This window comes from Vibrio sp. JCM 18905, assembly GCF_055393305.1.
This window is the reverse complement of the sequence record NZ_AP043878.1, coordinates 746,860-804,530: the sequence shown is the minus strand read 5'-3', so window position 1 is coordinate 804,530 and position 57,671 is coordinate 746,860. Positions and strand designations below refer to the sequence as shown.

The following is a 57,671-nucleotide window of genomic DNA, read 5'->3' as shown; positions in this document are numbered from 1 at the left end:
CCACAGATTAAATTGATCAATAGGATCAGCTTTCAAATCTTTACGACGTAGCCCACCTTTGGTGTACTCACGACGAATATCAGCAAGTTCCATCTTTACTCCTTCACTCGTTTTTGTCGATTGTGCTCCCGATACTGAGGAAATACAAGGACATCATTGTGCTTGTTATCGTTGCCGCTCACAGCATCACAGTGTGTCATTTGATACCATGACACAAAAAACCAGTGAGCTGATCGTGAACTTACTCAACCCTAAAGCCCTACGCCATTTTCTATTGCTACTGTGTGCCGTTGGCATTTCAGGGCTCGCGCTTACTCATCATTACGCAACTCAATACCAACATGATCAGTGGCAACAAAAGCTAGAGAGACAAGCAGCGCAAGTGTCGCAAGAAGTCGACTACGAGCTGGCAAAGTTTGAACAGATACCAAACCTATTAAGTCACGATCCGAGATTACTCAAAGCAGTAGAACGCGGAGCGCCCTCTCACGAGCTCAACCTATTGTTAGCAGATTGGTTGAAACAAAGTTTGGCCGATACGATTTACGTTCATGACCGCACAGGGTTGGTCATTGCCTCAAGTAACTTTCAGCAAGAAGATACGTTTGTTGGTTCCAGCTTTAGCTATCGTCCCTATTTTAAAAATGCGCGACGCGGTGAACCTGCTCAATATGTCGGGTTAGGCGTTCGTTCAAATAAACGTGGGTACTTCTTCTCATCTCCGCTTTGGGTAAATGAGGAAGTCGTTGGCGTGATCACGGTAAAAGTGAATTTGGAGCAGTTAGAACAGCGTCTTTCGCAAACCACGACGGACGTACTCATCACGGATAAACACAATGTCGTGTTTATGAGCAATTTGCCTAACTGGCGCTATCGTGCACTCTTCCCGCTGTCACCGAGTGCGATAAACGAGCTTACCGAAACGCGTCAGTATGGCGATACCTTACCAGAGTATTTTGGTCAGCTTACCGCACAAAGTGGCGTCAGCGAGTTTGCTGATAATCAATTGCTCCTCTCACCCAATTACCTCGCATACGCGACACATTTATTGGATAAAGGATTTCGCGTCGTTGCCTTGATAAACCACAACACCGTCCTTGCCGCCGTTTTACAGGCTGATATCGTCTTCCTGATTCTATATGCGCTCATTGCGCTGATTGCGTTGGCGTGGTTCCAAACACTCGTGAACAAGGCACGCCTAGCCGACCTTAATGTGAGCCTAGAAGAAAAAGTGGTGCAACGGACACTAGTGCTGAGTGAAGCCAACCAAAAGCTACAACAGACCATCCGCCAATATGAGCAAAGCCAGCAAGAGCTCAAACAAACGCAACAAGAGTTGACCCAAGCCGCGAAATTAGCATTATTGGGTGAGCTGTCTGCCAGTATTAATCATGAGATAAATCAGCCACTTTCCGCACTAAGAACCTATACCGAAAACTCGCAGCGTTTGTTGGCAATGGAAAAATACCCAATGGTCGCCGACAACTTGGGCAAAATGCTAACACTCAATGACACCATTTCGGAAGTGATCGCACGCTTAAAAGTCTTCACTCGGAAAGCCACGCACGATTCACACAATGAAATCGCGGTACTGCACGACGCAGTACATACTGCCACCAGCATTTTGAGCAACAAACTCATTAAACAAGGGGTGACATTAAAAGTCCCAGCTATCGATTATAATGTGAAGCTAGCAATTCACAGCGTTGAGTTAGAGCAAGTTCTGATCAATCTCTTCCATAATGCTGCACAAGCGATGGAAAACTACTGCATTGATCCGCAAATATCTATTGCCGTTCAGTGTCATGATGACAGCTGTGACATTCTTGTTTCTGACAACGGGCCCGGCATGTCGGACGAAGCCCTAGCAAAAGTCTTTGACCCATTTTTTACGACTAAGCCAGAGGGCTTAGGATTAGGTTTGACCATCTCCAAACGCATTTTAGAAAGCTATCACGGTTCACTCAGTGCTTATAAACATCAGAACACGGAACAACAAGCAGGAGGCATGACCTTTATCGTGACGCTGCCAATCGCTATCCAAAACCAACGCAACCCAGAAGTGGAAAACAACCATGAATAATCCCGTTTTCTTTGTTGATGATGAACCACATATTCGTGATGCCGTCGCTCAAGCACTGCTTATTGAAGGGATAGACGTCACCTGCTTACCAAACGCCGTGGAAGCCTTACGCGTTATCGACCCAAATACGCCAGCGATCATCATCACCGATATCCATATGCCCGTGATGGATGGATTGGAGTTCATGCGAACGTTGCGAAGTAAAAACGATCACTTTCAATTTATCGTACTTACCGGACATGGAGATGTGAAAACCGCGGTAGATGCGATGAAAAGCGGCGCGTACGACTTTCTCGAAAAGCCTTTTTCAACGGAACAACTTATGAAGTCGCTCAATAACGCTGGCGATAAGTTGAATCTATTGCAGGAAAACATCTGGCTTAAAAAAGAGCTCGACATGCAAACTCACGTTGGTCCGAAAATGATTGGTCACAGTAAAGCCATGGTGAGCATTCGTCGCGCTTTGATCAGCGCACCAACGAACCAACCGCTCATTTTTGTTGGTCAAGATGGCACAGGTCGCCGGCTCGCCGCACAATTTGCCCACGACATACATGCAACGCCAGACAGCGAGTTAATCGCCGCTTCTGGTGAGGATCTCTATGAGCTTTCATTAGAAGCCCTCGATAAAGCCATACATCGCTTGATTGAAGGAAAAAGCCATTGCAGCTTGTACTTACATAGTGCTGAGCATGTGTCATATGAACAATGGCAATGCTTATTTAACCACCCGAAACTTGAGCGTGTTTTTGGTGCAACAACCCAAGTCGATCCGTCTATCAAAGCCCTGGCTACTCTAATTCACTTGCCGACACTCGATGAAAGAAAAGAAGACATTGGACCTTTATACAAGCATTTTGTACGCCACGCAGCGAGCCGTTATCAGCTTCAACCGCCACACATTAGCTTAGAAGAAGTCAAACATCTGACCGATTTAGAATGGCCAGAGAATATAAAGCAGCTGCGCCAATTTGCAGAACTTCGCGCACTCAAGCCAGATACCTTCCGAATGGAAGATTGGAACAGTGAAAAAAGTATCGAAATTCAGAGTATGACTCAGCGCACAGAATACTTTGAATATTGCTTATTATTCGATGCACTACAAAGACACCGAGGCAGACTCAAAGAGGTTCAACTAGAATTACAGGTATCACGCAAAACCTTGTACGACAAACTAAAAAAACATCAGTTGGATAAAACCAAGTTCAAGGCGCAATAGCCATACTCTGACGGTATCTCCACTTTTCTTTTGCTAGAGAAGCATTGAAAACGCTCATTCGGAGAGAGAATGGTCTTCGTCTCATATTTTTATTCGCCGAGCATACTGACATGATCGGTTAATAATAATAAGATCAAAAAGATAATCAGCATTTATATAAGCAGGGACTGTGATGAGCCGAGATAACTACAACAAACTCAACAATGAAGAGTTGGATTTTGTTGACGACAAAACTGCAGCATTGCTCCTCAACACCCCCAACAGCGCACGTTTGATGCTCTGGGTGATGGTGTTGTTTTTTATTGCTGCAATAGGCTGGGCGTCTTGGGCTGAAATAGACCAGGTCACTGTTGGTCAGGGAAAAGTCATTCCCTCTTCACAGATTCAAGTTGTCCAAAACTTAGAAGGTGGCTTAGTCAAAGAAATTTTAGTCAAAGAAGGTCAGTTGGTTGAAAAAGGTCAGCAGTTACTTCTTATCGATGACACTCGCTTTCGCTCTGATTTTCGTGAGCGTGAACAACAAGTTGCCAACCTAACTGCGTCTGTGCTGCAACTCTCAGCTTCAATCAACAGTGTTGCCGTGAATCGTGATTTTGAAACGGAAAACTGGCGCCAAAGCGTAGTACTCGATTATGGCAAACTGACCTTTCCACCAATTTTAGAAGAAACTCAGCCGAAACTCACTCAGCGCCAGAAAGCAGAATACCGCGAAGATTTAGACAATTTACGCAACCAACTTTCGGTGATTGACCAACAAGTTCAGCAAAAGCAGCAGGACTTAGTAGAGATTGAAGCGCGAGTAAGGAACTTACGTCAAAGCTATCAATATGCGAAGAAAGAATTAGACATCACCAAACCGTTGGCTGATGAAGGTGTTGTGCCTCGTATTGAATTACTCAAGTTACAACGCCAAGTCAACGACACCCGCCGCGAAATGACTTCCAGTGAGCTCAAAATCCCGGTATTAAAGTCAGCGATTCGAGAATCCATGCTTAATCGCATTGATGTTGCGCTCAAATTCCGCTCTGAACAGCAAGAGAAACTCAACAGCGCCCAAGACCAGTTATCTGCCTTGGTTGAATCAGCTGTGGGTTTAGAAGATAGAGTCAATCGAACCGTTGTGAACTCGCCAGTAACAGGCAAAATCAAAACGCTGAACATCAACACCGTTGGGGGTGTTATCCAGCCAGGCATGGATATCGTCGAAATTGTACCAACTGAAGATACGTTATTAGTAGAAGCGAAAATTGCGCCAAAAGACATTGCATTTTTGCGCCCAGACCTACACGCCATCGTGAAGTTTACGGCTTACGACTTCACTAAGTACGGCGGCTTAGAGGGTGAATTGGAGCACATCAGCGCAGATACAACCCAAGATGAAGAAGGAAATAGCTTTTACATCGTTCGTGTCCGCACCGATAAAACGAATTTTGGTCAAGATGCAGATTTACCAATCATTCCAGGAATGACGGCATCGGTCGATATCATCACAGGGAAGCGAACCGTTTTGGAATATCTACTTAAACCGATTTTAAGTGCCAAAACGAACGCCTTGAAGGAGTAAATCACACCAAGGTACTCACAACGGCGAGTATTGAGCGATAAGTGATTAAATAAAAAGCACTTGTTTCTCACTGACGAACCCTTTAGAAGAGTATACTTGTGATATGAGTCGAATATGCGATCCAATTTGAAGCGTAAAGTTACATTATTAATCAGTTTAAGTTGTTTTTCGTTCCAAATTGGTGCGTTAAGCAGTAAAGAACAACAATGGGTCAATACGGTCACAGCGGTGTACGGCGAACGTGCGGGATTGCGCGTAAATACATGGCGAAAAAACCTCGACTTATTTAAACAATTAGAGACACATGAACAGCTCGCTGGCGTCAACGACTTTTTTAACCAGCTGTATTTTGTTGACGACATAAAACTGTGGGGAAAGACAGATTATTGGGCTACGCCACTCGAATTTTTAGGGAGTAATGCAGGGGATTGTGAGGATTTCACCATCGCCAAGTACTTCTCGTTACTCGAGCTAGGAATACCAGATTCTAAGATGCGTTTGATCTACGTAAAAGCCATCGAACTGAATCAGTTTCACATGGTATTAGCTTACTACCCAACCCCAAGCTCTGAGCCGCTCATTCTCGACAATATCAACCCTGATATTGTCCGAGCCTCTAAACGTAGCGACTTGCTACCGATATACAGTTTTAATGGTACAAACCTGTGGTTGATGAAGTCTTCTGCTAGCACTGGAGAGCTGGCAGGGAAAGCATCACGGTTGAGCCTTTGGAATGACTTACGCTCGCGCGAACGTAAGTTGCAGTTAAATAAACCTAAAATTAACTATGACGAGTGAGAAACATGACCCTATATAAGAAGCTTGTAGTGGGAATGGTTACGGTCTTTATACTCTTGTTGGCATCAGTATTCGTAATCCAATTCAACACGACTCGAGACAGCTTGGAACAACAGCAACGTTCAGAGGTCAACAACACCATTAACACCGTAGGTTTGGCATTGGCTCCTTACCTTAAAGACAAAGATAAAGTCGCGGTAGAATCCGTGATTAATGCTCTGTTTGACGGCAGCACCTACTCGGTTGTTCGCCTTACCGCTTTAGATTCTGACTACCAAATCGTGCGCACTTACCCGGTTAAACCAAGTACGGTGCCACAATGGTTTATCGACATGAATCTATTCAAAGCCATTCACGATAAGCGCGTAGTAACCAGTGGTTGGATGCAACTTGCTGAAGTGGAAATCATTAGCCACCCAGGAGCAGCTTACGAGCAGCTCTGGCAAGGCTTTATTGGTTTGTTATCTGCATTCAGTGTCATTTTCCTGGCTGGTTTAATTGCGATTTCGTACATCCTCCGTCGCTCACTAAAACCATTAGCGGCCATCGTGAAGAAAATGCATGAAATCGCTAATAACCAATTTGGTGAACCACTTGCTCGTCCAAGAACTAAAGATCTGATCGCGGTGGTAGATGGCATTAACATGATGTCTGCTCAAATTGAGCTGTCATTCAAAGAGCAAGCGAAAGAGGCACAACGACTGCGTGCTCAAGCTTACCTCGACCCTATCTCCAAACTGGGTAATCGCTCGTTCTACATCAACCAAATAGACCAATGGCTTGCAGAGCAAACGCAAGGGGGTATCGCGCTACTCCATGCAGAATACATTGGTGACATTTACGAGACAAAAGACTACCAACGCGCCGATGCCCACGTAAAAGAACTGTCTCAACGTCTGAAGAACACCATTGATGTGCCGGGAGCTACCATTGCGCGCCTGTCTAGTGATGAGTTTGGCCTGCTTTTCCCACACATGGATGAAAGCGAACTACGCATTTTGGCGGACAGCATCGTGAACTGCGTTAACGGGTTGAACACTGACCCAACCGGTCTAGCCAAACCAAAAGCAGCCTTAGGTGTTGCGCATAGTAAAGACCAAAAAACGCGCTCTGAAATCTTATCTATGGTGGATAATGCGCTCTCGAAAGCCAAAGCTCAACCAGACAAAGCTTACGGCTTTATCGGCAGTGACACACCTTCTAACTTAATGGGTAAACAGCAGTGGAAAGCGCTGGTTGAAGAAGCGATTCATAGCGATTGGGTTAAATTCCGCTTCCAAGCAGCGAAGAACACTTGGGGTAAAGTGTTCCATAACGAAGTGTTCTCAAGCATCGAAAAAGAGGGCGAAACGTTCCGTGCCAACCAATATTTATTCGCACTAGAGCAGCTAGACGCCACCAATATTTTCGACCAATACGTTATTGAGTCGATGATTAAGATGCTGGAAAGTGGCGAGCTAACCGATCCTGTCGCGATCAATATTGCGCAAAGCAGCTTGTCTCAGCCATCGTTCATTCGCTGGACCACCAGCATGTTGGAAAAACACGCAAAAGTGGCCTCTAAGCTACACTTTGAAATTCCAGAAGAGTGTTTTATTGATCAGCCTCACCACACGGCGCTGTTATGTAATGCCATTCGCCAATCCGGGGCTGAGTTTGGCGTAGATAACTATGGACGTAACTTCCAATCATTGGAGTACATCCAAGAGTTCCGCCCTAACTATGTGAAGCTCGATTACCTATTCACACACAACTTACACGACGAAAAACAGAAATTCACGCTAACGTCGATTTCTCGTACTGCCCATAACCTAGGCATTACGACTATCGCGTCGCGTATTGAAACTCAAATCCAGTTGGACTTCCTCACCGAGCATTTTGTTGAGGTATTCCAAGGATTCATCGTCGACAAGGAATAAAAAGGTTTACCACAGATGAAAGACCCTTTACTGAATTCGCTCATCTACGTTAGCCGTTACTATGGGTTAGCTAACTCGCCAGAAGCGCTGGTCAATGGCCTTCCGCTTTCAGACGGCAAGCTAACTCCATTTTTGCTACCAAGAGCAGCGGAAAGGGCCGGATTGGTTGCCAAGGAAAACCGTGCAGAGCTGGAGAACATCTCCAGCCTGATTCTGCCGGCAATCTTAGTTCTTAAAGGCGGTGACTCATGCGTTCTCAACAGCATTAACGCGGAGACACGCGAAGCCGAAGTCACCACCTTAGAAAGTGGAATGGTGCCAATCTCCATTCCATTAGAAGACCTACTTGAGCAGTACACTGGTCGCTACTTTTTAGTTAAAAAGCAATTCCGTTTCGATGAGCGCTCTCCCGAGGTGCTCAAAACCAACGAAGGTCACTGGTTTTGGTCAACCTTGTGGCAGTCAAAACGTATCTACCGCGATGTTTTAATCGCCTCACTTCTCATCAACCTCTTTGCCGTTGCCGCCCCGCTGTTCACTCGCTTGGTGTACGACAAAGTGGTACCGAATCTCGCGTTTGAAACCTTATGGGTATTGGCAAGCGGCATCTTTGTTGTCTTTCTATTCGATTTCATACTCAAATCGTTGAGAAACTACTTTATTGATGTCGCAGGAAAAAAGTCTGACATTCTGATTTCCTCCAAACTGTTCAGCAAAGTGATGGGCATCCGAATGGAGTCCAAGCCGCCTTCAGTCGGCGCATTCGCTCGCCATCTTCAAGAGTTTGAATCTATTCGAGAATTCTTCACGTCTGCAACCGTCAGTGCCCTAATTGACCTGCCTTTTGCCATTCTGTTCTTGGTGATTATATGGCTAATGGCTGGCGATCTTGTGTATGTTCCAATGGTCGGCGTAGTCATTTTGATTGTTCATTCACTACTGATTCAAGGACCGCTACGTCGCTCTATAGAGGAGGGGTCACGCTTAGCATCGCAAAAATACGCCAACTTAATTGAGAGTCTAGCGGGGCTAGAAACCGTAAAAATGCTCAGCGCGCAAAGCCAATTCCAATACCGTTGGGAAGAAGCGGTGGCGCACATGGCGAACTGGAACATCAAAAGCCGCCGCATTACCGACAGCATCCAGAATGCGGCAGGCTTCGTGCAGCAAAGTAGTAACGTTGGGATGATCATTCTCGGTGTTTATCTGATTGCAGAGGGCGAGCTCACTATGGGTGGCTTAATCGCCGCAACCATGTTGAGTGGTCGCGCCATAGGGCCTTTGGTTCAGCTGTCTCTGCTCTCAACGCGCTACAACCAAGCGAAGTCTTCTATGACGATTATCAATCAAGTCATGGAAATGCCAGACGAGCAAGAAGAAGGGAAACGCTACATCCATCGCCCAATCATCCAAGGTAAGATTGAAATTGATCGCGTAACGTTTCATTACCCAGACTCTCCTGTCGCGTCTATACGTAACATTTCTCTCACGATAAATCCTGGAGAAAAAGTCGCGATAATCGGTCGGATTGGTTCGGGTAAGACAACGTTAGAGCGCTTGATTATGGGCTTGTATAAGCCAACAGAGGGGCACGTACGTATCGATGATACTGATATTGCACAGCTTCACCACGTTGATGTTCGACGTAACATCGGCTGTGTGCCTCAAGATTCGAATCTATTCTTCGGTTCGATTCGCGACAATATTACCTTGGGTCGTCCACTAACCGATGACCGAGACGTGCTTGATGCAGCAAACCGTGCAGGCGTGACCGCATTTACACAATCGGATCCAGCTGGTTTAGAACGTCAAGTAGGTGAAGGTGGTGCGATGCTTTCTGGTGGTCAACGTCAAGCCGTCACGATCGCTCGTGCATTTTTGGGCCGTCCTCCCGTCCTACTTATGGATGAACCAACCAGCGCGATGGATAACCGCTCTGAAATGCATATTAAGCACCAGCTATCTCAGCTCAAACCGAGCGAAACATTGATACTGATTACGCATAAAACGTCGATGCTCGACATCGTTGATCGAGTAATTGTGATGGAGAAAGGCAGCATCATTGCTGATGGTCCTAAAGCGCAAGTGCTGAATGACCTAAAGCAAGGCAAAGTACGTGCGGTTAGCTAACCGAAATTAGCATTTAGAAAAGAGAAAGGCCCCGTTTGACTCATGTTTAACGGGGCTTATTTTATTGAGAATCCAAGATAGTTAAGCTCTTCAAGCGCTATCCAAACGAACACTAGCCCCACAATCACGACCAACATCATAATCGCCTTTTCATCTTCTTCCATTTGATAGATATCCTAGCAAGCCATTTCACTCAACACGTCTTAGGTTATCAGGACAAAAATCATATTCAGCACGTTTATACGCTCCTAGCCTCATACAATACCGGATATGAGATACAGCTCAAACATTAAACACTTTAAAACCGCATCAACTTTGGTTGAATATATGCGGTGAGCGCAAACAGAAGCAAAGCTCTGCACACTATTGATAAAACTCTACAACTCTCCGTAGGCTCTAGGGCGAAGTTCCTAGGTAGAGAGACGAAAAATGGAGAGAGAAAATTTGTGATTACTTACATCAGAAAATCAGCTATAACAGCGGTTTTCTTAATATCGTCGAGTTGAAGAAATGAATGATTGGATCCATCTAGATCAAGTGAGCCAGTATTTCACCGCAGGCTCTCTCGGGTACAAAGTCTTAATGGGCATTATTGTCCTGATTGCTTATCGCATTCTGAAGAGAATCGTCAATCGAGCCATTTTAAACTTAGCGACCTCAAAAGGTGTAAAAAAGGCCCGCCTGAGTTTTATTCAGCGTTGTTTTAACGTCGTGCTTTTATTTTTAACCGCGTCTGTTTTTGCCATTATCACCGGGATTGGCTATGGCGATGTGTCATTGTTCCTATCGTCCATTTTTGCCGTATTGGGTGTGGCGTTTATTGCGCAGTGGTCAATTCTGAGCAACATCACTGCCAGCTTTTTGATCTTTTTTGTCTTCCCATACCGAGTGGGTGACCGAATTAAAGTCGTAGACAAAGATGAAGACATCTGCGGTGAGATTCAAGAAATCAGCATGTTTCACGTGTTAATTAAGCACGACAACGGTAACTTGATCACTTACCCAAACAACCAGATTTTGCAAAAAGCAGTGCTAAAGCTGGCAAAAAACAAGCCAGAGCCAAGTAAAGCAAAATCTCGGATTTATACTCGCAGAAAGAAATAACCCACTAAAAAGCCGATGTATCTACATCGGCTTTTTAATATCACTTGGTAGTCACAAATAACCCAAAGTTAATGGAGAACAACAGTGAAGAGACAAAACGTATAAACTGAAAGGTCACCGCTGTATTCTTTCATGATAAACACATGACACATCGCCGAAACCAAAAGCGCCACTTTAACCAAAGTAAGCTTCTTCTTTACGAACCTTAAATAAATACAAAAAATAGAGATGGTGCAAGCAAAGAAAAAATCGTCACTAGTTCCATCTTCCTTAAAATACAAGGACATGGTTTTAGTTAAGCTTATATTTTTAGCTTCATTATGAGCCACCCACTAATATTTAGCGAGATAAGGGCAGAAAAGAGGTAAAAAACAAGACTGACCGAAACAAAAAGTAGTGCATGCACTTTTTCTTCTAAGCTCTCTGGATGAACATTCATATCCACATCAAACATCCCCCCTATAAAGTGTGCAAATACCGTGGAAGAGGCTGTAGAAAGGCCTCCTACCATAATGATAATAATCCCTCGCCTTAAGAAACGATGAAATGTACTTTTCCCGCCTTGGATCAGGTCTGAGTTTACATATTTTAATCTATTTTTCCGCCTATTAATCATCACTAGCATCGGTACCTTTATCATTGTTTCCAAGAGAGTTTTCTACATCTTTAAGATCTTCCTTTAACGCTTTTATACACGACATTCATCGTCGTTGCATTCACTGTAGTTATGCCGTCGACTTACCCTATAAGAAAGCTCTTTAGATACCAATTCGTACTTTATCTATCTCAAATCTCTTCTTGACCTCAACTTAGCTTGAGGTTTTAGCCTTAGTCGCACGATTAAAAATCAACAATGAAAAAAGGAACCATTGTGTCCAAAATTGCGATTATTTATTTCTCTAAAACCGACGTTACTGGTCAGCTTGCTCGCGCGATTGCCGCAGGCGTTGAACAACAAGGCATTAAGCAGCAAGATGAATGTGAAATCCTCTCTCACCGAATTGAAGGCAGTGAGATTATTGAGGGACGTTTTGTGAACCCTAAACTAATGGATGAACTTGCTGAGTGTGATGCGATTATCTTTGGCTCACCGACCTATATGGGCGGTGTAGCAGCGCAGTTTAAAGCATTTGCAGATGCAAGCAGTGAATCTTGGTATTACCAAAAATGGGCGAGCAAAATCGCGGCTGGCTTTACCAGTGGTGGGGCAATGAATGGCGACCAATCTTGCACATTACAATATCTACAAACCTTCGCTTACCAGCACGGTATGATGTGGGTCGGATTGGATAAGATCAGCAATTCTGGGGAGCGAAACCTGAATCGTTATGGTGTACAAGGTGGTATTGTTGCACAAGGTGGTGAAGATGGTAAGTTGCATGCCTCTGATGTTGCAACGGCGGAGTATCTTGGCAAACGAGTCGCAATGCTAGTGGACAAGCTCTCCGCTCGCTAACAATAAAAAGAAGCCCCGTAAGACACATCTTCGGGGCTTCTGTTTATCGCTTGTTTTGAGCGCTACTTCTTGATGTAGAGATCTTTCGAGTAGATGCGCCCTTCTACGTTATTCTTTGCAAAGCCACCCACGGTTGGACGAACCAAACGTGCTTGCATGTAGTAATAGATTGGCGCGATAGGCATATCTGTCGCCAGCAACTGTTCAGCTTGATCGTAAAATCCTTGGCGCGCTTTCTCATTAGTTGCAGCCAATGCACTGTTCATCGCGTTGTCGTACGCTGCATTGCTGTAACGTGCAAAGTTACCCGAAGAACCTGAGCGAAGTAAGCTCAGGAAAGTAGACGCTTCATTGTAATCACCGCACCAGGAAGCACGCATCACATCGAAATTGCCTTGTTTACGCGCCACTAAGTACGACTTCCACTCTTGGTTTTCTAACTCCACGTTTGCACCGAGATTTTTTTGTAGCATCGACGCTATCGCAACCGCGATCGATTTGTTTGCCTCACTGGTGTTGTACAGCAATTTAAAATCGAGCGGCTTGTCTTTGCTGTAACCCGCTTCTTTTAACAACTGACGCGCTTTCTCGTCACGTTGTTGCTGACTCCACTTACTGTATTCAGGCGGCGTCGCATCAAACCCGGCGGTGTACTGATGCGCAAAGGTATAAGCAGGAAGGTTGCCCACTTGCGTGACACCATTCGTAATCACATCACGCATGATGGAGTACGACACCGCTTGACGCACTCGCGCATCATCAAATGGCGGACGAGTGGTATTGAACGCGTAGTAATACGTGCACAGTAATGGCACCACCGTGTAAGCCTGCTTGTAATCTTGTTTAAGCTTCTGCGCCATATGAGTCGGCACATCTGACGTGATATCCAGCTCTCCTGCCGCATAACGATTGATCGACGCGTTTTGGTTTTCAAACGGAATGTAAGTCACTCTGTTTAAATGCGTATCTGCGCTGTCCCAGTAACTTGGATTCTTAACCAGTTCAATGCGCTCATTCACGACCCACTTATCCAATGTGAATGAACCATTGCCAACAAATTGGTCTGGATCGCTCCACGGCTTGTCGCGGTTTTCCACTGTCGCTTGATGCACTGGCATCATGGACGTGTGCCCAGTCATGGCAACAAAGTACGGCACTTGAATGTCCAACTCAAAACGTAGGGTGTATTTATCTACCGCCTTGATACCGAGCTCGTCCAAAGGCTTTTTGCCCTCTGCTACATCGGTGATGTTTTTGATCTTGGTGAGTTTGAGATACCAAACATTTGGAGAAGCGGTTTTCGGATCTACCGCTCGGCGCAGTGAATAGACAAAATCATCCGCCGTCACAGGCTCGCCATTCGACCATTTTGCGTCTTTGCGTAAGTGAAAAACAAAGGTTTGGTTGTCCTTGGTTTCCCATGATTCTGCCACACCGGGAATGATATTTCCGTCACGATCTTGAATCACAAGCCCTTCAAATAAGTCACGAATCACATGCATTTCTGGCAGACCTTCGGCTTTCGCTGGGTCAAGCGTCGCCGCCTCTGCGTCATTCGCACGTACTAAATGCTGTTCTGCGGCAAGTTGAATGCCTTTAGGTAAGGTCTCCGCAGCAACCGATGTAGCAAGAAAAGGGGTGAATAAAGAGGAAATCAGCAACGCCGTTGAATGTTTTTTAAAATCCATATCGTTTTTCGTTCTCCTAACGCGTCTTGTGAAGCAAGTGCCACAATTAACATTTCAACCGTTGACGAGTTTAAACGGTTCGGTTTAGCTAGGTTTAATTAGCTTAGATATTGATACTACTTCATCAATCAGGAGATTACGGTGAGTCTAATTCCAAGAACGGAAAGAGCGGCATTTTTAATTCGGCCAACAATATACGGTCAATCCGTGCTTGGTGCGCCATTACTGTATTTTCCGGCACAAGTCGAAAGTGCTTCGCGAGGTTTGATTTTAGCAGGCACTCACGGGGATGAGACGGCCTCGATTGCAGGTTTGTCCTGCGCGCTAAGAAGCTTGCCTGCTGAAAACTTACGACATGATGTGATTCTGTCACTGAATCCGGACGGCAACCAGCTAGGCACACGCGCAAATGCAAACCAAGTGGACCTCAATCGCGCGTTTCCAACCCAAAATTGGACTGAGCATGGCACAGTGTATCGATGGAGTTCTCACACACCCGTTCGAGACGTAAAAGTGAAAACTGGCACTAAAAACCAGCTAGAGCCAGAAGTTAGCGCATTAATTAACTTGATTGAACTGCGCAAGCCAAAGTTTGTGGTGTCGTTTCATGAACCGCTTGCGTTTGTAGATGATCCCAAACATTCCAACCTTGCCAAATGGCTCCACGAGCAGTTCCAACTGCCAATCGTTGACGATGTCGACTACGAAACACCCGGCTCATTCGGCACTTGGTGTAGTGAACGTGATTTACCTTGCATCACGTTGGAATTGCCCGCGATTTCTGCCGATCTCACCATTGAAAAACATCTCTCTGCTTTTATTGCTTTGCTGAGGCACGATCCGGATCTCTAGTCCGCTGTTAAACAAGCGATCATGTGAGGATCTGTTTGATGTCGGTACTGATATCGCTGATCAACTGACGGGCACTGTCGTCTCTTTGCTGAACCAAGATGATAAACAGCAAATCGGTGATCACGTTTTGCGCGGTGCGTGAAGCAATGGATGAGCTGCGATGTTCCGTTTCATTGGCAATCGTATCAAACGTAATATCGGCAATACCGCGCAAGCGGCTTCTCCCAGGAGCAGATAACGCAATCACCTTCGCGCCCTGCTCTTTTGCCGCTTCTGCCGCGACGAGAATTTCTTTGCGCTCACCCGAAAACGAGATTGCGATCTGAACATCTTCTGGAGAGAGCGTGCGGGCAACAGCAATCTGCACGTGGCTGTCTTGTTCAGAAAGCGCCGTAATACCAAGTTTAAGCAGTTTAAAGCTTAAATCCTTCGCGGTCAGTGCAGAGCCCCCAATCCCGACCACTTGCACTCGACGCGCTTCACTCAACCATTTCACCGCTTGGTGACACGCTTCGTAAGACAGCGTATTGGTGGTTTGAAACATAGCATCGGTTTTCGCTTTCACCAGTTTCTGTGAAATAACCGCAATGGGGTCGTCAGCCAAAATATCACTGTGCAGCGGTGTCGACTGCATCGCATGCTTACGGCCAATCTCTTCATTCAGAGCTAATTTAAACTCGCTGTAACCTTTAAAGCCGATACGCTGAGTAAATTTCACAATGCTCGATTGACTCACTTTTACTTGCGCCGCAAGTTCTTGGCTGGTGAGCAGCGCCGCCTTTTCTGCGTTTTCAACAATCCAATCGCCGACCAAACGACCACTTTGCGAAAGCTGAGTACGCCTCGCGACTATCTTATTGATAACTGACACAACAAAAACCTCAAAAATTTTAAATAAATTATTCCAAAACAAAAATAATTGGAGTTTGATTTAACTCCATGATTATTCTAACCAAGCCAGTTTATACCGGATGTAATGGACGTATATTTTCTCTCATTATTCCAAATTTCGCCTGCACAAAGAATAACCTCAAGTGTGATTTTTATCACCAAAACAGAATATTTTATTCCATAGAATCGCCCTCAGATTGAACATTACGAAGAGTGTAAAACATGAAAATTGATTTAAGCCGATTGGTGACAGAAAGCCGTAATCCAGCCAGTGCCGAGATTGATACGCTTTCGACCATCGAGATGCTGCAAGTCATTAATGAAGAGGATCAAAAAGTCCCGCTCGCGGTAAAAGCGGTGCTACCACAAATTGCAGAGACAGTTGATGCAATTACCCAAGCTTTTGCAAATGGTGGCCGTTTAATTTACATGGGAGCTGGCACATCAGGCCGCTTAGGAATTCTTGATGCGAGCGAGTGTCCTCCTACCTACGGAACGCATCCAGATATGGTAATTGGCTTAATTGCAGGTGGACACCAAGCGATTTTGAAAGCGGTAGAAAACGCAGAAGACAACGCGAAAATGGGTCAAGACGACTTAAAAGCACTTCACCTCACCAAGCATGACGTGGTTGTAGGCATTGCAGCGAGTGGCCGCACGCCTTATGTGCTAGGTGGTTTGGAGTACGCTAAATCCATCGGAGCTACGACCGCATCTATCGCCTGTAATCCAGAATGTGCCATGGCAAAAGCGGCCGACATCGCGATTCTGCCGATTGTTGGCGCAGAGGTTGTCACTGGCTCTTCTCGCATGAAAGCCGGCACCGCACAAAAACTGGTGTTAAACATGCTCACGACAGGTGCAATGATTCGTAGCGGTAAGGTATTTGGCAACTTAATGGTGGATGTAGAGGCCACCAACGCCAAGCTCATCCAACGCCAAACCAACATTGTTGTCGAAGCAACCGGCGCATCAAAAGAAGAAGCAGAGCGAGCATTAAATGCCTGCGATCGACACTGCAAAACTGCCATCTTAATAATTTTGGCCGATTTGGATGCCGAACAAGCCAAATCACGCCTCGCCGCGCACAACGGTTTTATTCGCGCAGCACTAAATAATAACTAAATAATCCGAGTTCTGAAGGATAGACCCTATGGCAAAAATAACTTCAAACACAGTATCGCAGTTGCTGTCCGCAGTGGGTGGCAGCAGCAACGTAAGCAAATGTGGTAACTGTATGACGCGTTTGCGTTTATCGCTCGCCAACAATGGCTTGGCTGACCAGTCTGTTATCAAGCAAATTCCCGGCGTAATGGGTGTGGTGGAAAGCGATGAGCAGTTTCAGATCATTCTCGGTCCCGGAAAAGCTCAACAAGCGGCTGAGATGATGAATCAATTGATCGACAGCTTAACCTCTGGTGACAGTGAAGAACCAGATATGCCGCAACAAGATCTTTCTGCCGTCGCGGCCGAGCAGAAAAAACAGATGAAGAGTAAGCAAACCAGTGCGGTTCAGCGTTTTTTAAGCAAGTTTGCTACCATCTTTACGCCGTTGATCCCTGGCTTTATTGCCGCTGGTTTGTTGCTAGGTTTTGCGACGTTATTGGAACAGATGTTTGTTCTCGACCAGACACCAAGCCAGTTTATGCTGGATTTGATCGCCTACATGAAAGTCTTTGGTAAGGGTCTGTTTGCTTTCTTAAGTATTCTGATTGGTTACAACGCGCAGCAAGCGTTTGGCGGCTCTGGTGTTAATGGTGCCATTCTCGCCTCTTTGTTTGTGCTGGGTTACAACCCAGAGGCTACATCCGGCATTTACTCTGGCATGAACGAGTTTTTCGGCTTTGCGATTGATCCGCGCGGCAACATTATCGGCGTACTTTTGGCGGCGATCATCGGTGCGCAAGTCGAGCGTAAGGTTCGTCAATACATGCCAGATGATCTGGACATGATCTTAACGTCCGTTATCACTCTGTTGATCATGGGTGCGGTAACCTTCTTGATCATCATGCCAATCGGCGGCGAGCTGTTTAAAGGGATGTCTTGGTTGTTCCTCAACTTGAACGATAACCCATTAGGCGCTGCAATCTTGGCAGGTTTGTTCTTAATTTCTGTGGTATTTGGCATCCACCAGGGTTTTGTTCCAGTGTACTTCGCATTGATGGAAGCACAGGGCTTTAACTCGCTATTCCCTATCCTAGCGATGGCTGGTGGCGGTCAGGTTGGCGCGTCAATGGCGCTGTATTTCAAAGCCAAAAAAGACGCTCTACTGCGCACTCAAGTTAAAGGCGCTATTATTCCGGGTCTTCTAGGCATTGGCGAACCATTGATTTACGGCGTGACATTACCACGCGTAAAACCATTCGTTACCGCTTGTATTGGTGGTGCTGCGGGCGGCTTCTTTATCGGCTTAGTTTCTTACCTTGGCTTGCCAGTTGGTCTTAATACGGTGTTTGGCCCGTCCGGTATCGTGGCGATTCCTCTCATGACATCAGAAAATGGCATCTTCCCGGGCATGATGGTGTTTGTTGCTGGCCTGCTTATCTCTTACATCGTCGGCTTCCTCGCGACTTACTTCTTTGGCTGCAAAGACGTCGATTTAAGCTAAATCATTCTTCCCCTATAGGAATGGACTAGCTCGCGCCCTTGGCAAACAAGGGCGCACCCTCTCTCTACTTCACGACAATTTTTCTTATTCCGTTACTCGGAAGGGGCTTTGTCGTATCTAAAACAATAGAAATGAAAGGTCGTTAATCATGAAAAAGCACATTTTGACTCTACTTCTCCCAACATTGATGGCATCAAACGCAATGGCAGCGCAGCTGTATCAAGCGGAAGATGGGTCAGTTTTAAATATTTACTCTCGTCTTGGTTTCAACGTCACCAGTAAAAATGATGAGAACGGCGATGCAAATGGCGAGTTTGATGGCCGTATTGGTTTAAACGGTTCACAAACCATCAACGAGTACGCGTCGATCATCGGCCAAGCGCAATACCAAGTGGGTGCCGCTGAATACGCAAACCAAGTAAACGACAAACCGTCTCTGACCGCACGTTATGTATGGGCGGGTATTGATGCGAAAGATTATGGTCGCATTACTGGTGGTCGCGTGGCATCTGGATTGATTATGTTTACCGACATTGGTGATGTGTTCGCCTCTTCCGATGTATCTATGGCGCGCCAAGCGAATAAAGTCGACAAAACCGCGACGCAAGTTTTCCGTCAAGATGGCACGCTGCAATACCAAAACAGCCTAGGTAATTTCGATTTTTCTGTCGCGTACATTTTAGGAAACAACACTTCTGAACTCGACTACGGTTACAACACTGCACTGCGTTATACGCTAGACATGGGGAACTTGGGTACCTTGGCACCAGTGGTAGCGATACAGAGAAATAAAGGTGATGCACGTGAAAGCAACGACACCGATTACACATTCTGGGGCGCAGGTACGCGTTACTACCTAGGTGATTTGATGTTGGGTGCGTTGTACTCGGAAGATGAACTAGAGGGCTATTACTCACAAACCAGTACCGACAAAGTGATGGAACTAACGGCGGTTTACAGTGTAAATGACAAATGGGTACTGCGTGCTGGTTATCGTTCTTTAGAAAACAGTGATGGTGACGAGCTAGAGCTGAAAGATACAACGCTAGAAGTGCAATACAAACTGACGCCTCGTTCTTCTATCTACACAAACTACGTTGATCGTAACGGCTCGCGTGGTTACAGCAATGGACAAGAAGTCTCGTTTGGCGGTGCGCACGCAGACGAAAGCTACTACCACTTAGGTCTGCGTTACGAGCTGTAAGCACGATACTTAATGTAAGTTAGCTGAATCCAATGAGCTTCTTCTGTGTCCGGTCAGTAGTTATTGCCTTTAATGCTGATTTGAAGAAGCTCACCCTCGTAATATGTTTTCTTCGTTACCTGTTTTGACCAACACGCCTACATCAGGAAAGCTGGTGACAGTGTTTTCGCATTCCTTTGCTTCCTCAATTGTTGCTAAGTTTGTTGTCGCTATTCGCCGACAGAATATATGTTCCTAAAGTGATCAATGAACGCTCGCGTTCTTCTTGGTAAGTGCTTACGTTTTGGGTAAAGCAGATAAAGCGGCAAAATCGCATCCGTTTGCCATTCTGGCAGCAAACTCACGAGTTGTTCTTTTTGTGCTGGTTCAAGCTTGGCCAGTGCAAATTCATCTAACATGGCAACACCACAGCCAGCCAAAGTAGCATCCAACATGGACTGGACAAGATTAAAACTCAGCGTACTTTCTAACTCAATGCTGCACTGCTGCTGAGTTTGCTTATGCGTAAACGTCCATTTATCTAACACCAAGTCGCGACTTTTATAAAGGATGTGCTTTAAGTCACCAAGATCCTCTGGCGTACTTACATTTGGTTTATCAGCTAAATACGAGCGATGAGCGATCGGTTTACAGTGTAAAGTGCGTAGCTGATGGCCGACGTATCCCTCTGGAGGATTATCGGTAAAGTAGAATGCGATATCAAACCCAGCCTCAATCAAGTCGAGAGGTGTCTCTGTGAAGATCACTTCGACGCTCACTTGTGGATGTTGCAATCGAAACTCGATCAATGTTTGGCTGAGTAACGCGGCTCCGAAAGAAGCAGACGCCGCTATTCTCAATTTTCCCGATACGATCTCGTTTGCCATGACTTGCTCATTGATCTGCTCAGCGCCTTCGAGCAGTTGCTTTACCTGCTGATAAAACCGCAAACCATCGTAGGTCAAATTAAACTGGCGCGTAGTTCGCTGAATAAGCTGCACCGACAATATGTCTTCAAGCTGTTTAAGTTGCCGACTTACATGCGCATTCGAACAATTCAGGCGCTTTGCTGCGCCAGCAATACTTCGCTCCTCGCACAAAGCGACGTAAAGTGGTACGTAGCTGAGCCATTTTATTTCCATACAGTAACTCTGAATCTCTAAAATCAAACTACTGGAAATAATAGAAAGCCTCTAAACTCTGTACAACCTAAATTTGAAAGGATGAGTTATGAGTGTTTTCGACACGTGGTTAAAAGGTCAAGTCATTAAAGATCACATCACTAATCCCAATATCATCGTTGGCGATTACAGCTATTACTCGGGCTTCTATCATCAAAAAAGCTTCGAAGAGCAAGCGGTACGCTACTTGTTGGGTGACCCCGTCACACTTCAAGAATGGCAAAGTAGAGAACCCGATAGCATCGACAAATTAATCATTGGCAAGTTTTGTTCCATCGCTTCTGGAGCCACCTTCATGATGGCAGGAAACCAAGGTCATCGCATTGACTGGATTTCGACCTTCCCCTTCTCTCCTGAAGAATTTGGAGAAGGCGTACAAGACGGTTTCGAGCGTGCCGGAGACACGGTGGTGGGGAACGATGTTTGGATTGGCAGCGAGGCGATGATCATGCCCGGAGTAAACATCGGCGATGGAGCCGTCATCGGAGCACGCGCCGTAGTGACGAAAGACGTCCAACCTTATTCGGTGGTGGTTGGAAACAACCAAGTCGTACGTCAACGATTTAGCGATAAAGAGATTGAAACTCTACTCAATATCCAATGGTGGAACTGGCCAATAGAACACATTAAACAAGCAATGAACGTAATGTGTAGCAGCCAAGTCGGTGCGCTTGCGGACTACTATCAAGAGCACATTGTCGATTTGTAGATAAACAAAAGCCCACACATCTTGTTGCGACGTGTGGGCTCAGTGAATAAGAAAGCTTAAACCGCAGCGACGTCCTCTTCTTCCAAGTTCGCCGAGACTTTAATTTCGTATTGATTGAAACGGAACGAACAACCGCCATGAGTGCGCTTTGTCGTTACTTGCTCGTCGCCAAACTGCACCGTCACGCGAGTGAAGACACGCTCTTTGGCTTCGACAATATTTTCTTCTAACGCGACTTCAAAGTCATGTTCCGTTTGTTCTAGCTTTTGCTTTATCGCTTCAAGCTGCTCGTTGTTTTGTGTTTTCATCACATCAATCTGAGCTTGTTCTTCGTCGGTACGTTCGGCTTTAGGACGTTTCTTAAATTCGAGCTCTTTACGAATCACATCCATCGTTCCTTCTTGAGCTCGTTTGTATTGATCTTTGAGCTCTGCTAATCGCTCCTTAAATGCAGAATAGCGCGCGAACGCTTCTACCTTAGTGGCGGTGTCGCCTTCTACGCCCAATTGTAAGCACACCACTTTGTCACCGACTTTTGCATCTCCTCCGCTGAGCGTGCCGTTCCTACCGTTAGCATCCAGCACCATCAGATTGCGCCCACAAACAATATCGTTATTCATGCTGTGCACCGCCAACTCAATATCTTCGCCGGCTTGCAAATCACAATATTGGGCGTAGCTGGCACGAATCGAACCTTTGGCTTTGACGTGACAACTCTTTGGCTGGCCATCACTCACGGTGTGGCCAATGATCCCTTTACCAACTTGAATGTCGTCTTGCGCTTGTACGTCAGCCGATTCAATGAAGCCGCCTACAGTAATAGAGCCCGTCGCTTTAACAATCATTCCGGATTCAATGTTGCCACCGATAATCACATTCCCTTTAAATTTCACGTGACCTGTATTCACGCCAACGCTATTGAGACAGAGTGCGTTATCAACTTCAATGGTTTTGTCTTTAATTAGAGGCGTACCGGATACCGATGCAATCAATAGGTTTGGGTCGTGCTTGCTTATCTCGGTGCCCTTGCCTGGCTTCATTGGGCTGTCTTTTCCAGCTTGTGGAGGAATCACTCGCCCTTGAACAGTAAAACCTGGCGTACCTTTGGTCGCAGGCGTGCGGCGCATCACCTCATCGCCTACATCAACCGCGATAGTTTCACCGAGGTTACGTAAATCAATTTTATCGCTAGCAGATTGGCCGTCTTTGGGTTTGAGGATGCGTTTGGTGATGTCTTTAACGAGAGGAGTAAAACGAGCGTCTTTGCCTTTGATAGGTTGCTTACCAACCGCTACAGGTTGAGAAAAAGTTTCGCCTGGTTTGAGCTGAGTGCTGACAACCAACACTTTCTTCAAAGCCAGTTTGTTGATGCCTTTCGAAACTCGCGCTTGAGCAAGGGCTTGAACAATCTCGGGGCCACGTAAACCTCGGCCTCCGTACGCGCCGACAACGTTCATACTGGCGAGCATGTCATTATTCGACAATTCAACCTCAACTTGCGCGTTGCGTTTTTCCGCAATGACGATGCCTTCGTAGGCCTCGGCTTTACGTTCTTTGGCGCAGTTAATGAATCTCACGACTTCCCCCTCAACAACAAACATCTTTTCAGCGTTCATTGCGACGAGCTGCTCGTTTAATTCATTTTGATTTAGCTCACCACCGAGGTCCACTTCTCCCGGAAGACGGGCTATCACCTTGGTCTTATCTTCAGATAACTCAAGACACAGCTTCCACATACCCTTACCACTTTGCTTCCCATCAACACTTTCAGTCTACCCAAATCCGTTTTCTGAACAAACCTCGCATTTCTTATTATAAGGCTCACGTCACTAAAGAAAGTAATCCATCAATAACGGTTAAACAGATATTAAGAGAGCATTTCGATTTAACCTAAAGCTCAATCAAAATACACACTGAAATAAAAAGGAGCTGGATTTACAGTGTAAAATCAGCTCCTAGTAATTTCATTTACAGTGTAAATCTCACCTTATTGTTTACAGTGTAAATCGTTCCAAATGTGCTTTACTTCGTCCCTTAGCTGCTGCTCAACTTGCTTTCTTCCAGGTAGCCCAAATTGCTGAGCACATTCAGTCCAACTACGGTTAAGAAAAAGCTTACTGATCATCAAGTCGGAAGCGGAGTTCAAACCTAAGTTAAGTAACCACTGCTGAAGCCAAGCAGACACGGACTCATAACTGTTACCACCATCAGCATAGCATTCAATTAGTAATAACTTCGCGGGATGAAGTGGACTCATTCCCAAAGGTTGCGGTAATAGAGCTCGAAAAATTGAGGCTTCTAATTTTGGATAGACGTCAGCCACATTGTTAGACAACATTTCTTCAAATAGCGCCTGAGATTCATCGACCCAAGCCGTCTGTTTGGAATCACAAGCTTTGACCATTAAGACTGAATAACAACCGCTAGCAGCATCGCGCATTGAGCCTAAGCGAATTGCACGGAAGTTTGATTGTCGCCAGAAATAGACCAACTCTTCCGTCGCACCGAAACTCGTGGATAAGTAAGCAATGTGTTTAGCCGCCATTTGCTCAAGTTTCTGCAGCATTTTTTGACCGATGCCTCTTCCTTGCAATGCCGGATTAACAGCAATTCTCATGACTCGCAGCGTCGATAGCTTCGCAACATTGGGGAATCCAAGGTGGTTTGCAATCGTAACTGGGGCTACGTGTCCTTTAGGACGACGCTTACCAAGCTGAATTTCTTCAACCAATTCGGCGTCAAGCCCACCCTCTTCGACCGCTAATATTACCCCCACAACCGCATTATCTTGCTTAGCAAAATAGAGCTGACTGTTGTCGTCTTGCAAAAGGTGAATCAAATCATTCGGCGAGGTCTGATAATGAGCATTAACCAAAAGAGCAAAGCACTCGCGCAGCAAACTAGGCTGCGATATCAAATCGTTCTTATCGGCTTTAGAAAGGGGAGTTGAGTCGACCTGGTTAAGTTGATGGTACGTTAACTCCGCATCCAACAAAAACGCGTCATAGAGCCATGATTCGAGCGCATCATTCATGCTCCAGCGGATGGGCTGTGTCATGTGCCATGTTTTCATTCCCGAACGCTGTTTCTGAAGCCAATCAACAAATTTAATCGTAAAGCCCCGGCCACAACCTTCATAACCGTGAATAGTCGTAGAAAAAACGAGTCGATGATAATGTTCGGTAATGCTTTTGAGCATAGGAACTGGAATTGCAGCCGCTTCATCGACAAGTAACAAATCACATTCAGGTCGGCTCGATAGAAGTTCGTCAGGAGCAATGAATTGAATGGCTCCCTGCCCTGATTCTAATCTGTCCTTCCTAATACGCTGCGCATTAGGAAGTAACCGCAAAGCATGTTGGTAAACAGGCTCAACAGCTTTTATAGATGGTGCCGTAATTAAGATTCTAAGTGGCTTCTGCTGTAATAAGTTCGCACACGCAATGCCGAGAGCACTTGTTTTTCCGCGCCCACGATCAGCGGTCAAAACTAACGGTCGCTTTCGATGTCCTGTCACCACCTTTTCAATTAGAGAAATGGCATGTTCTTGTTCCGTGTAGTGGCTTTCTTTTTCTGCTTGCTTGAAGTCTGGAGCCGTTGGCAATGGTTTGTCTTGCTCAATAACAACGAGCTTCTCCCATTGTTTGTGCATCCATTGCTGAGCAAAGTTCGTAGGCTGTCGCGGCTCAGTAATGATAATAAGAAGGCCACCGCCAACCAATGAGCCAAGCGCGGCGGTAAAGCTATTTGCGTCAAAACCATTTCGAGCATCAAACAATAGAACGTCACACTCTCTGCCTAACAACATGTGCCCTTGTTTAGGCGAAACACTGTATGCGTTTTCCAAACCAAAATCGCCGACACAAAACCAACGTTGATACATCTGTGTTTTATGGAACTCTGACACCAATGCATCTTGCCAAGAAGACTCGCCTTGAATAACGATGCCGAATCTTTGGAAAGATTGGTGAGCTTGTTGTTGAAGTGATGAAAGGAAATCAGATTGTGTCTGCATTTTGTCTATCCAACGTTGAACTGACGCAATGGTATCACATCTTTAATTTGACGCTTCTCAGATATAAAAAAACCGCCCGGAGGCGGTTGATTCAATCATCTTTTGTTATTGCAGCTTGTTTTGCACAAAGGCAAGAATCTCTTCCATCAAGCTGTCGTCAACTTTCTTCAAGTTCAACGCCAGACTGCTACCTTTTCGGCTGTAGCTTGCTCGACCTTTTACTAAGTCGACTTTTTCGGTCTTCTTGCCAGGTTTTGCTGGTGCAAGCTCAGCAATCCAGTTTTCGATGCTTTCCGTGACTTCTTTTGTCAGACGAGCAACGCCTTGAGCTGTGCTTCGCTGCCATAAAAAGCCTTCGCTAGAGCGACACTTATCTAACAGCTCTTGCTGCTGCTCTGGCGTCAACGTTGAAAACTGTTTGTGCAGTTTCACGATAGTTGGACGACCAAGATCGCCGACATTGGGATACGCTTGAAGCAGTTCTAACGGTAATGCCGCCGCTTTTAAAGCGCCACTTACTAACGCTTCACTACACTGGAACATTTTCGCCAATGCTTTCTGATCTTCAGCTTCACCACTATCTATTTTAGCCTGCATCTCTTTACCTTTTTCGTACAAAGAGAGCGGCTTGTGAGCATTTGCCACATCAGACAAAAACTTTGCATGGTCAGTATTGATGTTATCAGCAACATAAACCAAAAAATCTTGTTCAGCGAGGATACAAGACATGCGACGACGGCTACCGTCTAGCACTTCAATTTTGCCATCGTCAGTGCGACGACCCACAGCAGGATATTGTTGGCCACGCTCTTTGAGCGTGACTAAAACATCAGATAAAGCATGTTCGTTTAAGAACGATTGCTCACGAGCGTTATCAACAAACACCGTTGTTTCTGTCGCGACTTTCTCTGCAGGAATACGAACAAGTTCAAACTGAACAATGTTTTCACCTGCGACAGCTAGCTCAATCGTTTGAGCTTTTTCTTTTGCCGCGGTTTGCGCCTCTTGTGGAGTCACAACACGACGTTTATTCGTTTTGCCAAATAATTTCGCGTTTAATTCAGACGTTTTCAAAGCCATTTACTTATTACCCCTGATTCAATGACGGCCAATTAGAATGCAGCACACGCTCTAATTCCAGTGCGCTTTTATGAACAGCGTCTTGTGCGGTGGCTAGCGTCTTCTTACCGCCTTCAAAATCGCTTACTGTCAGATCAAATACTGTGCTGTAGGTATCGGCACAGGTTTCAAACGCACGGCTACGCGGGATAGTAGCCATCATAACTTGGTCACCTAGAAGATAGTTCATTTCAGTTAAAACAGAAACTTGCTTCTTATTGTCGTCCTCAAACATGGTTGGCATCAAGCGAACAAACTCAAGACCATTCCAGTCTTCCGGAAACATTTCATATACCGTAGGCAAATGCTGGAAGAAGTTTACTGTTGAAGCCCAGTCCAGACGCTTAGCCGCACAAGGGATTAACAACGCATTTGATGCATACATCGCATTCCATACTAGTGGGTCAACGTGTGGGCCGGTATCAATCATGATGATATCGAAGTCATCAGCAATTTTATCAATCAGTTGCTCTTTTAGCAGACGAACGATATCGAGTGATGGATCTTCAGATAGCGTTTGCCATGCTTCAGCATTAAACATTGCGTCTTCTGGAAACGCTGAAATCGACTTTAAGTTCGGGTATTGCGTTGGCAGCAATACGTTTTTACGCAAAAATTCACTGTCAATTTCCACACCATCAGGCACGTTACCCAACATAATGTCTACCGCAGAATAGATATTATCATGCTCTGCCATGCTGATTTGCGGGTTGAGGAATAAACGTAGTGAGCCTTGTGGGTCTAAGTCGATTAAACAAATACGGTAGCGTTTATCCAAATTTAGCGCTAAACATGCCGCTAAATGGACCGCTGTCATTGATTTACCTGTACCACCCTTCTGGTTCTGCACGTTAATAATCCAAGGTTTGTTACCTGAATTCTTCTTACGCTCATGAAATTTAGGCACTTCAGCCGCATCCATAAGCATATGTGCTTCTTCTAACGTAATTGAATAATGATTCGCGTTATTTTTAGTAAATTGATGGCCAGCGGCTTCCATCTTACCAATCGCGTCATCGAGCTTACGACGAGTTAAACCTGAACGGGTTTCCATCATCGCCTTAGACATTGGTGGGAAGTAGTTATCGCTTCGCTCTTCTAAAACAATTTCAATACGGTCAGCTTGAACCTGCTGAGTCAGCTCCGCCAACTCAAGAAGGTTTTCAATCGTTTTTTCTCTTTTCATGCCAAATTCCGTTGGAAGGATTTATGCTTGCAATTGTACAGCAGTAAAGACCAAAAACAACAAAAAGGTGCACGAACATTTTGAATAACCATCACATAAAAAAACACTCAAATCGACGCTTTTATGATTTATGGTAAAAAACATAACTATTTTTAATTAAATAATCTTCGAATAAATGGACACCTTAAACTTAAAAATAAAAGTGTTACAGCGTCACTCATTTACAATGTAAATCAATTTTCTACCGGAACGATTATATTCTTAAGCTAAATTACGGATTATGTTAGGCCAACCTAATTTAAACAAAAAATAGAAAGCAATCTTTCAAAATGAACGCTAATAACAACCTTGATCATGTATCCGAGCCAAAAAGGGCAGTTCAAGTGATGTCCCTATGGAAGTATGATCAAGGTATGCTTATGATCATGCTTCCATGATAAAACACAAATACGAAAGCATGATCATGGAAAAATAGAGTAGACGAGGGTGTAAACACGCGGATTAAATAAGATCCATCAATCGGAAATATGATCAAGCTATAGAATCTCTCGGAAGCATGAGTTTTTGTCTCTAATTTACGGTTGAATGCAGTCAGAATGGGGGATGGAGAAGAAATTAGTGGATAGAGAAGCCGGAACAATGAAATTGTTCAAGTTACTATGATAAATCTTACTCTCATGATCATGCTTCCTAAGAATAGTCCGAAACTAGGTTTTACTGCGGAATAAGAGCTACTTGGATGCATTTTCATCACATGAGTAATTTATCATCAATATTGTCTCCAGAACGATAGCTATCTCAGCTCTTGATCATCGATCCGAGTATCAATAACATCGACAATGCTCAATAAAATCCTCATTAAGATCATTATTAAACACAGCATCTGTGGATAACCTGTAAAAACATCATGATCATCGTTTCAAGACTCTTTTGATCATCTTTTCATAAACTTAATGATCATGCTTACGAGCAAATGTGATCATGCTTTCAGGCTATTGTTGATCATAGTTTCAGAATTAACATGATCATAGTTCCGACATGCATAAAAATAATCACTTTATAGAACATGCACTTAGCGGCAAAACGATAGCCAGATCATTAGATCATATAATCAATTAAGATCAGATTAATCAAAAAGATCAGTTATTTAAAAAACAATCTTTTTTCTTTATTTATGATCTGTTTTTCTTTATTCTTCGGAACCATAGCACAACTACGGCTAGTGTGATCTGGATCTAAAATGACGGCTGATGAAAAAATTCTGATTAAAGCACCTAGAAGCCATAAGGATGGCCATCTTTTTGAGGTACATGAATCCTCTGCAGATTGGGTAGAGCAGTACCAACATTTCAAAGGGGTGACCAAAAGCATCTTAGAGTTGCTTAATCTGATCTCATTGCGAGGTTTCAGCAGCAAAGATGGATTGGTTTCAACCACAGAGATTGTGGAAGCGACGGACGGACAACTCACTCGTGCAGCTCTGCAACAACGCTTACGTGCAGCAGTAAACATTGGTTTGTTTACTCAAACTCCAGTGCGGTTTGAAGAAGGACTTGCTGGTAAGACGATGTTACATAAGTTTGTTAATCCTAATCAGCTTATTTCAGTGTTGGGTGCAACAAGTCTTGTTACAGACAAAGTACGCCAAAACGAAAAGCAAAAACGTTCAAAAGCATTGGCTCAAACCCAAGTCAACAAGCGTTTGTTGAATGAACATGGGTTGAATACCCCTCCAACGATGAAAGATGAAGCCGATCAATTTGTCGTGTCTCCAACGAATTGGGCTGGGATCATTGACCAAGCACTTGCACCACCAAGAACTCGAAAAAGTTATCAGAAATCCATGGTGTCGATCTCTGGTACCAAAGCGGTTATTGAAACGCGATCATCCAAAAATATCATGACTGTGGATGATCTGATGACCTTGTTTGCTCTGTTCACGTTGACCGTGCAATACCATGATCATCACAAAGATCAGTATCAACTCGACGCAGCACACGTGCCGAACAAGACGCCGTTATACATTACTGATATTTTGTCGCTTCGAGGCAAAAAAGACAGTGGTCCAGCACGTGATTCTATTCGCGACAGCATTGATCGTATTGAGTTTACCGATTTCCAGCTGCATGAACTTACTGGTCGTTGGCTAAGTGAAAACATGCCAGAAGGATTCAAAAGTGATCGTTTTCGTTTTCTTGCTCGAACCATCACTGCGTCTGAAGAAGCGCCTGTAGAGGGAAGCGATGGTGAAATTCGTATCAAGCCAAACTTGTACATTTTGGTTTGGGAGCCTTCGTTTTATGAAGAACTATTAACGCGTGATTATTTCTTCTTGTTCCCACCAGAGATCTTGAAGCAACATACTTTGGTATTCCAACTGTATTCTTTCTTCCGTAGCCGCATGGTGCGTCGTCATACTGACTGCATGCTGCTGAGTGAATTAAACCAGAAGCTGGCACGTAACATCGAATGGCGACGATTCTCGATGGATTTGATCCGAGAGCTGAAGCGTTTATCGGATGGTAAGGGAACGGATGAGCTGTTTGTCGTGAATTTGTGGGGTTATCACCTGACAATCGAAACTATGATCGAGAATGACAAAGTGATGGACTACCAGATCGATATTAAATGCGATGTGGAAGAAGTCTTACGTTATTCACGTGCGCGAACAACCAACGCAGGAAAGCGTAACATGGCGCCTACGCTGCCAAATCCACTTCGTAATGAGATGGTTACCCGACAACAGCTTGAAGAGCTTTCAGGCATCATAGACGGCGAATTTGAGCCTATCCAACGCAAAGCGCCATCTCCAAGAGGGAATTTAGGCCGCCGCGTGAAGCAAAGAAAACACCTGGTAGAGATCAATGCAGACGAGATCACCATTACTTTATCTAAATATACCTCACCAGAGGCTCTAGAACGCAGTATAACGGCTTTATCTGCGATGACAGGGCACTCGTATGCCTCAATCAAAGAAGAGTGTTCTGATTACATAGAGAAGCTTGATTGGCTAAGGGTAGGGGATGAGCCAATTCCTTATGAGACATTAAGCAAAACCGTCGAGCTGTTTAACACTCAAAATGATATCAAGCATCTTACCATTGAGCGCTTGATTGCTGGATTAGCGGTACGTCGGAAGGTGTGCCGTCAAATCTTCGATGGCCACATGGATGAAATGGTATTCCGCGCTCTGGATGAAATGGCGATTTAAAAGCGTTGCTTGATACACATCAAGCAATAGGCGTGGCGTATTGATTTGAAATGTAACAATGTCTTTCGATGATAAAAAACAGACTTAACTCTAACAAATCACTGACATTAGGAGCCAAGCCTGAGACTACTATTTATCTCGAATAGACAACCTTTTGTCCTTTCTGATGATTAATAGATTGGCTCATATTGTTACATTCATTCTGAATAGACTTCGCGAGTTTCTCCTCAGGAAACTCGCTTTTTTTTACCTCAAATTCCTCAAAGTAAGCCTTGATCATTTTTCCAGATTAATGAGATAAACCTTGATCATGCTTCTTGGCTTCATTCCAGTGTAAAGAACGCATCAAAGCAACATGCGACTCGATCAAGTTATGTGCTTGTTGTTGCCACTCATTTTGATCGCATTGCTGATTACAAAACTCTAACGCTAAAACGGTAAGGTGCTGAAGTCGCTTTAAACACCAATCTTTGATCAGAATATCGGTCGATACCTGACATGCCGCTTGCTCGAGCTTTGCGCTCATGTAAAGCAAGGTTTGATACGCTTTTTGAGGATCTCGGTACCTAGCATGTTGAAACACACGTAAACAACCGTCTAGCCAGCAAGCAATCGCTTTGCTTTGAACTTCGTTCAGTTCTGGGCCAAACACGCCGTCGGGCGCTTGATATAAGATCGTTTCCAGTTTTTCAACTTGATCATGCTTCCGATGTTCATACCACATGGCGATCTGATCTTGCCAAGTCCTCAATTCCATTACGCAGCCTCAGTCCATTGTTTTACATAGTGATTGGGTCCTATTTGATCAAATTCGTCGACAATGATGCTGCTACGACTACGAATTTCATCGGCATCTATCGAATAGTTTGGTTCACTTTTCACTAAGTTACCAAAAGGAAGATCTGGATCGGGAACGCCTGAAATCAATAGTTTGGTGTACGGGTGCTGCGGATTCTTCAGTATTGAGTGTGTATCACCCCATTCAACGATTTGCCCTTTGTACATCACAGCTGTTTCTTCCGCGATGTAGTGTGCGGTCGCCAAATCATGAGTAATGTACAAAAAGCCGATTCCTAGCTCTTGCTTCATGCGCTGCATTAGATTCAGTACCCCGAGGCGAATGGAGACATCCAGCATCGATGTTGGCTCATCCGCAAGAATGATTTGCGAACCGACGGCGAGAGCACGTGCTAAGTTTACTCGCTGACGTTGTCCACCACTAAGCTCGTGAGGAAACTTATTTAATGTCTCTTCAGGTAGTTCCACCAGCTTTAAAAGCGCTTCCAAGCGGGCAGGAATGTCACGCTCGCTTTTGATTTGCTTATGAATCTTTAAAGGGCGTGTGAGATGATGGCGAATGGTATGAGTTGGATTGAGTGAACCAAACGGATCTTGAAACACCATTTGTACTTTACTGCGATACTCTTGGAGCGCTGAGCGTGACGTAATCTCATTGATATTAGTGCCATTGAAAAGGATCTCGCCTTCTGTTGCCGGATAGACTTTAGTGATCAAGCGAGCACACGTACTTTTACCGCAGCCTGATTCTCCAACCAAAGCCAGCGTTTTTCCTGCATACAGATCAAAGCTCACGCCTTGGAGCGCACGGAAGGTTTCTTCTTTCGCTAAACCACCGCCTACTCTGAATTCTTTAATCACGTTTTTCATTTGGATGATAGGCTGATTCATGATTACGCTCCTGGTCGCTCTGGTTGTTTGTGGACGTCGTGGATGTTTGGAAAAGAAGCCCATAGCTTTTGTGTGTAGGGATGTTGAGGATTATTGCGAATTTCGTATGCCTGATTGACTTCGACGATTTCTCCATGCCGCATGATGGCAATGCGATCACACAATTGGCTCATCAGCGCCAAGTCGTGCGTAATAAAGAGTACTGAGAAGCCAAATTCATCTCTAAGCTGATAGATTTGCTGTAAAATCTCCCTTTGTACCACCACATCTAAAGCGGTTGTGGGCTCATCCATAATGATCAGCTTAGGGTTCAAAGACAAAGCAATAGCAATCACCAAGCGCTGACGCATTCCACCTGAAAATTGGTGAGGGTATTCCGTTAACCGTTCTCGTGGAATATTGACCAAGTCCAATAGTTTTTCTGCTCGATCTTTCGCTTGAGCGTTGGTGAGTCCTTGGTGATGACGCAATACATCTGCGAATTGCTCTTGGATCGTTAAGACAGGGTTGAGTGAGTTCATCGCGCTTTGAAACACCATGGCGATTTCACTCCACCTCAGAGCGGTTAGCTCAGAATCTGAGAGGCTAAGAATGTCTTTGCCATCAAACAATATTTTACCGCCAGAAATGAACGCTGGCGGCTTATGGAGACGGTTGATCGAGAATGCGATCGTGCTTTTGCCACATCCCGATTCACCAGCAAGCCCAAATACTTCCCCTTTGCCGATATCGAAGCTGACGGATTTTACCGCATTGAAATCACCATTATCGGTGATGTAATCGACGCATAAATCTCGGATCTGGATGACCGGATTATTGTGGTATGCATGATTTAAGTTAATACCATCCATATAAACACCTTACCAATATAAAAGATAATTATTATCATTATCAGGTGTGATGGTTTTTAGAAAGTGGCAAGCGGCGAATCAGTGAAGTGACTCGAAAGTTAGGCGAAATAAAAAGTGGTATCCGGCGTTGTTAATGAGGTCAAGGAAGACGAGAATTGAGAGCTGGATCAGCACACTTTTCTTAGGGGGAATTACTCAAATCTAATCGTAAATTTGCCCCTTGGCAAAACTTAAATGATGGATCTATTAAGGAGTTAACGAAAGGGCGGGAGGGGTCACATTTCCCTACAGTTTTTCTTACCACCTCGTTCCTGTTTTGCTATAGATTACGCATCGAAAACATGGTGTGTTCGGAGGAAATATGTCCATTAATTCTATCGACCATGACGAGATGACCAACATCGCTCACAAATGGGAATTACCTGATGAAGAAGCCGTTGTGAAGCCTGAGAAAACAGTGAAATCAGCAGAAGCCAGAAGACGCATTGAAGCGCTACGTGAAATCCGTGAAAGTGGATTGACCATTGAAGAAGCAAGGGAGCTTGGCTTGATACACTGATTGCTCTAGTTTGGTATAGCAATCCATAGGGTAGTCGTCGGGCTGCCCTTTTTATTTTTCGCTCCATTTTAGCCATAGCGTCTCACTACAACATCTCACATCTCTTTATTTTTCTTATCCAAACGTTCTAATTCACCTCTCTTTCACCTAAAAAGTTCTAGATCCAAACTCATTTTCATCTGTGTAGAAGTTTGACAATCTTACCTAGCGTTACTAAAAGATATATCAATAGCGATATGCTTTTTGTTGATTATCGCGACCACAAAGCAAGGAGCGCGAGTATGGTTGACCAAATCCTTTTTTATGAGCCCGATGAGCCCCACGGTTTTCTTTCCAATTTTTGCCATGCCCCAGTCAATATATCCTCCCAAACTTGGCCCACCAGCGAACATTATTATCAAGCCCAAAAGTTCCTCGATGCGCAGTTACAAAGCAAAATTCAACACGCGAGCACTCCCGATGAAGCATTCGCCTTAAGTCGAAAATACGAACATTTTGTCAGAAGTGACTGGGAGGATATGAAGTTGGCCGTTATGGCTTTCATCGTTAGAGAAAAGTTTCTGCAAAATCCACCTTTAGCGCAGCAGTTAATGAGAACGGGTGACGCTTGTCTCACAGAGCATTCTCACAAAGATGCCTTTTGGGGGGATGGGGGAGACGGTAAAGGAGAAAATCATTTAGGAGAAATTCTGATGAACGTTCGGGCTGAGCTGAGACATGTCGAGCCCTACAATCTCGTGAAGTTCATCGATAAAGCCAAATTGCCGACCCAATGGGGCACATTTATGATGTATGGCTTCGTTGAAACCGCCACGAACAAAGAGCATCTTGCCCTCGTGTATGGAGAGCCTGCAAGCAGCGCTGCACCGCTTATTCGGTTGCATTCGGAGTGCCTTACTGGCGATGCCTTGTTTAGTACGCGTTGCGACTGTGGTTTTCAGCTCAACAGGGCGCTACAAAATATTGTCGAAGAGGGATGTGGTGTACTGCTTTATTTGCGTCAAGAAGGACGTGGTATTGGCTTGATTAATAAAATTCGAGCTTATCACCTCCAGGACGATGGCGCCGATACTGTAGAAGCCAATGAACGTTTGGGCTTTGCTGCCGATATGCGTGATTACGCATTTTGTAAAGGGATGTTAGAGCATTTGGGCATTGATGCGGTGCGACTAATGACGAACAACCCACGTAAGCTGGCTGCGTTAAAAGCGGTTGATATCAACGTCATTGAGCGTGTGCCCTTGCAAGAAGGTAATAATCCGAGCAATCAACACTACTTGCAAACTAAGGCGAGTAAATTAGGGCACATGTTTGATCCTAAGTTTGTCAATCACACCAAGTAAAGCATCATCTATGTCTCAATAGATGAAAACGCCAACGATAGAATCGTTGGCGTTTTCATTCGTTAGGTCATTTATTGATACCTTTGAATGATCTCATCAATTTCACCCGATGTTTTTAACTCAGCCAAACGTGTATTGATGTAGTCCTGAGTTTCTGGCTGCATTTGGGGCGAAAAGGCCAAATAGATCGAGTAGTCAGGGATAACTGAGTCGAAAGATTGGATCTGAAAATCTTCTAGCGACAAATTGAGGCGTTTTAAGTTGTACATAACGCGTGATTCCATTTCGACGAAGGCTGTATCTCCTGGTGTTCGAGTTATCACTCGATATGCGGCATCATAATCTTTAACGCGTATTTCATTCACACTACCATCCTCAAAGAATGGGATTAAATTCGGATAATCAAAACCGAGTAGTAATACGATAGATCGGCCATGCATGGTGTCCATATTCTTGAACTCTAACGGTTTCTCACTACTAGAGACCAATACATGTTTTACAGTGTAAATGGGCTCTTCAGACAAGTTTTCTGATTGCACCTTGCCCCAATTTGGGCTGCCGTAAGTTAGCCAGTTTGGTTCGCCACCTTCTTCTAATATGGAGATCATTCGTTTAAACGGATAAGTATGATAATTCACCTGATAATCTGATTCAGCGAAAATGGCACTGACGATGTCAGTCACAATCCCGGAATGCATTTGCCCCTGTTGTTCTATTTGAAATGGCCTTGCTTGGTCGGCGATAACGTAATAGTTCACTTCAGCGGCAGTAGCATAAGTTCCTATCGCAATAAAACTAAAAGCCAATCTAAGTAGAAGTCTTTTCATCGTATCCTCGATTATTATTTACGCGTGGCTATATTTAGAGTAGCGCAAGTTTATCGGAGCGATTTCATATGGATGAAAAAGAGCGATCTCAACGTCGATTTAGTATCGGCAACCAACTTATGTTGGCGGTGCTAACGTTGAGTTTAATCTTTACTGTCATCATTTCCGCTGTGAGTTTATATCGAGTTTTTAACGAAGATTTAGCCCATTTGCACGTCGAGCTAAAGCAGGTCGAATCCAGTTACTTATCGAGCTTTTCTGCCAGCTTATGGGTGGAGGATAGGGAGCTGTTACTCACTCAAGCAGAGGGCGCAATGCGCATGCCCTCTGTGGATTATTTACGTATCGCTAATGAAGACGAAGTTATCGTCGAACTGGGCACCGCACTTTCTGAGGATGTCGTAGAAAGAAGTTGGCCGATGCAATATCGTGTTGGTGATAAAACCTATGAGCTGGCGACATTGACTGTTCAGGCGGATCTGAGCTCGATTTATGAAGATCTTTGGCAACAATTTTTTTTCTTGCTCACGACAGAAGCGATCAAGATCCTATTGCTCATAATTGGCGTGCTTTGGGTCGCCTTCCGCCTTTTGGTCAATCCTCTCCAACTGCTTTCCGGCGCCGTGAGCGATTTTAGTGGCGGGAAGGTCCCAAGCAAAGTTACGCTCCCAAAGCGTTGGTGTTTTGATGAAGTGAGCGTGTTGGCGGAGAAATACAACCGAAGCGTTGAGAAAGTCCGTGAGCATCAGACTGAACTCGAAGAAGAAAGAGATAGAGCGGAAGTCGCTAACCGCAAAAAAAGTGAATTTCTTGCCACCATGAGCCATGAAATTCGAACACCGATGAATGGCATTATTGGTGTCGCTTCATTACTGGGTGACACCAAACTCGATCCTCAGCAAAAAGAGTTTGTAGAGATCATCGATAGTTCTTCTCACTCTTTAATGACGATCATCGACGATATTCTCGACTTTTCTAAAGTCGAAGCAGGTAAAGTCGAATTAGAAAATGCGAGCTATGATCTGCGCCGTATTTTGGATGATGTGATCAGCTTACACGCCGTCAAAGCCAAGCAGAAGAATCTGCAATTGCTTAGCGATATTGATCCTCACTTGCCAGCGGAAGTGCAAGGTGATGCTGCACGCTTAAAACAGGTATTGAACAATTTGTTGAGCAACGCGATCAAATTTACTGATCGTGGTCATGTGAAGCTTCTTGTTGAGTTAACACGTCAAGAGCATGATGTCGCCATGATTCGATTTCGCGTCGTTGATTCTGGCATTGGTATTGCGAAAGAGAACCAACAAGCGATTTTCGAACGTTTCCAACAAGCCGATGGCAGTACAACCAGAAAGTACGGTGGTACCGGCCTTGGTTTGGCGATTGGTGCTCAGTTGGTGAACTTAATGGGAGGAGAAATCCAACTGACAAGTGAGTTGGGGCTCGGTAGTTGTTTTGAGTTTTCGATTCCAGTTGTAGTAAAAGCACGGTCTACCTACACGGAACGACCTAATGTTTTGACGTTTCCAAAAGTTGAAGATAATGAAACCAGCCTCCAGCATGACAATCAACCTTGGGTATTGATTGTTGAAGATACCATCGTAAACCAGAAAGTCGTGCGTATTATGTTGGAAAAGCTCGGCGTTCGAGTGAGCGTCGCAAATCATGGTGAAGAAGCGCTTCAGCTATGTGAGAAGCAAGCTTTTGACTTGGTGTTTATGGATTGCCAAATGCCAGTGATGGATGGCTTCATTACTACTGAGCGTATTCGACAAATGGGAGAGTGGGGGAAACACGTTCCCATTATTGCGTTGAGTGCCAATGTTATTAAAGAAGATCAACAACATTGCTTTGACGTCGGTATGAATGAGTTTGTCGCCAAACCTGTGACCAAAGATCGGTTGCATCAAATATTCGAGCAGTTTTTACCAAAAGCGCTGAAAATCAGTGCGGGTCCCAAATAGTTAACTTGAAATTGATCAAGTTAAGTGCGTTTCTATTCTGCAATTGTAACTCTGTATGCTATAGTGCGCGGCTAGTATTTAAAGTACCTTGAGGCTGTAAATGTCGTTCAATCTATCCCTATTGCCGCCTGATGAAAAAAACAAAATCGAACTGGATAAACAAGCGTCGTTTTTGGTTTGGAAGCTCAGAGAGGCCAAATCTGGTCCTGAAGCAATAGAAGAACAGTTGTCCAAGATTAACGATGCTGATGAAAAAGCGTTTTTTCAGCAATCGGTCGAAAAGTACAAACGAGTAATGGGTGTCGCTTAACGCGAATCGTGACAACGGTATAAAACTATGTGGCGAATGAGGTAACCTCCCCATTCCTTTGCTAAGCGAAATTGAAAAGGTTTCGCTTTTTGCTAAAATCCTTCGCATTAAATTTGAATTTAGAGAGACATCCCGATGGGAAGAAGTTTTGAAGTGCGCAAAGCCTCTATGGCGAAAACTGCAGGCGCGAAAATTAAAGTTTATTCCAAATACGGTAAAGAAATTTACATGTGCGCGAAAAACGGCGGTAGTGACCCAGACATGAACTTGTCTCTTCGCCACCTGATCGCGAAAGCGAAAAAAGATCAGGTACCAGCGCACGTTATCGACAAAGCACTAGACAAAGCGAGTGGCGGCGGTGGTGAAGATTACCAACCAGCGCGCTACGAAGGCTTCGGCCCTGGCGGTACTAGTGTTATCGTTGATTGTCTGACCGATAACGGCAACCGTACTTTCCAAGATGTACGCCAATGCTTTGTTAAAGTGGGTGCGAAAATTGGTGTTGAGGGCTCAGTTTCTCACATGTTCGATCACCAAGCGGTATTCCAGTTCAAAGGCGACGATGATGAAATCATCCTAGAAACGCTAATGATGGAAGATGTAGACGTAACTGACGTTGAGCTAGAAGACGGTGTGATCACTGTATTCGCTCCTCATACAGAGTTCTTCAAGACGAAGACAGCACTAAATGGTGCGTTCCCAGATCTAACGATCGATGTGGAAGAAATCACTTTCGTTCCTCAAACTCACACTCCAGTAGCGGGTGAAGATGCTGAGAAGTTCCAGAAATTCCTAGATCTTCTAGATGACTGTGACGACGTTCAGCAGGTTTACCACAACGCAGAGCTATAATTTTTTAGCTTCCACCGTTGTAAAAAGGCTTCCCGAGGGAAGCCTTTTTTGATCGCACTCTTTGCTAGCAGCATTATACGTTGCGATATTTGGAATAACACAGTGACATGATCACACCAAAGCAGATGCCTTGCGTCAGCATGGCCGTGCCGCCGTAACTAAAGAACGGCAAAGGGCTTCCCATTACTGGCAACAAGCCGCTCACCATGCCTGTATTGATAAAAGCATACAGGAAAAAGCTCATCGCTAATGCACCACTCACAAGCCGACTAAAAAAGTGGTCAGACTGACATGCAAGCAACATGACGCGCGCGGTAATAAACAAGTACAGTGTGAGCAAGACTAAACTACCAACAAAACCCCACTCCTCGGCATAAGTCGAAAAAATAAAGTCCGTATGACTTTCTGGAATAAAGCCAAGTGTTCCTTGCGTAGCATTCATCCAACCTTTGCCTTTCATTCCGCCGGAGCCTATCGCAATTAAAGATTGGATGATTTGGTAGCCCGAACCTAACGGATCCGACTCCGGGTGCAAGAACTGAGTAACGCGGCTTTTTTGATACGTCTCCATGACGAAGAACCACAAAATTGGCGCCAACGTTAATATACTCGCGACAAAGCCACCGATTATTTTCCAGCTCATGCCAGCTAAAAATAAAACGAATAAGGCGTAAATGACGGTAAAAACTGCACCGTCTAAATCCGGTTGTAGCGCGATTAACCCAGCAGGAATCATTGTGATGAGTAAGCAGAATGCGATTTTCCTACTATCTGGTCTGCCACCTTCAATATGTAGCATCCACGCGATCATGATTGGAATCGAGAGTTTGATTAGCTCCGAGGGTTGAAAGCGAAAAAAGCCAATATCGAGCCAACGTTGAGAACCATTAGTGCTATCGCCAAACAAAGCGACAGCAAGTAGCAGCGCAACCGCAATAATGTAGAGATATGGAGCTGAGCGTTGATAGCTAGCGGCGGGAATCGATGACATGACCAATATACAAACCAAGGTCAGTCCGCAGCGTGCTAAATGCTTGAAGAGCATGGCCTCATTAAAGCCACTGGCACTCCAAAGTGTTAGTGTACTCAATAGCATGATCGGAATGATCGCCATCAGCAGTGGCAAATCGACCCTGGGGAAAAAACGCTTATTCATTTTCTACGACCTAATAACGCACCCAGTTCGAGCGCGAAAACAACCAGAACTCGAGAGTTCGAACTATTCCGATGCTAAGAATCCTATTTGGAAATAACAGACACCATGCAAAGGTGTGTATGAGAGGAGCGTCGATGTCGTCTGTTATGGGTAAGCTGCTTGGAAAGCTGTGGAATGGATAAATACACTAGACGCAGGTTTTAAGCCAGTATTTTTATTCCTATTGTGGTGAAAGATGGACGCTTACAAACAAGCAGGGATATATGCTCTCTTTAAGAAGGGAATGTCATTCATCGCAGCAAACAACCGTTCATTCTAAATAACTGCCATTGGTCGCATGCAAAAGCAGTGTGCGATCTTCTCCATTAATCTGAAACCATCAAATCACGTTCAACTAAGGACAGTACATGATGGTTTCTCAATCTCGCTCAGTCAAAGCTCTTAAACTGGCAAGTACGTTTATCGCCGCATTTGCACTCAGCAGCAATCTGGCTCTAGCTAACCCAAGCGAGCGCACACTCAGTCAGTTCAACCAAGCAGCGCAGGGTGATTCTGGTTTGGTTGATACCGTTTACGGCGAACTATCCAAACAACTCGAAGAGCAGGGCGCAACGCCGGTGACCTTGGTGTATTTAGGCAGTGCTGAGACGTTGCAAGGTCGTGAGGCGTTTATGCCTTGGAACAAGATGAAGTTCACCGAGCGCGGTCTTGCCACAATCCAAAAGGGTTTGGATTTAATGGCGAATCAGCCAGTACCACTGCAAGAACAACAACGTTTACAAGGCTTGCCGGAATACCAACTAGCCACCGCCATGGCAGCCACTACCTTTACCTCTCTGCCAGACATGTTCAATCACTTTGAGCGCGGCTACGAGCTGTACCTTTCTCTGCTCGATGAACCGAGTTTTAGTCAGCAACCTTTTGCGGCAACGTCTTGGATTTATCGCTACGCCATTGAAGCGGCACTGCGCGCTGAAGACGTTCAACAAGCCAAAACATGGTTAGCGCAAATGGAGCAGTTGGGTGATAGCAATTTAGAAACGCAAACCGCGAAAGCGCTGCTAGCGAAATATTAGGGAGGCGTCATGATCGTTTTTAATCAACTTAGTCGCGATTACGCCCTTGGCAGCCAAACCGTGCATGCATTGCGAGACGTGTCTGGTGAAGTATTTGCGGGCGAAATGGTGGCATTATGCGGACCGTCTGGCTCAGGCAAAAGCACCTTACTTAACGTGCTTGGCATGCTGGATACTCAATACCAAGGTCAGGTGACATTTGCAGGCAGCCCATACCCAACCGGACAAATGCAAGCTGCGAAAATGCGCCGCGAAAAGCTTGGTTTTGTGTTCCAAAAATTCAATCTTGTACCTGTGATGACAGCGTTAGAGAACGTGGCTTATCCGCTGCACCTCAACGGCTTTTCAAAAGCAGAACAAACCGAGCTTGCCACACAAATGCTAGAACACGTTGGCTTGGGCGAGTTTATTCATCACATGCCCGATAACCTGTCTGGCGGTCAGCAGCAACGCGTGGCAATTGCTCGCGCCTTAGTACACAAACCGGCGTTGGTGATTGCCGATGAGCCAACCGCCAGCCTTGATAGCCAAACTGCCAACAAGGTCATCGATATCATGAAAGGGCTCGGACACGAGCTTGGTACTACTTTTATCGTCGCCACTCACGACCCTCGCATGGCATCCCGCTGCGATCGAACCATTGAGTTGGTGGATGGCAAGATTACCCAAATACACGAGAGTGTGGAGGAGGTTTCATGGGCAAGCTAATTCCAGTTTCCGTTCGCCTTGCTTGGTTGAACCTGCAACGCAATCGCCGTCGCAGTTTGTTGTCGATGCTGATCATCGCCATTGCCGTGTTTGCCTTAACCAGTGCGGGTGGTTTTGGTCTATACACCTACGACAGTTTGAAAGAGTCGACAGCACGTGACACGGGGCATCTGACGTTAACCACGCCGGGTTACTTCGCTAAAGAAGAAGAGATGCCGCTGAGTAACGGGTTAACTCATGCCGACGATATCACCAAGCAATTGATTGGGTTGAATGAAGTGCGAGGCGTTCAACCACGAGTTGAATTCAGCGGTTTGATTTCCAACGGCAACAAGTCTTCGATCTTTATCGGCATTGGCGTGAACGAACGCGAATTCGATATGAAAGGACCGTTTTTGGACGTGCGCGAAGGGCAAACACTTTCCAACATTCATGCATCGCGTTATGACCCAGCAGAGCCAGAAGTGATGCTCGGCGTTGATTTGGCAAACAACCTAAGCGTGCACGTTGGCGATTGGATCACCTTGCTGGCGACCACAACCGACGGTGCTTTGAACGCATATGACTTCAAAGTCCGTGGCATTTACTCAACTGGCGTACCTGAGCTTGATAAACGCCAGCTTTACGTGCACATCAATAGTGCGCAATCGTTGTTGGGCTCAGACAAAGTCAGCGCGTTATCGGTCTTCCTGTTCGATACCAGTTTAACGAGCCAAGTCGAGCAACAAGTGGCTTCGGTTCTGAGTAAGCAAAAGCAGAACTTTGGTGACCAAGATATTGAGATTACGCCTTGGCAAGAGCGTGCGTTCTTCTATCTCAAAGTGAAAGATTTGTACGACCGTATCTTCGGCATCATGGGTGCAGTAATGGCGTTGGTGGTCTTTGTCGCGCTGTTCAACACCATGACCATGTCGGTCACCGAGCGTACACGTGAAATCGGCACCTTGTCAGCACTTGGTAGCTACCCTCGCGAAATCATTGCTGGGTTCTTGCGCGAAGCAGGGTTGCTTGCGGTGATTGGCAGCTTAATCGGCGCTTTGTTCACTGCGTTAGTTACCGTCTTACTGATGGTCGTGGATGTGCAAATGCCGCCACCGCCAGGACGCACGGAAGGTTACCCATTGACGATTTACTTCTCTTGGGAGTTGGTGGCTGTCGCAGGATTCGCAGTATTGATGATTTGTTTGGTTGCGGCGTTTTTCTCGGCGCGCAAAGGGGTGAACAAGCCAATTACGGAGGCACTGATTTATGTTTAATTTCAAATCACTATTACCAATTGCACTGCTGACGGTAAGCGGCATGGCAAGCATGAATGCCAGTGCGAATGAAACAGCGTTAGATGCACAGCAAGTCGCGCAATTGATTGAAAAAGCCGACAGCTACCGCTTGCAAGATGATTCTTCCAAAGTGGTGTCATTGGTGCGCTTATATCAAGACCAAGAATTAGATAAAACCCGCCTTTACCACGTGTACACGCGTCCAAATCGTGAATCGTTGGTGGTGTTCAAATCGGCAGTCGAAGCTGGGCAAAAGATGCTGATGATGGGCGACAACTACTGGCTGCAAATGCCAAAGAGCCGCCGTCCGATTCGCATTACGCCGATGCAAAAGCTGCTTGGTGAAGCGTCTATCGGCGACATCTCAACCCTGACGTGGAGCCAAGATTATCAAGGTGAATGGAAAGCGACAGAAACCGTTTCGGTAAACGGGGAAAGTGTCGCGGCTTATCACCTTGCTTTAACCGCGAAAACCAAAGGGGCGAGCTATCAGAAGATCGACTTGTGGTTGTCTGAGCAAGATGCGTTTCCAATCAAAGCCGATCTCTACTTGCGCTCTGGCAAACTCGCCAAGCAAGCGCAATATGGGCGTGCAACTGACAACGGTGAAGACTACGTCAGTGAGATGACCTTGCTTGATAGCATTCAGCCGAGCAAAAAGACCGTTATCGAGTACCAAGAAATCGTGCCTTGGCAGCTGGATAACAAGTTCTACAACCCAAGTTATTTGCCGAAAGCCAATACGACTCAGCTTTAGTCTGAGCTTCGTAAATAGAACCATGAAAACGAGCAAGGAAGTCACATGAAACCGCACCAGCCTAACCTTAACAAAAGCACCAGTCTGTTGATTGCTGCGTCATTGTGTGTGGGCGCGGCAGCCCCAGCTTTTGCCAATGATGAGCTGAGTTTTGAGTGGGATTGGGCTGTCAGTTACGAAACTGCCAAGCAGCGTGATAGCGCATTTATACAAGCGCAGGGCAGTTCTCGTGATTCACTGAATGCACTGTTGGATGTGCAGGTGAATTATCAGAACTTCAGTGGCTTGTTTGCTCTGTACAGCCAAGGTTTGTACCTCAGCCAATGGGGAGAGAGTGAGTGGTGGAGTGAAGCTGATAACCAATTGCTGATTCGAGAGCTTGCTTGGCTAGGGGAGTGGCAAGTCGGTGATACCACACTTGATGTGAGCTTAGGTAAGTTGCGCGTGGATTGGGGCGTGGGTTATGGCTACCGACCATTGGATCTGTTTAAGCCGTATCGACAAAACCCTGTTGGCTTAGTCGCAGAAGAGGGTGCGGGTGTGTTTTCACTTTCACACTATGATATGGCAGGCGAGTGGACGGTGATTGCGACGGATTCAAGCTGGGGGCAACAAGACCAAAGTGCACTTGATCAAGCCTCAGAGCAGCAAGGTGTTGGTATTCGTCGATACGCGCTGGTGGGTGACACCGAGTATCAACTTATTGGTTATTACGATGATGTACGCCGAGGTTTGCTTGGCGCCAGTGTCGTTGCCGTGTGGGATGAATCCATCGCTATGCACGGATCAATAATGTGGCAAAAGCAAAGTGTCGGCTATCAGTTTCAGCAGGGTGATCTCTACCAACCCGTTTCAGTTGAGGAACAGGGAAGCGCATTCCAAGCTTTAGTTGGGGTGAACTGGGCAAACCAAGCCGGACACAACGTGATTGCTGAATATTGGTACGACAGCCGAGCATGGTCGAAAAGCGAATGGCAACAAGCAATAGAGCGTGGCGAATTACTTTCTCAGATCCCTGATCCTAACAACTCTCTGTTGGCTAGCAGCGCTCTACTTGCGACAAGCTACGCCCAAGGGTTTCAGCATGCCAATATCGTTCAGCATAACGTAATGCTGCACTGGAGTTGGGATGTAGAAGCATGGGCTGCATGGAACGGTAAAGCGGATATGGGCTGGTTAAGCGATATAACACCCACGTTGGATGTGATGTTGTCGCTGCAAGATGGCGGTGTGATTGTCACGCATTGGCTTAACTACCAATGGATTGATACCGGCGATCAAAGTGTAGAAGTGGAAGTTGCCGCACGCTTTTTAACCGGAGACGACCAATCTACTTACGCACAAATCAATGATAAGCATATGATTGTATTTAACATCAAAGGGAAATTCTAAATGTATTCAGCTAAGTTAATGGTAGAAAGTGGATGGCTACGCAGTGTGGTTGTCACGACTTTATTCTGTTTGTTTATCTCGGTAATGACATTGTCTGTTTGGGGTGGTCCTTACTATGTACATGTATTGGTGAGCTTTGGTTTTGGTTACTCCGCCTTGTTCTTCTCTTGGTTAGTCGACAAGTTGTTTCCTAGCATCCCTCGTAGACTAGAAATTGCTTTGTCACTGACCGCCTGTTTGTTGTTTGGCGTCATTAATGCGCAGTTTTGGCTCGGTGAATACTTCGGCATTTCGGGCATGCTGCCAGTGTTGCTGATGGGCTTGTTATTCAGCGGCATGTGTTACTTTTATTTTCACTCACGAGAGAAAGAAGCGATTGCTCAGCGTGAATTAGAGAGTATCAAGCGTGAAAAGGCAGAGCAGGAACGTGCGCTGTTGCTAAGTCAGCTTAAACAGATGCAAAGCCAGATTGAACCGCATTTCCTATTTAATACCTTGGCAAATATCAGCGTGTTGATGTCCCAGGACGTTGATAAGGCCAAGCAGATGTTGGATCAACTTACCGCACTATTACGTGCGACGCTAAAAAGCTCACGTGAAGAGCACACCACGATTGAGAATGAAATTGCCTTAATTGAAGCCTACTTGAGTATTCAGAAGATACGTCTGGATGGACGTCTAAGCTACAAAATTGAAGTAGAAGACGGTTTAGGAACAACAGAACTGCCACCGATGATGTTGCAACCTTTGGTGGAGAATGCCATTGTTCACGGTATTGAGCCAAAGCGAGAAGGCGGCGAAGTCAGTTTGCTCATCAAGCGCGAACAACAGAACTTGCAGATTGAAGTCAGAGACACAGGTGTTGGCTTAAATCACGTTAGTGGGCACATGGGCTCCGGCGTGGGTTTGAGTAATCTCAAGCAGCGAGTTGAAGCTTTGTTCGCAGGGCAAGGAGAGGTTGTTATCAGTGAGTCTGCTCAGGGTGGCGTTTGTGTTCGCTTGAGCTGGCCAATGGAATCGTAAGCAAGGAAGAAAGGAATGAATACAGGGTTTACTGCCATTATTGCTGATGATGAACCGTTATTGAGGCGTCATCTTGATAAAAGCCTAGCTGAAGTGTGGCCAGAGCTAGAGGTAATAGCCAAAGTCGCGGATGGTGAACAAGCGTTGCAAGCTATTAAGCACAACCAACCTGACATTGTGTTTCTTGATATTCGTATGCCAGTTTTGGATGGCATGACACTAGCGCAAAAACTCAATCAACTCGCCAATCCACCTTTGATTGTGTTTGTCACTGCGTACGATGATTACGCCATCAAAGCTTTTGAGCAAAATGCCGCCGATTATTTGCTCAAGCCTATCTCGGATGAGCGCCTCCTGACGACGTGTGAAAGAGTGAAAGCACGCCTTGCTAAGCGAGAGCAAGAAAGCAGCAATGTGCAGATGAACAGCCTGTTAGAACAGTTACAACAATTATCCGCGCCACAAACGCCGCAATATCTTCAGTGGATCAAAGCAACGCAAGGGGAAGATATTCATCTGATCGCCACGTCTGATGTGCTGTATTTCAAAGCGGAAGAAAAATACGTTTCTGTGTATGCCCAACAAGGACAAGGTAAAGTGCAGGAGTATTTGATTCGCACATCGTTGAAAGAGTTGATAGGGCAGCTTAACCCAGAACAGTTCTGGCAAGTGCACCGTTCAAGCGTGGTGCAAGTGTGCAAAATTAGCAAAGTAAACAAAGACTTTGCTGGAAGAATGTTTGTTCACATTGGGGAAAACAAGCTCGCTGTGAGCCGTGCATCTCAAAGTTTGTTCAAAGGGATGTAATCGCTAGAACTGCTCACTCTTTACACTGTAAACTCGCTGCTCTTAACCTACATTATCAAGGAAGATAAATGAGTTATCGCGTCACCCTCTTAAATGCGACGGGAGAGTTGTCTCCACTCGCTGAGTATTTACATCAGAAACTTGATGACCTGAGCTCACAGCTTTCTAGTTACTTTGATTTAAGTAACGTTGACCTGACCATTAGCCCGTTTGATCGCAATGACGTACCGCAGACGGGGATTGGTGGCTATTGCTTAAGCGCCCATCGTGTAGAAATTTTGCTTGATACTCAACGTGCAGATATTAAAAACGTGATTGAGAAAGAACTAGCTGCGGTGCTAGCGCATGAGTTGCATCACCTTTTCCGTATGCGAGCAGGAGAGAATGGCGTTGCACTTGGTGATGTGCTGATTATGGAAGGGTTAGCTTGTCATTTCGAACGTAAGGTGAATGGTGGCGTCACTCCGAGCTTGTTTGAGAACATCAAAGATCAAGATTGGCGTCCTTTCTATGCTGAGATGAAAGACAAGCTGACCAGTTTAGATTACAACTTCGATGCTTACTTTCTTGGCAGTGATGAAAGCCGCTGGCCGAAGTACATGGGGTATTGGGTCGGGTACAACCTTGTCGCGGAATATCTGGCTGATTTTCAGGGCTCTGAGCTGGATTTGGTTGGAGCAAAAGCCGAGCTTTTCTATCAATAACTCCGTTACTAAACTTAAACTAATAAGCTGAGCCTTCAAAACAAAAAGCGCCTAAGTCATAAGACGTTAGGCGCTTTTATCGTTTTATAGTGACGACTTCTTCGAAGAGGCGAGTGTGCTTATTCGCTGATCGTCACCTTCTCAATAATGATTGGATCGCATGGCACATCATCGTGACCAAGTTTAGAGGTCGTTTTCACTTTCGCGATACGGTTTACGACATCCATACCCGCGGTCACTTTACCAAACACCGCGTAACCCCAGCCTAGGTTGGTGGTTGCAGTGTGGTCTAGAAAATCATTGTCTTCCAAGTTAATGAAGAACTGAGCTGTTGCAGAGTGTGGTGCATCGGTACGCGCCATTGCGATAGTGCCAACAAGGTTCTTTAGACCACGGTTTGCTTCGTTTGCGATCGGAGCGCGCGTTGGCTTTTCTGCCATGTCTTCGGTGTGACCGCCACCTTGGATCATAAAGCCGTCGATAACGCGGTGGAAAATGGTGCCGTTGTAGAAGCCATCTTCACAGTATTTTTTGAAGTTCTTTGAGCTAACTGGTGCTCGTTCTAGGTTCAGTTCAATCTCGATGTCACCGAAATTGGTGGTCATAATAATCATCTGGTTTTGCCCTTGTGGGTGCTAAGTTGGCGGCATTATAGCTAAGTCGCATTATGATAGCAGAAATAAAAACAGCGACGTTTTGGCGTCGCTGTTTGCATGTTGAGTGCTTGAGGAAAGCTCTAGACCGTAAAGCGACCGACTAAGTCGTACAGCTCGTTGGCTTTGTGGTTAAGGTTGCCACTGCCTGCACGGTTTTGATTCGCAAGGCTTGCCGACTGACTGCTTTGTTGAGAGATCACTTCGATGCGCTGTGAAATCTCTTGTCCAACTTGGCTTTGCTCTTCGGTCGCGGTAGCGATCAGCGTGTTCATGTCCATGATATTCGCAATCGCTGCTTGAATATCTTGCAGCGCAACCGATGCAGCACGTGCTTCTTCTACTGTCGCTTCGCCACGTGCTTGGCTAGATTCCATCGCTTTTACTGCGGCATCCGATCCAGCTTTAAGTTGATCGATCATCTTGTGAATGTCACCTGTGCTGTCCTGAGTGCGGCTTGCAAGCTTACGCACTTCATCCGCTACAACTGCGAATCCGCGTCCTTGGTCGCCCGCTCGTGCCGCTTCAATGGCGGCATTTAGCGCAAGCAAGTTGGTTTGTTCAGCAATATCTTGGATGACTTCAAGTGAGGATGAGATGTTCTGCACGTCACTCTCTAGACGTGAAATTACAGTGCTTGCTTCAGATACCTCATTTGCTAGCGCTTCAACGGAGTTAGCGGCGGAGTCCACGATGTGCTTCGCTTGTTGTGCGTTGTCATCGGCGTTTTTAGCGGAATCGGCGGCTTGGTTTGCATTGCCAGAGATCTCGTGAGCGGTGGCCGTCATTTCTGTCATTGCAGTCGCGACTTGTTCCGTTTCCTCACGTTGACCAGAAGCCAATTCATCCACTTGTGAGGCGCGTTGAGACATGTTGTTCGTTTCTGATACTACCTCTTGTCCGACATGGCTGACGCTCTTAATAATTCCTTGCAAGCTCTCAACGAAGATATTGAAGTTATGCGCGAGCTGCTTAAATTCTGGCACGCTAGATTCTTCCATCCGCGCGGTTAAGTCGGCGTCACCTTGCGCGAAAGATTGGATTGAGCTGTCAAACTGTTCGATAGGGCGCATAATGCTACGGTTGACGAGTACGGCAAAAATGGCCACGACAACGGCAATAGAGACACAAAACATAGCAATAGCGGCTAAGGTATTGTTTAGCTCATCGTTTGCTGTGTTTTCCATATCTGTAATGATCGCATCGATATCATCAGTATAAAAACCTGTGCCAATCATAATATCCCACTTGGGAATGAAGATGGAGTAGCTGAGTTTTGGTAATGCTTCGGTTTGCCCTAACTTAGGGAAGTAGTAGGTTGTGAAGTCACCCGTTTTGGCGTTTTTCAACAGGTCTTGGATCAGGTAGTTGCCTTTTTTGTCTTGAAGGTTATAGAAGTTTTCTCCAACCCCTTTGTTGTTTTTTCCGACAACAACACGCACGCCTTTTGAGTCGTACGCAAAAATATAACCTGATTGGCCGAACTCTAGCTCTTTGAGCACTGGAATAGCTTCTTGCAATGAGGCATTACGATCCAATAACGGTTTGAGTGCGGAATGAGCCATCTGCACATAGTTTTTCAGTTCCGCTTTCTTCATCGCCATCATCGTCGTGTGCGTATGATTGATTTGTTGTTGGTTGTAGGTACTGGTTTGGAGGTAGGTAAACCACATCATACCCAAAGCAATCGTTAACACGGGAATGATGGAAAGAATATAAAGTCGCTTTCTTATCGTTAGATTCATAGGTACTTCCTTACGTCTCGGCGCAGCGTTACAAACTGGTAAACTTCAATAGCTTTACCAAATAAAAGTGTTAATAATTATTTTTGTACTGATTGCAGATTAACCGAGTTGGCGGGTGAGAAGTACAGGAAGTTGGTGATCGTGGACGAGAGAGACTCACATTTTTAAGCAGGATCACAATTAGCGAGAGCATTGGCCCGAGTTGCAGCGGGAGCTACCAGTAAGCCAGTATGAGACACGATACCTATTGTTGGCAAAGCGCAGGTAAAGCCAGTCTGCAATTGGCTTGAGTAATGGCCAACGTAGTGGAGCATATAGCCAACCTCGTCCTACCAACTGCCATGCTCGGTGAGTCACATCAAGACCAAGTATCAGTTCATTGTTGTCATTCAGCGCATGCAAAATAGTATTGGCTTTTTGCGCGTCTATCTGTGGGTAATCAGAAAATTCATCGCTGTAGATATCGACGATTTTTATCGCTTGTTTTACATCTCGTCGCTTAAGTGCGTGCATTTCTTTGGCGCACAGTGGGCAAGTTCCGTCATAAAATATGGTGAGTTTTGTCATTGCGATCGTCTTATTATTTGATTTGTCTTACTGAGTTCTACGTGGCGATTTTTCTTTTGGTTCATTATGTTGCAGGTAGTGGTTCCAATTCGCGCGTATGTTCTCGTAGTTATATTGGCAAAAGTCTTTGCGATCTCGTAGGTAGTCTTTTTCAACTTCATCGAGAAGCGACTTGTACTGTTCCGGATCACTGCCGTACACCAAACATAAGGTAGAGAAGTAGCGTTGCAAATCAAAACTGTGCTCATCAATGTACTCACCGAAGTCGTAGTAGTCCGGTCTGTCATCGGACTCAAATGCGAACATGTCGGCGGCGCTAATGGCCATCTCTGCGCCATCTTCTAGGAAGTCAATCATTAAGATCGTGGCAAAATTATCGACGGCATCTTCTTCTTTTCCGAGAACAGGGATGTTTTGATCTTCGATGTAAGCATGCCCGGCTTCATGCAGCAAGGTGTGTAATAACGTATCTAACGCCCCTGTTTTTGGGGATTTTCCAAGGCGTTCTTCATACTGGTTATTGGAGAAGTAATTGAGTGATTCCAAATAAAAAGTGTAAGGAATGTGTATCGTGTGCGTATCGGGATCGTACATTGGGCCATCTTCTCCGCCGTAAATCAGTGTGAGTGGTTTGCGAAATGGAAAGTGGATCTGAGATAGCTCAAGAAAAATTGGGTTTACATCGCTGTTTTGGATAGATTGCAGGGCGATGTTTTCATGGGTTGTTTCCACGGGAGAATATTCAATACGGATATTTTCCGCTGCAGTGGCAGATGAGATGGCACAGAGTAATAGCACAGGGAAAAGCAAATGAATTTTCATGTAGGGCTCTTGTTATTTGAATAACTTACATAAAAATTATACATGTTTTTGTGTGATTCATAACTGGGATTGTTTTTATCACCCAGAATCGGGTAGTTAGCCTCGAAAGACTACCATGACAACACCGTACATTTTGGTTGCTGGGCTCTCCAGAAAGCCTATCAAAACACGTTGTACTCAGTAGACCATAGATAAGTGATTGGCTTTTAAGGTTTATTTTTTTGGTGAGGCTAAGTTGAATTCGCTTCGCTCTTTTGTCTGTAAAAATGCTATTCAGCAGTTAATAATTATGGAACGAAACCATGGGATTGGTGAATGTCACTGAATTGAAGAAAATTATCAGCAATATGTTATAATCCGGCTCCGTTGTGACGAAAACGTTTGTTGCAGCTTGAGAGTTTCCTTGGATTCGGCTCGTTTATTCACCATGAGCCAGAGTTAAAAAAACTACGACAGGAACAAGCAAACCCAATTGTTTTGAACGCGATCTCGGCGTTTAGAGGTTACAACGGGAAGGAACTTTGTTTGATAGTAATTGACACATTCTGTTTAAGTAAGGGAGCCCAATGTGGTTCAGAAAGTGTCACCCAGAATTTACTCACAACACTATACCCCAAGCAGTCACGCACAGGTATTGCGAGGGGGCATTTGAAGGAGCTATATCGGCTCCTTTCACATTTAAGGGCTTGCTAACAGCGGAAAACTGACACATCGCTAAAGGAGCGCCCCTTAAACTAGCCTAAGGCGCATCTACACCAACTTTTGAGTATTTTCGAAACAGTAAAGCGAGAACATTTGCTATTGAATGAAGGTTAAATTAACACTCGATCATTACGGAGGATGAAGAGAACAATAATAAGAGGCGATATGAATCATTTAATATCTGTAGGTGCACTGGAGTCCTTCTTGGTCGCAATCAGTGTGCTTTTCCTGGGGCATTTTATTAATGCTAAGCTACCGATTTTAAAGAAGTTCAACATACCTGAGCCGATTGTAGGTGGCCTTATTGTGGCCTGCATGATTACTGCTCTTCATTTCAACGGCATCGACTTGGAGTTCGATTTGCCGTTACAAAATACGTTTATGTTAATGTTTTTTGCGACGGTTGGTTTGGCCGCAAATTACACTCAGTTGATGAAAGGAGGTGCGAAGGTTTTTATCTTCTTAGCTGTCGCATCGTTTTACATCATCATACAAAACGGCGTTGGCGTTTCACTCGCGGCGGCGCTCGGTTTAGATCCTTTGATGGGGTTAATTGCTGGCTCGATTACTCTGTCTGGTGGCCATGGTACAGGTGCTGCGTGGTCACAAACCTTCCAAGACGTGTATGGATTGGATAACGTTTTGGAAATTGCGATGGCATCAGCCACTTTTGGTTTGATCATCGGCGGTATCATTGGTAGCCCAGTGGCACAGCGCCTCGTAGAAAAAAACAGCATTGAATCGGAGTATGGTCGTGGTGGTCGGGATGCCAAAACTCACGAAAAATTCCCTGAGTTGGTGACCTACAACGAATACGAAGAAGATAAAGTAACGGCGAAAAAAGTGGTGGAGAAACTCTTCTTCCTACTGATCTGTGTTACGGGGGCGAAGTATGTTGAGCAATGGGTTAGCACGTATGAAATCTCATGGTTGATGATTCCAGACTTTGTATATGCGCTGTTCATTGGTGTGATCATCACGAACTTCTTAGAGGTGACCAAGCTTCGTAAGTTAGACGCAGAAACCGTCGATATGCTCGGTACCGTTTCTTTGTCATTGTTCTTGGCGATGGCATTAATGAGCTTGAAGTTATGGAATATCTTTGACTTAGCGATTCCATTCTTGGTCATTTTGGCTGTGCAGTCTGTGGTCTTAGCTATCTTCACTTACTACGTCACGTTCAAAGTGATGGGACGCAATTACGACGCTGCGGTTATTGCGGGTGGTCACTGTGGTTTTGGCTTGGGGGCAACCCCAACAGCCGTGATGAACATGGGCTCTATCGTTAACCGATTTGGCCCGTCGCCGCAGGCATTTATGGTGGTGCCAATTGTGGGGGCTTTCTTTATCGACATCGTTAACTTAATCATTTTACAAGGTTACATTTCATTCCTTGGTTAAATTTAAGTTCATGATCTCCTGAGGTCGAAATAAAAACGGTCACAACACAGGTTGTGACCGTTTTTTTATGGCTCGATTTTGGCCGTTTATCGAACGACGGATTATTGAATGGTTCGGCTGAACTTGAGACTAGCTGTCCAACCAAGAACGCCGATGAAAGCGTAAATGCCAACGTTTAACCAGCCCGCCTGAGAAATTGCATTCAATGGGCTTGGTGCAACAATGGCGTGCAGTGGAAGGTAAAGCACTTCGGAGAAGAACTGATCTAGGCCGTAATAGCCAAATAGTGCGATTGGCATCCAGCGCAGCGCATAAATGGCGATAAACAAAATGACCAGTGGTGAGTTCACTTTCTGAGAAATAGCCATTGCGGTTAATGCCAGCGGTAACAGTAGAATACCGGCGAACAACATTCTGATTAAAAACTCTCCCCAATGCAGCAGCACGTAACCTAACGAGGCTTGGCGGTACAATAAAGCCAATTGGTGATCGGTAGAGATGTTCAGCAACCACAACATCAAATCTGCTGCGAGCACAAGCGCCGAGCAAACAAGCGGAATCACCAATAAGCCAAACCCTAGCTTCACTAAGTGAGTTTTTATGTCGCTGACCGGCATACTGCGCCAAAACATAATACTGCCCTCTGCGCGCTCTTTGCGCAGTGTTCTCGGGAAGTATTGAATGGCTAACAAGATAGACAGCAGTCCCGCCCCGCCGGTAATCAACATGTTTACATCGTCACCAAGCTCTTTATGAATGTCACTGACATCACCACCAAAGCTCATTTGAAAAAACATATTGTGTTGTAGAGTGTCGTTACTCATTAAACTGACAAAGAGGATAAGTCCACATGCCAACACAAACAGTGGAATACGTAAAACAAGAGGGTTTTCTAACCACTCTTTTTGCAACATCGCGACAACTGAACGCATTACGCTGCCTCCTTCTGCAATGCTAAAAATAGATCCGCTAACTTCACCCCATGGATGGCCCCCATTGTTTCTGCTTGTTGGGCATACTGGGCTTTGAGTAACCATTTCGTTGAACCGAGGCCTTTTTGTGACGACAGTGGGTTCATCGCTTCAATTTGTGTGCGGTGCTCGTCGTTGGCTTCAAGAATGAAATAGTCTTCACTGATACTGTCCATCGAGGTTTGCAGAACGGGGCGACCATGCTTAAGAATCAGCACATCTGTCAGCAAGTGCTCAATCTCTGATACTTCATGACTGGCGATGATCAACACGCGCTCGCCGTCGTGAAACCATTCCAATAAGTGACGATAAAACGTATCACGATACACGAGATCTAACCCGAGTGTCGGTTCATCCAATATGAGGATTTGGGTGTTAGTCGCGATTACAATCGCAAGGTGCAATTGCACCTTCATCCCTTTGGATAAAGATTTGATGCGCGCACGAGGTTTGATGTCCGTTTGACGAAGCAGCGTATCTGCTTGAGCGCGATTGAACCCTGGATGCACGCCTTCGGTATAGTTAAGCAGTTGAGCGACAGTCATCCAATCTGGCAGAACGTTCACATCCGAGATGTAGGACAAGCTCTGCATTATTTTGTCGCGTTGCATAATGGGTTCAAATCCGTTGATACGAACAGTGCCTTGATATTCATGTGCGCCGAGTAGGGCATTAATAAGCGTTGATTTACCTGCGCCATTATGGCCGAGTAAGCCAAGTACTTGTCCTGCATGTAGGTCGAAACTCACTTCATGCAGTGCTTCTCCTTGTTGCTGATATTGCTTGGAGACATTGTTTACACTGACTAATGCGCTCATTGGTCACCTTTCAAGTGTGGTTTTAGTTGTTGAATGAATTCGTCGAGTGACATATCCAGACGCTGTATTGTGCCGGCTATCTGCGGAATTTGTTGTTGAAGAAAACGTGCCTTCTCGTCTGCAAGCAATTTTAGTTTTGCCCCTGAAGCGACAAACATACCTTGACCGCGTTTTTTCTCCACTAACCCCTCATCAACAAGCAATTGATAGCCTTTCATGACGGTGAGGTGGTTAATTTTCATATCCGCAGAGATGCTACGAACAGAGGGCAGAGCATCGCCTTCTTGCCAGATACCTTGCAGTATTTGTTGAGTGATCTGGTCAGCCAACTGTCGAAAAATCGGTTGGCGATCATGCCAATTGGTCATGAGTGAATCTCTTGGCTGAAATGGTGTTATATATAGGTATGACACCTAGTGTGCCGGAGAGAAAGTAATAATTTAAAATTAAGCGTATGTTCCAGCCTTCGCTTTCCCTAAATATCTACCTATGTGATAGCTATTTTGAAGACTTTATTGTGAACATAAATTAGACACTTCTCATAAGTTGAGAAGTGTTATTTTTCTAATCCAATCAAGGTATTTACCACCAGCTTGGTATTGGTATTCTCATATAATGATAATCAGTGGGATTTTGGGTGCATCCATTTCTTACTTGATGAGAATTTGTGGTAAATACACCCTAGAAAACAAAAGGTTCGAGAGGCAATCTGATTGACTTAGGCACCTATCTCACGTGAGCGCTTGCTCAATGAATGAGAAAGAGGAGAGTAAAGAGGTCTCATGAATCAGGTAATATCTATCGGCCCACAAGAGTCGTTTCTCGTCGCAATTTGCGTGTTATTTTTAGGGCAGTTCATTAACACCAAATTACCAACCTTAAAGAAATTCAATATCCCAGAGCCAATTGTTGGTGGTCTAGTCGTGGCTTGCGTGATCACGACGATGCACTTAAATGGTGTGGATGTATCATTTGATTTGCCACTGCAAAACACCTTTATGCTGATGTTTTTTGCGACGGTTGGCTTAGCCGCGAATTACACCCAACTTATTAAAGGCGGTGCGAAGGTTTTCATCTTCCTTGTTGTGGCATCGGTCTACATTCTTATCCAAAATGCGGTCGGCGTATCCTTAGCTACCGCATTGGGGTTAGATCCACTCATGGGGTTGATCGCCGGCTCTATTACGCTTTCTGGCGGACATGGAACTGGTGCGGCGTGGTCGCAAACTTTTCAAGAAATGTATGGTTTGCACAATGTCCTAGAAGTGGCGATGGCTTCTGCTACGTTTGGCTTGGTCATGGGCGGGATTATTGGCAGCCCTGTCGCGCAAAAGTTACTCAACAAGCACAACTTAGAATCGGAATACGGACGCACCAACCAAAGCCATCAGAGTTTCCCTGAATTGGTGACCTATAACGAACATGAAGAAGATCGTGTCACGGCGAAAAGAGTTGTAGAAAGCTTATCCATTATTTTGCTTTGCGTGACAGGCGCGAGCTATCTGGAGAGTTGGGTGAGCAGTTTTGGCATCAAGTGGTTGATGATCCCAGATTTTGTTTATGCGCTGTTTATTGGTGTTGTCATCACCAATATCATGGAAGTGACCAAGGTGCGCAAGGTTGATTTAGAAACCGTTGATATTCTTGGTACGGTTTCGCTATCGCTGTTCCTTGCCATGGCTCTGATGAGCTTGAAATTGTGGAATATCTTTGATCTTGCGATCCCATTCCTTATTATTCTTGCTATTCAGTCTGCCGTACTAGCGGTGTTCACTTATTAC

At 45.2% G+C, this 57,671-nt stretch carries 50 protein-coding genes (2 of these 50 only partly in view); 29 read left to right on the top strand and 21 right to left on the bottom strand.

The window, feature by feature from the left end; all coding sequences use genetic code 11:
• Window positions 1-93, bottom strand: the beginning of a protein-coding gene (pdxH, locus tag ACZ5ZC_RS03550) for a pyridoxamine 5'-phosphate oxidase (RefSeq protein ID WP_054866767.1). Its footprint begins 543 nt before the window's first position; only the first 93 of its 636 coding nucleotides appear in the window; it begins with the start codon at window positions 91-93; the stop codon falls past the left edge of the window.
• Window positions 94-208: 115 nt separating this feature from the next.
• Between pdxH and ACZ5ZC_RS03545 the strand changes: the two genes are divergently transcribed.
• The 7 genes from ACZ5ZC_RS03545 (at window position 209) to ACZ5ZC_RS03515 (ending at window position 10,817) form a co-directional block, all read left to right on the top strand.
• Window positions 209-2,083, top strand: a complete 1,875-nt coding sequence (locus tag ACZ5ZC_RS03545) for a sensor histidine kinase (protein ID WP_464931809.1) — start codon at window positions 209-211, stop codon at window positions 2,081-2,083.
• On the top strand, window positions 2,076-3,302 hold the full coding sequence (locus ACZ5ZC_RS03540; RefSeq protein WP_054866765.1) for a sigma-54-dependent transcriptional regulator: 1,227 nt from the start codon (window positions 2,076-2,078) through the stop codon (window positions 3,300-3,302). The genes ACZ5ZC_RS03545 and ACZ5ZC_RS03540 overlap by 8 nt, the downstream gene beginning before the upstream one ends.
• A gap of 172 nt (window positions 3,303-3,474) precedes the next feature.
• Window positions 3,475-4,866 carry an HlyD family type I secretion periplasmic adaptor subunit gene (locus ACZ5ZC_RS03535; protein WP_203347777.1) on the top strand — a complete coding sequence of 464 codons (1,392 nt, stop codon included), beginning with the start codon at window positions 3,475-3,477 and terminating at the stop codon, window positions 4,864-4,866.
• Between the two features lie 114 nt (window positions 4,867-4,980).
• Window positions 4,981-5,664 (top strand): transglutaminase-like cysteine peptidase, encoded by a 684-nt coding sequence (locus tag ACZ5ZC_RS03530; protein ID WP_005392134.1) that lies wholly within the window; start codon window positions 4,981-4,983, stop codon window positions 5,662-5,664.
• Window positions 5,665-5,669: 5 nt separating this feature from the next.
• Window positions 5,670-7,583 carry a bifunctional diguanylate cyclase/phosphodiesterase gene (locus tag ACZ5ZC_RS03525; RefSeq protein ID WP_031780239.1) on the top strand — a complete coding sequence of 638 codons (1,914 nt, stop codon included), beginning with the start codon at window positions 5,670-5,672 and terminating at the stop codon, window positions 7,581-7,583.
• A 15-nt stretch (window positions 7,584-7,598) separates the two neighbouring features.
• Window positions 7,599-9,713 (top strand): type I secretion system permease/ATPase, encoded by a 2,115-nt coding sequence (locus tag ACZ5ZC_RS03520; protein ID WP_006740888.1) that lies wholly within the window; start codon window positions 7,599-7,601, stop codon window positions 9,711-9,713.
• 510 nt (window positions 9,714-10,223) lie between these two features.
• Complete coding sequence (locus tag ACZ5ZC_RS03515; protein ID WP_054866762.1) at window positions 10,224-10,817, top strand: mechanosensitive ion channel family protein; 594 nt, start codon at window positions 10,224-10,226, stop codon at window positions 10,815-10,817.
• A 301-nt stretch (window positions 10,818-11,118) separates the two neighbouring features.
• On the opposite strand, the gene ACZ5ZC_RS03510 is transcribed toward ACZ5ZC_RS03515, so the two are convergent.
• Window positions 11,119-11,457: a hypothetical protein gene (locus tag ACZ5ZC_RS03510; RefSeq protein WP_150918138.1), complete on the bottom strand. Its 339-nt coding sequence runs from the start codon at window positions 11,455-11,457 to the stop codon at window positions 11,119-11,121.
• Between the two features lie 231 nt (window positions 11,458-11,688).
• Between ACZ5ZC_RS03510 and ACZ5ZC_RS03505 the strand changes: the two genes are divergently transcribed.
• Window positions 11,689-12,273: a flavodoxin family protein gene (locus ACZ5ZC_RS03505; RefSeq protein WP_054866761.1), complete on the top strand. Its 585-nt coding sequence runs from the start codon at window positions 11,689-11,691 to the stop codon at window positions 12,271-12,273.
• Between the two features lie 62 nt (window positions 12,274-12,335).
• Here ACZ5ZC_RS03505 and ACZ5ZC_RS03500 read toward each other — a convergent pair whose 3' ends face one another.
• Window positions 12,336-13,961 carry an ABC transporter substrate-binding protein gene (locus tag ACZ5ZC_RS03500; protein WP_464931780.1) on the bottom strand — a complete coding sequence of 542 codons (1,626 nt, stop codon included), beginning with the start codon at window positions 13,959-13,961 and terminating at the stop codon, window positions 12,336-12,338.
• A gap of 141 nt (window positions 13,962-14,102) precedes the next feature.
• Between ACZ5ZC_RS03500 and mpaA the strand changes: the two genes are divergently transcribed.
• Complete coding sequence (gene mpaA, locus ACZ5ZC_RS03495) at window positions 14,103-14,813, top strand: murein tripeptide amidase MpaA (protein WP_464931779.1); 711 nt, start codon at window positions 14,103-14,105, stop codon at window positions 14,811-14,813.
• 19 nt (window positions 14,814-14,832) lie between these two features.
• Here the strand turns inward: mpaA and ACZ5ZC_RS03490 are convergent, their stop codons facing one another.
• Window positions 14,833-15,684, bottom strand: coding sequence for a MurR/RpiR family transcriptional regulator (locus tag ACZ5ZC_RS03490; RefSeq protein WP_033907250.1), 852 nt, complete (start codon window positions 15,682-15,684; stop codon window positions 14,833-14,835).
• Between the two features lie 242 nt (window positions 15,685-15,926).
• On the opposite strand from ACZ5ZC_RS03490, the gene murQ reads away from it, so the two are divergent.
• From murQ to ACZ5ZC_RS03475, 3 genes are all read left to right on the top strand, one after another.
• Window positions 15,927-16,829, top strand: coding sequence for an N-acetylmuramic acid 6-phosphate etherase (gene murQ / locus ACZ5ZC_RS03485; RefSeq protein WP_054866759.1), 903 nt, complete (start codon window positions 15,927-15,929; stop codon window positions 16,827-16,829).
• A gap of 28 nt (window positions 16,830-16,857) precedes the next feature.
• Complete coding sequence (murP, locus tag ACZ5ZC_RS03480; RefSeq protein WP_005500182.1) at window positions 16,858-18,312, top strand: PTS N-acetylmuramic acid transporter subunit IIBC; 1,455 nt, start codon at window positions 16,858-16,860, stop codon at window positions 18,310-18,312.
• A gap of 148 nt (window positions 18,313-18,460) precedes the next feature.
• Window positions 18,461-19,516 carry a porin gene (locus ACZ5ZC_RS03475; protein WP_464931778.1) on the top strand — a complete coding sequence of 352 codons (1,056 nt, stop codon included), beginning with the start codon at window positions 18,461-18,463 and terminating at the stop codon, window positions 19,514-19,516.
• 209 nt (window positions 19,517-19,725) lie between these two features.
• Here the strand turns inward: ACZ5ZC_RS03475 and ACZ5ZC_RS03470 are convergent, their stop codons facing one another.
• Window positions 19,726-20,637, bottom strand: coding sequence for a LysR family transcriptional regulator (locus ACZ5ZC_RS03470; protein ID WP_054866757.1), 912 nt, complete (start codon window positions 20,635-20,637; stop codon window positions 19,726-19,728).
• Window positions 20,638-20,725: 88 nt separating this feature from the next.
• Here ACZ5ZC_RS03470 and catC point away from each other — a divergent pair, with 88 nt between their 5' ends.
• Window positions 20,726-21,385 (top strand): type C chloramphenicol O-acetyltransferase, encoded by a 660-nt coding sequence (catC, locus tag ACZ5ZC_RS03465; RefSeq protein ID WP_203474246.1) that lies wholly within the window; start codon window positions 20,726-20,728, stop codon window positions 21,383-21,385.
• A gap of 56 nt (window positions 21,386-21,441) precedes the next feature.
• Here the strand turns inward: catC and ACZ5ZC_RS03460 are convergent, their stop codons facing one another.
• The 4 genes from ACZ5ZC_RS03460 to ACZ5ZC_RS03445 form a co-directional block, all read right to left on the bottom strand.
• Window positions 21,442-23,121 carry a DUF342 domain-containing protein gene (locus tag ACZ5ZC_RS03460; RefSeq protein WP_464931777.1) on the bottom strand — a complete coding sequence of 560 codons (1,680 nt, stop codon included), beginning with the start codon at window positions 23,119-23,121 and terminating at the stop codon, window positions 21,442-21,444.
• 251 nt (window positions 23,122-23,372) lie between these two features.
• Window positions 23,373-25,400: a tRNA(Met) cytidine acetyltransferase TmcA gene (locus ACZ5ZC_RS03455; protein WP_464931776.1), complete on the bottom strand. Its 2,028-nt coding sequence runs from the start codon at window positions 25,398-25,400 to the stop codon at window positions 23,373-23,375.
• 105 nt (window positions 25,401-25,505) lie between these two features.
• The gene (locus ACZ5ZC_RS03450; RefSeq protein ID WP_054866754.1) at window positions 25,506-26,480 is read right to left on the bottom strand and encodes a ParB/RepB/Spo0J family partition protein; all 975 of its coding nucleotides are present in this window, start codon (window positions 26,478-26,480) and stop codon (window positions 25,506-25,508) included.
• A 7-nt stretch (window positions 26,481-26,487) separates the two neighbouring features.
• Window positions 26,488-27,705 carry an AAA family ATPase gene (locus ACZ5ZC_RS03445; protein ID WP_005374503.1) on the bottom strand — a complete coding sequence of 406 codons (1,218 nt, stop codon included), beginning with the start codon at window positions 27,703-27,705 and terminating at the stop codon, window positions 26,488-26,490.
• Window positions 27,706-28,945: 1,240 nt separating this feature from the next.
• Between ACZ5ZC_RS03445 and ACZ5ZC_RS03440 the strand changes: the two genes are divergently transcribed.
• Entirely contained in the window at window positions 28,946-30,916 is a 1,971-nt protein-coding gene (locus tag ACZ5ZC_RS03440; protein WP_005392102.1) for a replication initiator protein RctB domain-containing protein, read from the top strand.
• A 289-nt stretch (window positions 30,917-31,205) separates the two neighbouring features.
• Here ACZ5ZC_RS03440 and ACZ5ZC_RS03435 read toward each other — a convergent pair whose 3' ends face one another.
• The 3 genes from ACZ5ZC_RS03435 to ACZ5ZC_RS03425 are packed head-to-tail and all read right to left on the bottom strand — an operon-like array spanning window position 31,206 to window position 33,456.
• Window positions 31,206-31,673 (bottom strand): hypothetical protein, encoded by a 468-nt coding sequence (locus ACZ5ZC_RS03435; RefSeq protein WP_054866753.1) that lies wholly within the window; start codon window positions 31,671-31,673, stop codon window positions 31,206-31,208.
• Entirely contained in the window at window positions 31,673-32,605 is a 933-nt protein-coding gene (locus ACZ5ZC_RS03430; RefSeq protein WP_054866752.1) for an ATP-binding cassette domain-containing protein, read from the bottom strand. Before ACZ5ZC_RS03430 ends, ACZ5ZC_RS03435 begins: the two co-directional genes overlap by 1 nt.
• Before the next feature lie 2 nt (window positions 32,606-32,607).
• Entirely contained in the window at window positions 32,608-33,456 is an 849-nt protein-coding gene (locus ACZ5ZC_RS03425) for an ABC transporter ATP-binding protein (RefSeq protein ID WP_301660042.1), read from the bottom strand.
• Between the two features lie 361 nt (window positions 33,457-33,817).
• On the opposite strand from ACZ5ZC_RS03425, the gene ACZ5ZC_RS03420 reads away from it, so the two are divergent.
• The gene (locus ACZ5ZC_RS03420; RefSeq protein ID WP_005392088.1) at window positions 33,818-34,015 is read left to right on the top strand and encodes a PA3496 family putative envelope integrity protein; all 198 of its coding nucleotides are present in this window, start codon (window positions 33,818-33,820) and stop codon (window positions 34,013-34,015) included.
• Window positions 34,016-34,296: 281 nt separating this feature from the next.
• Window positions 34,297-35,358 (top strand): GTP cyclohydrolase II, encoded by a 1,062-nt coding sequence (gene ribA, locus ACZ5ZC_RS03415; protein WP_182019688.1) that lies wholly within the window; start codon window positions 34,297-34,299, stop codon window positions 35,356-35,358.
• Between the two features lie 71 nt (window positions 35,359-35,429).
• On the opposite strand, the gene ACZ5ZC_RS03410 is transcribed toward ribA, so the two are convergent.
• On the bottom strand, window positions 35,430-36,185 hold the full coding sequence (locus ACZ5ZC_RS03410; protein ID WP_006740908.1) for a substrate-binding periplasmic protein: 756 nt from the start codon (window positions 36,183-36,185) through the stop codon (window positions 35,430-35,432).
• Between the two features lie 68 nt (window positions 36,186-36,253).
• Here ACZ5ZC_RS03410 and ACZ5ZC_RS03405 point away from each other — a divergent pair, with 68 nt between their 5' ends.
• The 3 genes from ACZ5ZC_RS03405 to ACZ5ZC_RS03395 all read left to right on the top strand — a co-directional run bounded on the left by ACZ5ZC_RS03405 (window position 36,254) and on the right by ACZ5ZC_RS03395 (window position 39,311).
• Complete coding sequence (locus tag ACZ5ZC_RS03405) at window positions 36,254-38,149, top strand: ATP-binding protein (protein ID WP_114322677.1); 1,896 nt, start codon at window positions 36,254-36,256, stop codon at window positions 38,147-38,149.
• 100 nt (window positions 38,150-38,249) lie between these two features.
• Window positions 38,250-38,459 carry a DUF3283 family protein gene (locus tag ACZ5ZC_RS03400; protein WP_005374484.1) on the top strand — a complete coding sequence of 70 codons (210 nt, stop codon included), beginning with the start codon at window positions 38,250-38,252 and terminating at the stop codon, window positions 38,457-38,459.
• A gap of 135 nt (window positions 38,460-38,594) precedes the next feature.
• Window positions 38,595-39,311 carry a YebC/PmpR family DNA-binding transcriptional regulator gene (locus tag ACZ5ZC_RS03395; RefSeq protein ID WP_005392082.1) on the top strand — a complete coding sequence of 239 codons (717 nt, stop codon included), beginning with the start codon at window positions 38,595-38,597 and terminating at the stop codon, window positions 39,309-39,311.
• A gap of 73 nt (window positions 39,312-39,384) precedes the next feature.
• On the opposite strand, the gene rodA is transcribed toward ACZ5ZC_RS03395, so the two are convergent.
• A complete protein-coding gene (rodA, locus tag ACZ5ZC_RS03390) occupies window positions 39,385-40,467 on the bottom strand; it encodes a rod shape-determining protein RodA (RefSeq protein WP_074190274.1) in 1,083 nt (360 codons plus the stop codon).
• A gap of 407 nt (window positions 40,468-40,874) precedes the next feature.
• On the opposite strand from rodA, the gene ACZ5ZC_RS03385 reads away from it, so the two are divergent.
• From ACZ5ZC_RS03385 to ACZ5ZC_RS03350, 8 genes are all read left to right on the top strand, one after another.
• A complete protein-coding gene (locus ACZ5ZC_RS03385; protein WP_114322676.1) occupies window positions 40,875-41,543 on the top strand; it encodes a hypothetical protein in 669 nt (222 codons plus the stop codon).
• A gap of 9 nt (window positions 41,544-41,552) precedes the next feature.
• Complete coding sequence (locus ACZ5ZC_RS03380) at window positions 41,553-42,251, top strand: ABC transporter ATP-binding protein (protein ID WP_054866749.1); 699 nt, start codon at window positions 41,553-41,555, stop codon at window positions 42,249-42,251.
• Entirely contained in the window at window positions 42,239-43,507 is a 1,269-nt protein-coding gene (locus ACZ5ZC_RS03375; RefSeq protein WP_029790514.1) for an ABC transporter permease, read from the top strand. Before ACZ5ZC_RS03380 ends, ACZ5ZC_RS03375 begins: the two co-directional genes overlap by 13 nt.
• A complete protein-coding gene (locus ACZ5ZC_RS03370; RefSeq protein ID WP_085342431.1) occupies window positions 43,500-44,285 on the top strand; it encodes an outer membrane lipoprotein-sorting protein in 786 nt (261 codons plus the stop codon). Before ACZ5ZC_RS03375 ends, ACZ5ZC_RS03370 begins: the two co-directional genes overlap by 8 nt.
• 45 nt (window positions 44,286-44,330) lie before the next feature.
• A complete protein-coding gene (locus ACZ5ZC_RS03365; RefSeq protein WP_464931774.1) occupies window positions 44,331-45,677 on the top strand; it encodes a hypothetical protein in 1,347 nt (448 codons plus the stop codon).
• Window positions 45,678-46,700: a sensor histidine kinase gene (locus tag ACZ5ZC_RS03360; RefSeq protein ID WP_114322673.1), complete on the top strand. Its 1,023-nt coding sequence runs from the start codon at window positions 45,678-45,680 to the stop codon at window positions 46,698-46,700. It abuts the gene before it with no gap.
• A 15-nt stretch (window positions 46,701-46,715) separates the two neighbouring features.
• Window positions 46,716-47,507 carry a LytR/AlgR family response regulator transcription factor gene (locus tag ACZ5ZC_RS03355; RefSeq protein WP_065645241.1) on the top strand — a complete coding sequence of 264 codons (792 nt, stop codon included), beginning with the start codon at window positions 46,716-46,718 and terminating at the stop codon, window positions 47,505-47,507.
• 68 nt (window positions 47,508-47,575) lie between these two features.
• Window positions 47,576-48,211, top strand: coding sequence for a DUF2268 domain-containing putative Zn-dependent protease (locus ACZ5ZC_RS03350; RefSeq protein WP_114322672.1), 636 nt, complete (start codon window positions 47,576-47,578; stop codon window positions 48,209-48,211).
• Window positions 48,212-48,330: 119 nt separating this feature from the next.
• On the opposite strand, the gene ACZ5ZC_RS03345 is transcribed toward ACZ5ZC_RS03350, so the two are convergent.
• The 4 genes from ACZ5ZC_RS03345 to ACZ5ZC_RS03330 form a co-directional block, all read right to left on the bottom strand.
• Complete coding sequence (locus ACZ5ZC_RS03345) at window positions 48,331-48,825, bottom strand: peptidylprolyl isomerase (protein ID WP_020195057.1); 495 nt, start codon at window positions 48,823-48,825, stop codon at window positions 48,331-48,333.
• 122 nt (window positions 48,826-48,947) lie between these two features.
• Window positions 48,948-50,609 carry a methyl-accepting chemotaxis protein gene (locus ACZ5ZC_RS03340; RefSeq protein ID WP_114322671.1) on the bottom strand — a complete coding sequence of 554 codons (1,662 nt, stop codon included), beginning with the start codon at window positions 50,607-50,609 and terminating at the stop codon, window positions 48,948-48,950.
• Window positions 50,610-50,789: 180 nt separating this feature from the next.
• Window positions 50,790-51,176: a thiol-disulfide oxidoreductase DCC family protein gene (locus ACZ5ZC_RS03335; protein WP_005392063.1), complete on the bottom strand. Its 387-nt coding sequence runs from the start codon at window positions 51,174-51,176 to the stop codon at window positions 50,790-50,792.
• A 27-nt stretch (window positions 51,177-51,203) separates the two neighbouring features.
• On the bottom strand, window positions 51,204-51,998 hold the full coding sequence (locus tag ACZ5ZC_RS03330) for a DUF4344 domain-containing metallopeptidase (protein ID WP_114322670.1): 795 nt from the start codon (window positions 51,996-51,998) through the stop codon (window positions 51,204-51,206).
• 867 nt (window positions 51,999-52,865) lie between these two features.
• On the opposite strand from ACZ5ZC_RS03330, the gene gltS (ACZ5ZC_RS03325) reads away from it, so the two are divergent.
• Entirely contained in the window at window positions 52,866-54,101 is a 1,236-nt protein-coding gene (gene gltS, locus ACZ5ZC_RS03325) for a sodium/glutamate symporter (RefSeq protein ID WP_006740921.1), read from the top strand.
• A 101-nt stretch (window positions 54,102-54,202) separates the two neighbouring features.
• Here the strand turns inward: gltS (ACZ5ZC_RS03325) and ACZ5ZC_RS03320 are convergent, their stop codons facing one another.
• Genes ACZ5ZC_RS03320 through ACZ5ZC_RS03310 form a run of 3 tightly spaced genes read right to left on the bottom strand, consistent with a single transcriptional unit; the run spans window position 54,203 to window position 56,258 of the window.
• On the bottom strand, window positions 54,203-55,033 hold the full coding sequence (locus ACZ5ZC_RS03320; RefSeq protein ID WP_464931773.1) for a hypothetical protein: 831 nt from the start codon (window positions 55,031-55,033) through the stop codon (window positions 54,203-54,205).
• Complete coding sequence (locus ACZ5ZC_RS03315) at window positions 55,033-55,890, bottom strand: ABC transporter ATP-binding protein (protein ID WP_053809324.1); 858 nt, start codon at window positions 55,888-55,890, stop codon at window positions 55,033-55,035. The genes ACZ5ZC_RS03320 and ACZ5ZC_RS03315 overlap by 1 nt, the downstream gene beginning before the upstream one ends.
• On the bottom strand, window positions 55,887-56,258 hold the full coding sequence (locus tag ACZ5ZC_RS03310; protein ID WP_085344466.1) for a GntR family transcriptional regulator: 372 nt from the start codon (window positions 56,256-56,258) through the stop codon (window positions 55,887-55,889). Before ACZ5ZC_RS03310 ends, ACZ5ZC_RS03315 begins: the two co-directional genes overlap by 4 nt.
• 414 nt (window positions 56,259-56,672) lie before the next feature.
• On the opposite strand from ACZ5ZC_RS03310, the gene gltS (ACZ5ZC_RS03305) reads away from it, so the two are divergent.
• A protein-coding gene (gene gltS, locus ACZ5ZC_RS03305) for a sodium/glutamate symporter (RefSeq protein ID WP_006740924.1) crosses the window boundary here: on the top strand, window positions 56,673-57,671 show its 5' portion. 228 nt of this gene lie beyond the right edge of the window; 999 of the gene's 1,227 nt are visible here — the first part of the coding sequence; it begins with the start codon at window positions 56,673-56,675; its stop codon lies beyond the right edge, outside the window.

What these genes read in the sequence shown, in the direction of transcription:
- ACZ5ZC_RS03315 (WP_053809324.1), bottom strand. Translation starts at nt 55,890, where the DNA reads ATGAGCGCATTAGTCAGTGTAAACAATGTCTCCAAGCAATATCAGCAA.
- ACZ5ZC_RS03525 (WP_031780239.1), top strand. Translation starts at nt 5,670, where the DNA reads ATGACCCTATATAAGAAGCTTGTAGTGGGAATGGTTACGGTCTTTATA.
- ACZ5ZC_RS03535 (WP_203347777.1), top strand. Translation starts at nt 3,475, where the DNA reads ATGAGCCGAGATAACTACAACAAACTCAACAATGAAGAGTTGGATTTT.
- ACZ5ZC_RS03420 (WP_005392088.1), top strand. Translation starts at nt 33,818, where the DNA reads ATGTCCATTAATTCTATCGACCATGACGAGATGACCAACATCGCTCAC.
- ACZ5ZC_RS03350 (WP_114322672.1), top strand. Translation starts at nt 47,576, where the DNA reads ATGAGTTATCGCGTCACCCTCTTAAATGCGACGGGAGAGTTGTCTCCA.
- ACZ5ZC_RS03385 (WP_114322676.1), top strand. Translation starts at nt 40,875, where the DNA reads ATGATGGTTTCTCAATCTCGCTCAGTCAAAGCTCTTAAACTGGCAAGT.
- ribA (WP_182019688.1), top strand. Translation starts at nt 34,297, where the DNA reads ATGGTTGACCAAATCCTTTTTTATGAGCCCGATGAGCCCCACGGTTTT.
- ACZ5ZC_RS03425 (WP_301660042.1), bottom strand. Translation starts at nt 33,456, where the DNA reads ATGGATGGTATTAACTTAAATCATGCATACCACAATAATCCGGTCATC.
- ACZ5ZC_RS03430 (WP_054866752.1), bottom strand. Translation starts at nt 32,605, where the DNA reads ATGAATCAGCCTATCATCCAAATGAAAAACGTGATTAAAGAATTCAGA.
- ACZ5ZC_RS03545 (WP_464931809.1), top strand. Translation starts at nt 209, where the DNA reads ATGACACAAAAAACCAGTGAGCTGATCGTGAACTTACTCAACCCTAAA.
- ACZ5ZC_RS03375 (WP_029790514.1), top strand. Translation starts at nt 42,239, where the DNA reads ATGGGCAAGCTAATTCCAGTTTCCGTTCGCCTTGCTTGGTTGAACCTG.
- rodA (WP_074190274.1), bottom strand. Translation starts at nt 40,467, where the DNA reads ATGAATAAGCGTTTTTTCCCCAGGGTCGATTTGCCACTGCTGATGGCG.
- murQ (WP_054866759.1), top strand. Translation starts at nt 15,927, where the DNA reads ATGAAAATTGATTTAAGCCGATTGGTGACAGAAAGCCGTAATCCAGCC.
- ACZ5ZC_RS03360 (WP_114322673.1), top strand. Translation starts at nt 45,678, where the DNA reads ATGTATTCAGCTAAGTTAATGGTAGAAAGTGGATGGCTACGCAGTGTG.
- ACZ5ZC_RS03530 (WP_005392134.1), top strand. Translation starts at nt 4,981, where the DNA reads ATGCGATCCAATTTGAAGCGTAAAGTTACATTATTAATCAGTTTAAGT.
- ACZ5ZC_RS03355 (WP_065645241.1), top strand. Translation starts at nt 46,716, where the DNA reads ATGAATACAGGGTTTACTGCCATTATTGCTGATGATGAACCGTTATTG.
- ACZ5ZC_RS03335 (WP_005392063.1), bottom strand. Translation starts at nt 51,176, where the DNA reads ATGACAAAACTCACCATATTTTATGACGGAACTTGCCCACTGTGCGCC.
- ACZ5ZC_RS03510 (WP_150918138.1), bottom strand. Translation starts at nt 11,457, where the DNA reads ATGATAAAGGTACCGATGCTAGTGATGATTAATAGGCGGAAAAATAGA.
- ACZ5ZC_RS03380 (WP_054866749.1), top strand. Translation starts at nt 41,553, where the DNA reads ATGATCGTTTTTAATCAACTTAGTCGCGATTACGCCCTTGGCAGCCAA.
- ACZ5ZC_RS03475 (WP_464931778.1), top strand. Translation starts at nt 18,461, where the DNA reads ATGAAAAAGCACATTTTGACTCTACTTCTCCCAACATTGATGGCATCA.
- ACZ5ZC_RS03330 (WP_114322670.1), bottom strand. Translation starts at nt 51,998, where the DNA reads ATGAAAATTCATTTGCTTTTCCCTGTGCTATTACTCTGTGCCATCTCA.
- ACZ5ZC_RS03450 (WP_054866754.1), bottom strand. Translation starts at nt 26,480, where the DNA reads ATGGCTTTGAAAACGTCTGAATTAAACGCGAAATTATTTGGCAAAACG.
- ACZ5ZC_RS03410 (WP_006740908.1), bottom strand. Translation starts at nt 36,185, where the DNA reads ATGAAAAGACTTCTACTTAGATTGGCTTTTAGTTTTATTGCGATAGGA.
- ACZ5ZC_RS03445 (WP_005374503.1), bottom strand. Translation starts at nt 27,705, where the DNA reads ATGAAAAGAGAAAAAACGATTGAAAACCTTCTTGAGTTGGCGGAGCTG.
- ACZ5ZC_RS03395 (WP_005392082.1), top strand. Translation starts at nt 38,595, where the DNA reads ATGGGAAGAAGTTTTGAAGTGCGCAAAGCCTCTATGGCGAAAACTGCA.
- ACZ5ZC_RS03365 (WP_464931774.1), top strand. Translation starts at nt 44,331, where the DNA reads ATGAAACCGCACCAGCCTAACCTTAACAAAAGCACCAGTCTGTTGATT.
- gltS (WP_006740921.1), top strand. Translation starts at nt 52,866, where the DNA reads ATGAATCATTTAATATCTGTAGGTGCACTGGAGTCCTTCTTGGTCGCA.
- ACZ5ZC_RS03500 (WP_464931780.1), bottom strand. Translation starts at nt 13,961, where the DNA reads ATGGATTTTAAAAAACATTCAACGGCGTTGCTGATTTCCTCTTTATTC.
- ACZ5ZC_RS03400 (WP_005374484.1), top strand. Translation starts at nt 38,250, where the DNA reads ATGTCGTTCAATCTATCCCTATTGCCGCCTGATGAAAAAAACAAAATC.
- ACZ5ZC_RS03440 (WP_005392102.1), top strand. Translation starts at nt 28,946, where the DNA reads ATGACGGCTGATGAAAAAATTCTGATTAAAGCACCTAGAAGCCATAAG.
- ACZ5ZC_RS03520 (WP_006740888.1), top strand. Translation starts at nt 7,599, where the DNA reads ATGAAAGACCCTTTACTGAATTCGCTCATCTACGTTAGCCGTTACTAT.
- ACZ5ZC_RS03310 (WP_085344466.1), bottom strand. Translation starts at nt 56,258, where the DNA reads ATGACCAATTGGCATGATCGCCAACCGATTTTTCGACAGTTGGCTGAC.
- murP (WP_005500182.1), top strand. Translation starts at nt 16,858, where the DNA reads ATGGCAAAAATAACTTCAAACACAGTATCGCAGTTGCTGTCCGCAGTG.
- ACZ5ZC_RS03370 (WP_085342431.1), top strand. Translation starts at nt 43,500, where the DNA reads ATGTTTAATTTCAAATCACTATTACCAATTGCACTGCTGACGGTAAGC.
- ACZ5ZC_RS03320 (WP_464931773.1), bottom strand. Translation starts at nt 55,033, where the DNA reads ATGCGTTCAGTTGTCGCGATGTTGCAAAAAGAGTGGTTAGAAAACCCT.
- ACZ5ZC_RS03515 (WP_054866762.1), top strand. Translation starts at nt 10,224, where the DNA reads ATGAATGATTGGATCCATCTAGATCAAGTGAGCCAGTATTTCACCGCA.
- ACZ5ZC_RS03405 (WP_114322677.1), top strand. Translation starts at nt 36,254, where the DNA reads ATGGATGAAAAAGAGCGATCTCAACGTCGATTTAGTATCGGCAACCAA.
- ACZ5ZC_RS03455 (WP_464931776.1), bottom strand. Translation starts at nt 25,400, where the DNA reads ATGCAGACACAATCTGATTTCCTTTCATCACTTCAACAACAAGCTCAC.
- ACZ5ZC_RS03435 (WP_054866753.1), bottom strand. Translation starts at nt 31,673, where the DNA reads ATGGAATTGAGGACTTGGCAAGATCAGATCGCCATGTGGTATGAACAT.
- ACZ5ZC_RS03540 (WP_054866765.1), top strand. Translation starts at nt 2,076, where the DNA reads ATGAATAATCCCGTTTTCTTTGTTGATGATGAACCACATATTCGTGAT.
- ACZ5ZC_RS03470 (WP_054866757.1), bottom strand. Translation starts at nt 20,637, where the DNA reads ATGGAAATAAAATGGCTCAGCTACGTACCACTTTACGTCGCTTTGTGC.
- catC (WP_203474246.1), top strand. Translation starts at nt 20,726, where the DNA reads ATGAGTGTTTTCGACACGTGGTTAAAAGGTCAAGTCATTAAAGATCAC.
- ACZ5ZC_RS03460 (WP_464931777.1), bottom strand. Translation starts at nt 23,121, where the DNA reads ATGTGGAAGCTGTGTCTTGAGTTATCTGAAGATAAGACCAAGGTGATA.
- ACZ5ZC_RS03345 (WP_020195057.1), bottom strand. Translation starts at nt 48,825, where the DNA reads ATGATTATTATGACCACCAATTTCGGTGACATCGAGATTGAACTGAAC.
- ACZ5ZC_RS03340 (WP_114322671.1), bottom strand. Translation starts at nt 50,609, where the DNA reads ATGAATCTAACGATAAGAAAGCGACTTTATATTCTTTCCATCATTCCC.